We start from the raw sequence: 57,671 nt of genomic DNA, 5'->3' as shown, positions 1-57,671 counted from the left end.
GTGCCGGGGTAACCGATATGATTGCAGAGGCTGTTCTGGGAAGAAAGCTCGAAACTACCGGGCATGAGATCCTGAAAGCGGTCCACCCCCACCCTACTATGAGTGAGGCGGTCATGGAGGCTGTAGCCGATGCATACGGGGAAGTCATCCATTTGTAAAGCAGTTGTCTTATGGTCTTAATAATGCGGCTACTGGCCATCCTTGAAGGAATTTCCTATCTCTTGTTATTTGGCTTTAGCATGCCCCTTAAATATTGGGCTAACATACGAGAACCAAATATCTACATTGGATATGTACACGGGGCACTCTTTATAGTTTTTATTCTGGCAGCTTTTGTATTCTGCAGAAAACAGGGATGGGGATTAAGGCGGTATTTCAGTTTTTTCCTGGCCTCCTTGTTGCCTTATGGCACTTTCTATATGGATCAGAAATATCTGGCACCTCTTGGGAAGGATAATTAAAGTATTCTATCATTAGTATTTAAGCTGACAACTGATCCTTTATTTCCAGAAGGTGGTTTTGTTTAACAGGTTCCCTGTATTTTTGGGCATAAGGGGTATGATACCTGTGTTCCTCCAAAAATGAGATTTGCTTTTGCCTCCACTCTTTTGCTGTTAGGTTTACACCAAAACGCTTTAATTCCTTCAGCAGTAAATTACTGATACGACTGTAGTCATCCCTACCCAGGTAATCGAGGTCTGCATCACAAAGTATCCTTTCCAGATTGGTTTTGGGGGTTTGGGGCACCTCAGTAGCCCTGATAAGGCCCACTACTACTTTTCGCTGGGCGGGCGTAAAATAATATTCCTTCATCAAACGGAGGGCGATGATTATTCCGTGTTCTTCGTGGTTTTCGTAAGAAACAGTAAATCCCAGATCATGGCAAAGTGCTCCTGTTCGTAGCAACATGGCTTTTTCTCCGTATAATTTCCCTCTTCTGATATAGCCGTTACAAACCTTAAGGACGTCCAGTGTATGTGCCATGCCGTGATAACAAAGATCCCCGGAAAGTTCCGTACGGAGCATATGGAGGGCTTTCTTCCGTAATTTCAGATATCTCGTCATGAGGGGTGACGTTTTAGCTTATAATCTGTACAATCCAGATAACCAGGCTTAGCATGGCGAAAATAAAACTCAGGGCAAAGAATCGGAGGGAGCTCTGTACACTGCCAAATTTTTCGGCAATAATTTTACTCTCTACGTGGATCTGCTGGGCGAGCTGGGAATAGAGTTCTTCCTCGCTTCCACAGATTTCTATCAATTTTTTGGTATACTCATCGGAATTGCCATAGGCTTTAACCGCGTCCAAAAAGAAAAAGACATTGTCATCGTATTTCATCTCCATCCTCGGCATAAAACACCTGAAGCAATAGTAGATAGAGATTAGTACCGAGATGAACCACAAGCATGTAAAACAAGTAAACCAGAGATTACTTTCTAAGGTCGGTTGAAAGTAATCGAGCTTCTCGGCAAATAGACCCAGAATAAGGCTGTGAAAAGAAAAGATTACCCCTGCCTTAAATTCGGAGGCTCTGATCAGTTTTTCAAGACGTTCTAGCTGCTCCCAATAATTGTTCGGATCTTGACGGCCCATCATTTTTTATATGCTTGTAGCCTACAATTTAAGCATTTACTTCTTTTTCTGATTTCGCATGGCGGATTATTTTCCTGCCTTTGACAAAATACATGGCCATCATCCCCTTATTTTTAACCTCAACCTCCCCCCTGGGTTCGCATTCATAGACGTCTTTGATAATCTCATAGGTGTTTTCCGAAATATTTATCCTTCCGGGTTCCGACTTGGTTTCCATCCGTGATGCGACATTAACTGCATCGCCCCAGATATCATAGGCAAACTTATTCAACCCCACTACCCCGGCAACCACAGTCCCTGTATTGATTCCAATCCGAACATCGAAGGGTACTATATCCTCTTTTGGATTTGTTTTGATCTCTTCCATTACGGCCGCCATTTCAAAGGCCGCCTCAACCATCTTAAAAGGGTGGTCTGAGGTTGGGAATGGCAACCCTCCTGCACACATGTAGGCGTCCCCAACGGTTTTAATCTTTTCCAGACCGAATTTATCCATGATCTCATCGAAACGGGAGAAATAATAGTCAACACTTTTTACAAGGATCTCAGGATTCAGGTTCTGGGCATGGGAGGTAAACCCTTTAAAGTCTGAAAAGAGAATCGTCACAGATTCGAAGCGTTTCGCCGCAACCTTGCCTTTTTCTTTTAATTCTTTAGCGGTTTCTTCCGGGAGGATGTTGAGCAATAGCTTGTCTGAACGGTCCTTTTCTTCGGCGATGATCTTGTTGGTTTTGTTTACATACCGGTAACGCTTGTAAGACCCTACGGCAAGAACAAAGACTAAAAGAAGACCCAAAACAGTGCCGTAAATAACATATTGTTGCCGTTTGGTCTCTAGTTCAGAGATCTGCAATTCCTGTTGGGCAGAGACTAGTTCATCTTGTTTCTTGTCAATTTCAAATTCGAATTGCAAGCCTCTGATTTTATCATCAGTTTCAAGATTAAAAAGAGAATCCTTTTTTCCCATTTGTAAAGTCTGGTAAGCATACGCGTTTTCGTAATCCCCCTGACGGGCATAAGCGCTAGAAAGTCCTTTATAGATCTCCTTTAGTTCGAATTGCGTTTGCATTTCATTGGCAAGGGTCTCGGCTTCTTTGTAAGATTTCAATGCTTTATCAAAAGTAAATTCTTGATAGACATTACCTAATTCCGTGAGTGCATGCACGATATGTAGCTGTTGATTATTCTCCCGTGCATTCGATAAAGCCAGATTTAAATAATCTATCGCCTGAGATCTATCTCCCATCTTATGTTCTACGATACCCAATTTTGTAAGGTTTCCAGAATAATCTTGAGTACCGTAAGTTAGTTCTAAAGCTTGCTTATAGTACCCCATCGCTTTCTCATACCTCCCTTGTAACAGGTAGACTTCACCTACGCCCATTAAATATCCAGTAGTGATTTGGGGATTATTCAATGCAGGGAGATAGGGTGGAATTCGATTAAAATAATCCAATGCCTTATCATAGTCGTTCGGGTTATCTGCGTACAAGCCACCTATATTTAAGAGCACTGAGGCAATTCGCAAGGAATCCTTTATTTTCTCTGCAAAGTTTAAAGAACGCAGATAAAGATCAAGGGCTCTTGTATTACCACCTTGACTGTAATATACTGCACCAAGATTACTAGATAAATTAGAGATGCCTTGAGCGTCATCTATTCCTTCAAAAATTTCCAAAGAGCGCGACCAATGGCTTAGAACTTTCTTATAATCTCCTTGATAATAGTAAGCCAAGCCCATGTTCTTCTCTCCATACGCTTCTCCTATTTGATAATTAAGTTGCTCAGCGAGCTCAATGGATTGTTTTGAGAGTCTCATTGACTCCTCAATTTCCCCTTCCATTAGTACAGCGATACTTAACTCATTGAGATTTCTGACCTTATTCGTGTCTCGAATTCCAGTCGCCACCTGATTTTTAAGGCTATCAATAGCTGATCGCTGTGCAATACTTTGACCCGACCCAAATAGTAGTAAAATGCTTAGGGTCAGCATTATACTTTTATCTATCAATTGCATTAATAATTATTTTAATCTGTTTTTACTATCGTATAAACAAAAACGTCTTTTTTGGTGATAATTCTTATGAAATACATCCCTGTGGGATAGCCCCCACCCATGTCAATTTCTTGGGTAACTGCCCCATTTCTACCATCAATTGAAGTATTAAAATAAGAAATTCCGAAAATATCAAAGATATCAAGGGTTACCAGTTCACTTAAATTTTGATCAATTGACAAAATATAGGAAGGTCCGGACAAAGGATTAGGATACAACACAAAAGAGGAACTATCACCCAGATTGCATCGATTAGAATTAGCATTAGCACTAGAAGAAGTGGAAGACTTATGCGTACTATCCCTGCTTGTTAGTTCCCATTTCATTGAGTTCCCATCGAAGCGAATCGTAAATGTACCCTGCCCTGGGTAAAATATAAATGGCAATGTTCCACTGTATAGGGCAAGTCCAGTAATATTATTTTCCGGTCCAACAGCGATATAAATGGTTTCACTATTTGGATTTTCATACCTGAAATGTGCAATATAATTTAAACCATCGGGTGAACTCACTTCCTCCACACAATCTAAATAGGTACGGATCTTTCTCAAATAATCCCCACTAGGACTGACGTAAATTACTCCAGTTTGTATATGCTCTATGACATAGTTTTGAGGCGCCGCTAATGTGACATAAAATATACCTGAAGCCCCGGGGGTATAGACTACTCCATTACTGTCCTTAATAATGAATGTGATTCCTTCAGGAAAAACATCTTCTAATGTTTCATCAAAAACAAATCCATTCAATGTAACCGGAATCAATTCCGGATCTATAACTTCACCTTGTTCAATTACAAGGTCACCTATCTCGGCTGTTAGAGTAGCCGGATTTACAGTTAAAGTGCTAGAATCATAAGTTATATTGAAATTAGCCCCGATAGGAGCAAACATGGCTCCCGGATAGGAATAATGCACTTCAGAATTAGTAGTAACATCTAATCCTGTAATTAGGTTTACAGAATAGAAAGTAGATACACTACCTCCAGATTCGGAGTCATCATCTGCATTTAACAATGCAAAAGTGTTGGAATAGTCATTTCCATCATTTTCTCCTCCCAGATCACTGTCATTTACTATGGCTATAAATCGATTTTCAAATGAAACTTGTCCTGAAAATAAATCCTCGCTATTTACAATGGCTATAAATCGATTCACAATGGCAATAAATCGATTTTCAAAATAATTTTCAAAATCGTCTATTTCCAATTCAATAAGATCCATTTCATTTACTATAGCTATAAATCTATTGTTTATAGTATTTTCAGTGGCCATCCAACTTCCACCATCTAAAAGATCGAATATATTTTCACCGTTGACAATTGCAATAAATCGGTTGATCAGGGCCAGGGTATTCTCAGGAAAGAAATCGGCAGAATGGGCCTCCGAGATGGCTGATAAGAATGCAGCGTTGTCCGAGATATTCGTATTATCATAATTATAATTTAAATTTAAATTGATAGCCTCACCATAGGTCACCTCCACCGGCTCAGGAACAATTTCAAGGTTCTTTTTAGCAACCGAAAGAGATCCGCTTTTAAAATTAACAACATATGCTTCCAAAGCGGTCAATTGATCAGGACTCGCATTTTCTAGATCAAAAGAAGGGAAAACCACGTAATTTCCAACTTTGGGAAATGGTGGTGTTGCCGCAGTGGTAAAAATGACATCAGGAAGTCCGAGACTTTCAAAAGTCACCCCTTCTGGTAATCCCTCAACAGTAATGCTAAAATCATAGTCCTGCCCATATTCAATGCTGACATCGCCGGCAATAACATTGATTGCTATGGTTCCGTCATCAAGCAGGTAAATCGGATTCGATTTTCCTCCATCCGTTCCCAAAGGAACTGTAGAATTGGTCAGTACGGTTACCGGGTCATTCCCGGTAAAAGGCCCTACTAATACTTTTATCTCTGCAGGATTTTCGGGGTCGTAGAATACAATTGGCAGTTCCTCCTCTCCAAATAAGACCGTTGGGTCCTGGGGAAAGTAGTCTCCATTGATCGTTAGTTCAAATTCATCCGCACTAATCACTGATCCTTCTTCTGAAGTGAATTCGATAGTAAAGTCGCTTATCACCCCGGTTTGAGTGGCTATCGCTTTAAAGGTATTAACTGCATTAACAATTCCATCGCCCAGTTGAGCTTCGTTACCTACCTTATCGGCATTATCTTTAAACAGTTGCAGTACATCAATAGAGGAATCAGGGCCATACCAGGCAGGGAGTGCTGATTCCATCAGGGCAAAAGCCGCTGCCACATGAACCACGGAAGCCGAGGTGCCGAAGAAATTCTTAAAATCATCATCGTCAACAGGGATACCATTCACTTCGTTCTGGCCTATGGTGGTCACATTGGTATTTACTCCATCGTAGGAGGCAAGGGCTACCTGGGGAATTGAACCATCCGAGATCTGCCCCGCGAAGGAAGAGAATACCTGAGGTTCAGGACTATTCTCTTTTCGAAAATCTACCGCCCCAATGGCCAAAGCTTCTGGCGTAAGTGCATGTCCGGTGATGGTGGGTGCCCCGGTAAAGTCTAATACTTGCAGGTTATTTTTAACGAAAATGATGTACCTGAACGGAAGTGAACCCGGATCGCCATTGGCACTGGTGATCATAAAGTTGGCCTCTCCGTCGGCAAGTGCCTTAAACGTTATATACTCAATGGGATCTTTCCCATCTTCAGCAACATTGGTGTCATTATCGTTGTAGTAATTGTTTCCCACCAATAAACGTTCTTCGTCGTCTACTACCCAAAAATCCAGATCTTCTTTGGCTCCTAATATATTATCCTGTGAGGCAAAATCGTCCTTCCATTGTAGAACGATCATATAGGTTTCTCCATTTTTCACACTAAACCGCTGATAGATATTGTCCACACCGTCAAAGGCGTGCGGTACGGTTCCATTATCGGGAAGGAAATCAGGTAAGTCTAATCCATCCGCTGTCACAAAAAGCGACTGGTAGGCGGCATTTGAGAAATTCCCAGAAGAGGTAAAATAGTAATTCCCCGCTGCAGTAAAATTCTGTATAGCTGTACCGATATTACTAATACCGAACATGGGTTCACCGGGGAATGTGATATCGTCTGTCGCAATTGTATTTACAGCAGTACTTAATTCCTGTATTCCGAGTTCAAAATCTCTAGGTGAAAGTACGGCAGTTCTAAATGCCAGATTCGCTCCCGGGGCAATATCATGTGCAATCTGCAACATAGCCCTTCCCTCATCGGATAGTTGCCCGAAAGTGTAAGGGTACTCTTTGATCACATTTACAGGAGTATTGTATCCGTTTGGATTGCCATTTCCGGCAACGCCAGGTAAATCTCCGTTCCCAACATCAATGGCCTCGTTGGTAGGCTGTCCTGCTTCTGGGGGGTTAGCGTCAAAACTATTTGAAAAGACGACAATATTAACCCCCGTTCCGTCAACGGCTATACTCTCATTTTCACCGACAATTCGAAAGGAACGTCGGACTATGTCGGATTTCTGTGTCGAATCACCCTGGGTAATCGCATCTCCCGTTTCCTCTTCTTTTCCTGATGTGAAGGGTGTATACAATGCCTGAACAGACTTAATCAATTCGGGATAATCTATAAGCGCAGGTATCGGCGTAGCCGGAGGGGGTGGCGGAAGAATTCTGTCGATAGGGAATAATACATCAATTGCAGCCAGATCCTCCGAAATGATTAGTGCAGGATCTACAATAAAGTCGGAGTTTACAGGCTGAGCACTGAACTCTAGTCCGAAGGTGTTGATCAGTAAATCCAAAACATCCTGGGTTTTGCCGTCAAAAGGAACGATTTGGATAAGAACTTTTTCAGCCGGACTAATCTGGTAAATAATAGGCGATGGTGTGTCGCCTGCTGTCCCCGTAGCCAGGGAAATCAACTCCGGACTTACATAGCCTTCGGTTTTTCCGTTACCGGGACCTATCACAGGTACGATGAAAGGATCACCTTCGCAAACCGGAGAATCAAGAGTTGCTCTAATCTTTACATCGCTCGACCCACCAAATGCCACAGTCCATTTAGCATGCCCGTTATCTGCAAAGACAACAGACAAAACATTGTCATGTGTTCCCGGCTCAAAAGATGTAATTCCCGGAATTTTTTGAAGGCCATCAAATTCAGAATCTTCTATTTTATCACTGAGGAAAATATAACTATCCTCAGGGGCAACTGTAATGGTTTTGTTGGTTGGATTGGTATACCCGAATTTGGCGAGGTATAGTCCGTTACCTATATCTTCCGCACAAGTGAAAAGGGTCACTTCCTTATTATTTCCACCCTTGGAGCCCCCATTCCCCTTCTGGGCTTGAAGTGGTATCAGAAGGCAGAATAGAGCAATCAGTAAGGCTGTGATTCTTAAAGCAGAGATAAATTTTAGATTGAGAAATACTATGTCCTCACAGGAAGAATTTCTCTCAAAGGCTGAGAATTTCATTTTGGTTTTCATTGTTGGTTATTCTGGTTATTTTGGTTTCCGCCGGAATTTCAATTTTGAGACAACCTGGACGCAATAATATGCAGGACACAGGTGACACCTATTTAGAATCCGAAAGATCCAGAACACGGGTAGGATAGTTATTTGCAAAGATTCAATCTACTGATTTACAAGGTCGTAGACGAAGGGGATTTTGGGGTAATATTCTAATAAATATAATACAAATAATATTAATCTTAAGGTAAATCAATAAGAAAAGTAAGGTTTCTCTTTAATTTAACACAGATTTTACAATCCCAGCTAAAGATAGATCGCGGTTTTTAAAGAAAGCTCCTGATAGCCAAGTCGTAAGATTTCAGTCCGAAACCTAAAATCACACCTTTGGCCGCGGCAGAAATATAAGATACGTGTCTGAAATCTTCTCTGGCAAAGGTATTGGAGATATGAACTTCAACGACAGGCGTTTCTATGGCTTTTACAGCATCCCCAATTCCTACTGAGGTATGGGTATAAGCCGCCGCGTTGAGAATAATGCCATCATAGCTGAACCCTACTTCCTGAAGCTTATCAATAAGTTCCCCTTCAATATTCGACTGGAAATAGGCGAGTTGCACATCCTTGTAGGTCATTTGGAGTTTTGAAAAATAATCTTCAAAACTTGTGGCTCCATAGACATCAGGTTCCCGCTTGCCCAACAGATTTAAATTAGGGCCATTGATGATGATGATCTTTTTCATTGGGTAAAAGTATCAAAAAAAGAGCACAAAAAAAGAAGCCCGCGAAGGGCTTCCTATTTTTATATTCAGGTTCGACTAAAATCTGAATCCAACCGCAAATGAGAAGACATTATTGGTATTGGAAAAATCTGATGAGTCGGCAAAATCATTAATATTCGCTATTCCGAAATTATATCGGGCACCAAAATTAAGTCCTGAGTCGAATTGATATCCCAGACCCACATTAGCTCCGATGTCTAAATCCTTTATATCGTCCTTAATATCATCTTCCCCTGAAAGACTGGCCGACTCATAGTCATCTTTAGCTGAGAGTAAATACCCAAACTGAGGGCCGGCTTCTACAAAGAGTCCGTCCGAAACATACAGTTTCCCCATTACAGGAAGATTCAAATAGTTGAATTTAAAGGAACCGTCGAAGCCTTCACTTTCGGTATAATCTGCCCCTTGCTGAGAAAAGAGTAATTCGGGTTGAATACTAAATGTATCCAGAACTTTACATTCGGTATATCCTCCAAAAAATAAGCCTACCCTGGCATCGAGGTCATCGGTCTCATCGCCTCCGATGGAAGCAAAATTAGGTCCGGCCTTAATACCCCAGTTACAGGTTGCACAACTCGTCAATAAGGTCATTGAGACCAGAACGGAAAAAATCGTTAATTTTCTCATAATCCTGTGGTTTTTAGTTGGTTAACAGGATTAAGGTACTAATAATTCAAAACAATTCAAAAACCAGACAAGGTTAATTGTGCTTGTTTGGACCGCGGAAATCTATTAATAATTGAGAATTATAACCTCCTTGGCCTTACCTGTATGGTGTGTAGAATTCCAACATTGACAGTAGACCAGGTAGCTCCATCGAGCTGAATCCCGGTATAGGAGAAATTAACTTCGGTGTTAGTGCCAAACAAGTAACCGATAATAGGACGGTAGTACAATCCCCCCTCATTACCATCATTGATCCCGACTCCATAGCCTACATCCCCGCCAAAGGAAAATGAATTGGAGGGCCAGATACGAAAAGAGCCGGCCAGAGGTAAAAACTGTACGCTGGGCAGATCGGGACCCCCGTCAAAATTATCCGGAAACCCATTGATAAAGCCCGTCATTACTCCGGCGTCCACAACTTCTCCCAGGGCGTGCATATATCCAATGTCGACCCCTGCAGAAAGTACAACGGCATCACTGAAATCGTTAAAAGGAAAACTCCCCTGAATTCCAATTTTTACACCTTCCTGGGCAAATATGGTCACACTGAACAGACCCAGTACAAGTAAAGCTATTTTGTTTTTCATCTTTTAAAAAGTTTGATGGTTGCTACAAATCTATGTGCCTGAGGGTTAGCTTCCTTACTTTTGTTGTCAAATCCATAGAAGCGGTGGTAGAACACAAGATTGTATTCATGTAAACGCTTAACTCCCTATCTTTATTTCGTGAATTGGAACCAGGCCATACAGGACTATATGCATTATCTGAAACTGGAAAGAGGTCTTTCAGCGAACACACTGCAGAATTATCAGCGCGATGTACGTAAACTAACACAATTCCTGGAGCAACTCGACATAAATACTTCACCGGTTAAGATTCAGCAGGAACTCCTGTCACAATTTGTTTACGAGCTCAGTAAATCAGTTTCTCCCCGATCCCAGGCCAGGATCATCTCAGGCCTGAATAGTTTTTTTAACTACCTCGCTTTTGAACAATACAGGCCGGATAACCCCATGGAACTGATCGAATCGCCCAAACTGGGAAGGAAATTACCCGATACGCTATCTGTTGATGAAATAGATTCCTTAATAAAGGCCATCGACCTTTCCAAACCCGAAGGGGAGCGAAATCGAGCCATGCTGGAAACGCTCTATGGCTGTGGCCTGCGTGTCTCCGAACTCATCCAGCTCCGTATTTCAGATCTGTTTTTCGAGGAGGATTTTATCAAGGTTACCGGGAAGGGGGACAAACAGCGTTTTGTTCCAATTAGTAGGGTAAACCAAAAATACATTAGCCTGTATCAATACCAGGTGCGTGTGCATCAGAACATCCAGAAGGGCTTTGAAGATATTTTGTTCCTAAACAGGAGAGGGAGGGGGCTAAGCAGGGCCATGATTTTTACCATCGTAAAACAACTGGGAGAAAAAACAGGATTGCGGAAGACTATCAGTCCGCACACCTTCAGGCATTCCTTTGCCACTCACTTACTGGAAAACGGAGCTGATCTAAGGGCCATCCAACAAATGCTGGGCCATGAGAGCATCACTACCACTGAAATTTATATGCATGTTGATCGCACCCATCTTTCGAAGGTTATGGAACGCTTCCATCCAAGAAAATAAGTTGGATTGGGTAAGATAATTGTTGCCCTTCCTGCTGCCCATTCCCTGCTCATTTTATATATTTAACTCCATTAAAAATCTACAAGCATGAAACATACGCTCCTCCTAGCAAATATTTTTTTCTCACTCTTATCACTTCACGCACAGAAAGACGCCGAAGCCGTCATAAACTCCCTTGATAAAAAGGCTGCCGAATACGGCAATATAGCCCGGGAGATATGGCATCTGGCGGAAATGGGATACCAGGAGGAACAAAGTGCGGCTTTGTTGCAATCCAATCTGGAGCAGGAAGGCTTTCGCATTAAAAAAGGAGTCGCGGGAATCCCTACGGCTTTTATTGCCGAGTATGGGAGTGGATCTCCTGTGATCGCCATTCTTGGGGAATATGACGCCCTTCCTGGCCTGTCTCAGGAAGCCGTTCCTATGCAGAAATCGGCCGGGAAAGCTGCTGGACATGCCTGTGGACATCATTTGTTTGGTACGGCATCAATGGCTTCGGCAATTGCAGTTAAGAACTGGATGGTTGCCAAAGGAATAAAAGGAACCATCCGTTATTACGGTTGCCCTGCAGAAGAAGGTGGCAGTGGAAAAGTATATATGGTAAGGGAGGGGTTATTTAATGATGTGGATGTGGCACTTCACTGGCATCCGGGATCTTCCAATGCAGCAAGTGCCGGGGCCGCCCTGGCCAATAAATCTGCCAAGTTCAGGTTTTACGGTGTATCTGCTCATGCGGCAGGGGCTCCAGACAAAGGAAGGTCCTCACTCGACGGCGTAGAAGCGATGAATATGATGGTGAATATGATGCGGGAGCACATCCCACAGGAAGCCCGTATTCATTATGTAATTACGGATGGAGGCAAGGCGCCAAATGTTGTACCCAACTTCGCAGAGGTTTATTATTATGCCAGGCATTACTCCCGTGATGTGGTCATAGAGATATTTGACCGTATTGTCAAAGCAGCCGAAGGCGCGGCCATGGGTACAGGAACCACCATGGACTACGAAATGATCGGAGGTACACATGAATTATTGCCCAATCTTACCCTGCAAAAAGTGATGCACGATAACCTCAGCAAAATAGGTGGGTTCAACTATTCAGCCGAAGAGATAGCTTTTGCAGAAAAGATCTCCACCAGCTTAGGATATACTACTCTTGACAAAGAAACAGCCCTTAACGTACAACCCTATAAGACCACCGCAAGGGCTTCAGGATCCACTGATGTGGGAGATGTTAGTTTTGCTGTGCCAACTGTAGGCATGCGGGCAGCTACCTGGGTCCCGGGTACTCCGGCGCACAGCTGGCAGGCGGTCGCGGCCGGAGGAACTTCCATAGGAAACAAAGGAATGATGGTAGCCGCCAAAGCGCTTAGTCTGACAGCAATAGACCTGTTTGAAGATCCAGATCTGGTAAAGAAGGCCAAAGAAGAATTTATAAAAAGGAGAGGGGCCGACTTTAAGTATATCCCTTTACTGGGTGACAGAGCACCTGCTCTTGACTATAGGAATTAAAAAGACTTCCTAGAAACAATAAAATTAAATTTGGCTTTTTTGTCTTCTCGTGTAACTAAGCTGAGTTAATCTATACTAATCCTATTGACACTAACCCTGGAGTGAATAAAGAACTCGAACACAAATTTGTGACCGAACTGGAGAACAATCAGAATATTGTTCACAAAGTGTGTAGTTTATATACACATAACAGGGATGCGCATAATGATCTGTTCCAGGAAATTACCATCCAGTTATGGAAGGCTTATCCTAAATTCAGAGGGGAGGCCAAATTTAGTACCTGGATGTACAGAGTAGCGCTGAACACAGCCATTACGCTGTATAGAAAATCAAAGAAAAGAGTGCCGACTCAGGATTATGATTCGGTGATTTTTAAAATTAAAGCAGATGAATACGACCCCACCGAGGAAAAACAACTGGCACTGATGTATAAAGCCATCAGGCAACTGGGTGATATTGATAAGGCACTGGTGTTCTTGTACCTGGAAGATAAGAGTTACCGGGAAATATCAGAAACACTGGGTATAAGCGAAGTGAATGCAAGAGTTAAAATGAATCGTGTAAAAACTAAATTAAAAACAATTCTAAATCCCTGAACCTATGATGGATGAATTGGAATTGCTGAAAAAAGACTGGCAGAAACAAGGGCAGGATCTGCCCAAATTGTCCTACGATGAGCTTTATGCAATGATCTGGAAGCGATCTTCCTCCGTTGTGAAGTGGATTTTTATTATTAGCATCATTGAATTTGTGCTCCCCCAACTCCTTTATCTCTTGCCATCAGCAAGGGAAGGGATTTCCGTATACGATGACCTGGGTTTAAAATACGTAATCCTGGGACTCACGGTATTGCAATACGGAGTAGTCTTCTATTTTATATTTCAATTTTACAAGCGCTATAGGGAAATCACCGTTCTGGACAGCGCCAAAGAACTTATGCATAAAATAATCCGTACCCGGAAAACGGTTAAGAATTATATCGTTTTTGCCTTATCGATTTTCCTTCTCTCTTTCCTTATTATCGCAATAGGAATCCTCTTTAGCGATGGAGATAGTTTTCTTAAAGTTTTTGAGCTGGAAAACAAATCGATCAACATGACAACCCAGCAATTAAAATTCCTGATATCAGGTGTGATGGTAGCTATGGGAGTGGTGTGCACAGCCCTCGTTGGCCTTATCTATTTCCTGATCTACGGCTTACTCCTGAGAAAATTGGGTAAAAACTATCGCGAATTAAAACGCCTGGAAGTTTAGGCTTTTTTGCGCCATTTTCGTTGCTTATTCTCCTCCTCGTAGGCGAGAAGTTCTTCAGCCGGAATCACTTTAAGAAATGACGGGTGCTGCTCAATAGCGTATTCCAGTTTCTCAATGATGGTATCTACACTATCATTATCATAATCGATCTCAAGGGGTTCCTTGATCACCATGGATTGAAGAATCCCTTTCTTCTTCACATAGAGACCCTTTTTATCGAATGATCGCCTGAAGCCGTCGATGACCACAGGAACCACCAGAGGTTTATACTTTTTTATAATATGCGCAGTACCTTTTCGAAGTGGTTTCCACGGGGTGGTAGTTCCCTGTGGGAAGGTGATTACCCATCCGTCATTGAGCGCTTTTCCTATATTGGAAATATCACTCATCTTTACCTGCCGGTTCACATTTTGTCCATCTGCCCTCCAGGTTCTTTGAATACTGATGGAGCCTACGTATGCCAATACCTTGGTGAGAAGACTCTTTCTCATCGTTTCGGCTGCGGCCACATAGTAAATATTGAGCTTAGGTCGCCAGAGGTAGCCCACGTTTTTTATGGTATCTGTTCGTCCGCTAAGGCTGGCATTAAAGACGTGGAACATGGCCACTACATCGGCAAAATAGGTTTGATGATTACTAACAAAAAGTACATTTTCTCCGGGTAAAGCCCTGATGACTTCTGATCCTTCAATCTCTAGAGTATTAAATCCCTTATAACGCTGGTGTGTCATGATCCCCAACACACGAATCAACCATTTTTTGATAAACAGGATATGACCAAAGGGATTTTTTTTGAATAACGGCATAGGATACAAAACTACAAAATTAGGCTTATAACACCTGTTTCATTAATTCCCTCATTTCATTCAGCATCATTGCCGTTGCTCCCCAGACAGTAAAGCCATTAAAATTAAAGGCCGGGACTTCAATTTCCGACGCATAGGAGGTTGAAAGTATCTGTGAAGTGAGATAGGTATTATCCATGACCATATGAAGGGGCACTTCAATAAGATGCTCAACCTCTTCCTGCTGGACTTTAAACGGAGCGGGGTTTGCATAAATCCCAACATAGGGCTGCACCTCAAAATTGCTGGGCGGAATAAAAACCTCACTCATACTCCTTATTACCTGCACTTTTTCAGGACGAACCCCCACTTCTTCATAAGTTTCACGCAAGGCAGTATGAAGGATGGTAGCATCCCCCTTTTCTTTTTTCCCTCCAGGGAAAGCAACCTGACTAGAGTGGACACCCTGGTATGGGCGCCTCATGATCAACAATAAATTTGTACGGTAGGTCTGGTCTGGATAGAAAAGAGCCATAACTCCTGCCTTTTTCGGATTTTTTTTCACAATCTTTCCATCCTCCAATTCACGGATACGAATTTCCGGTGCCATTTTATAATGAGCATCCCTTCCCGGAAGTGGGAGATTTTTTATTTTTGGAATCTGTTCGCTAAACTTTTTAAAATCCATGTTTTATCAAAAACTGAAATTTCCCGCAATGATACTGCTATTTTCTGCACTGGCCTGTGGAGAAACCCCTAAAGAAAAGCCTGCAGAAAGTATAAAAACAGTCGCAAAAGACAGCATTAAAGAGGACACAAAAATACTACAAGAAAAGGACACTCTGAACATAGAAAAAGAAGAAGAGCCATTTGTCTTAACAGAAGACAATGCCATAGATTTCTTTTTTGAATATCAGAAAGGACTTCCCACAACACGTATTAAAATTACTACCAGCCTCGGAAGTTTTGTCGTCCAGTTATACGACAACGTCCCTTATCACAAAGCCAACTTTATCTACCTCACCAAAAAGGGCTATTTTGACAATACCATGTTTCACAGGGTGGTAAAAGATTTTATTATCCAGGGCGGGAATGCCGATAACAGGGAAACCGCTGCAAAACGACGTGAAATTGGTCGATACCTTCTCCCCCCTGACACTCGAAAGGGATATAAGCATCATCGGGGAACTATTTCTATGCCCAGCAGTGAAATTGACAACCCCCATATGCTGGCCAGTCCGTATGAGTTTTTTATTGTGGTGACCAAACCGGGTTCTTACCATCTCGATGGAAATTACACCCCATTTGGAAGGGTTATCGATGGGATGGACGTGGTTGATCTGATCAACCAACAACCCGTAGATGACGGAGACTGGCCTTCAAAGAATATCTATATCCACAAGGCGGAGATTCTCAATTGACTCTTTCCTGTCAATGTGAGTAAGGTATTCTCGCTAAATCTGCCTACATCGGTTCCTTCCTGTAAATATTTGGCAGGGCGATTTTGTACCTAACCGCCAGAAGCCGGATTCCTATGACCACTATAATGCTGGCTGTAAAAGCGTATTCATCTATGATAGGTAAACGGGTAAGTAAAAAGAAGGATGCTCCTCCCAGAATACAGGCAGTCGCATAGATCTCCTTGCGGAAGATTACCGGGATTTCGTTGCAAAGGATATCTCTGATAACTCCACCAAAACATGCCGTGATCGTCCCCAGGGCAATGCACATAATGGGAATCAGTTCGGCTTGCAAACCCTTGTCTATCCCTACCAGGGTATAGAGTCCGATCCCAATAGTATCAAACAGGAACAGGGATTTCCTTAGATACCTCAGCCGTTCCTGCAGCAGGATAGCAAAGATGACAGATCCCAGGATGGTAAAGGTATAAACAGAGTCCTGCATCCATGCCACGGGGGTATTCCCTATAAGCATATCCCTGAGGGTCCCTCCCCCTACTGCTGTAACAAAGGCAATTATAAACACCCCGAAGAGATCAAGCCTCTTGTCCATAGCGACCAGCACTCCTGAAATGGCAAAGGCAATCGTTCCTAAAATATCAATGGTGAGATAAAACATTTTCTGAGGTTAACAGGCGTTAAAATAAATACAATTTATTGTTATGACCGCCCCTGTCTGAAATTATCTCCTAATTTTAGGCTTATTATCAAATATTGTAAGGCCTTATGCCATTCATTTATATTATTTACTTTCTGCTTATGGGACAAACTCCTATCACCCTGTTTCAATTTTCAGATCAATCCGACCTCAGCAAATGGCAGGTCGTCATCGACGGAGTTATGGGTGGTTTATCCAAAGGCCGCATTTTGCTTAACGCGGATGGTAAAGGAGTATTCCAGGGGTATGTTTCCCTTGAAAACAACGGAGGTTTTTCTCTTGTACAATACACTTTTGATCCACGGGATGTGTCCAGTTACAGCGCCATCGAACTTAAATTAAAAGGCGATGGTAAGAAATATCAGATTAGGGTAAAATCAGATTCTTCACAATACTACAACTACGCTTGTTCTATTGAAACTACGGGAGAATGGCAAACCATCAGCATTCCTTTTAACAAGTTCATCCCACAATTCAGAGGTAGAGACCTTAACAAGCCCCCTTACCCGGGTGAAAAAATGGGAGAGGTAGCTATTCTGATCGGGAATAAGAAAGCGGAGGATTTTAAGATTGAGATCGATAAGATCGTCCTTAAATAAGGAAAAATCCATCAGCTACTCTCTAATATTTTATATCTTGTTTGAAATTCCCCTGTCATGAAAACAAGCTATTTATTCTACTTTCTCCTATTCTCTTTTAGTATTATTTCCAAAGCACAGGAAGTTCCTGAGGTCGATCAGGATCGATTGGAAAAAACGATACATACCCTTGCCAAATACGGAATGAAGGAAAACGGTGAAACCAATCGCGTTGCCTTTAGTGATGCCGACCTGCAAGGCCGAGCCTATATCATTTCCCTGATGCAGATATCCGGATTGGAAGTAAGTGTAGACTATGCCGGGAATATTATCGGGAAACGGGCGGGAAAAGACCCGGGATTGAAGCCAATAGGCTTTGGTTCCCATATAGACATGGTCCCCGATGGAGGAAACTACGACGGATGTGTGGGATCATTAGCGGCTATTGAAGTGATAAGGACGCTGAACGAAGCAGGCATAAAAACCGAACATCCACTGGAGATCTTTATTTTTTCAAATGAAGAAGGGGGCGTAATGGGAAGCAGGGCGATTGTTGGAGAGCTTCTTGATGATGCTCTTTCAGTAGTAAATAGCACTGGCTATTCCATGAGAGAAGGGATTAACAGATTAGGTGGAAATGCCGATCGCATCTGGCAGGTTGAACGGGAAGAAGGCAGTTTAACCGCTTTTCTGGAGCTGCATATTGAACAAGGAGGTATTTTAGATCGGGAAGAAATCGATATCGGGGTTGTGGAAGGAATTGTAGGAATAAAATGGTGGGATGTGAATATCAAGGGCTTTGCCAACCATGCCGGCACCACACCTATGGCCTTGAGAAAAGACGCCTTGATCGCCGCTTCGAAATTCGTATTGGCTGTCAATGAAGTGACCAACAGTTACGAAGGGAATCAGGTGGGAACTGTGGGAAGGATTGAGGCATTTCCCGGCGCTCCCAATGTAATTCCGGGGGAAGTACAGCTTAGTCTTGAGATAAGGGATTTATCTTCAGCCAAAATAGAGAAACTGTTTGAAGGAATTAAAAGTCGGGCCAAAGCTATTGAAGAAGAAACCGGGACTAGCTTTAGCTTTACCCCTATTGATGCCACATCGGCTCCTGCCCTAACAGATGAAAGAATTCAAAAAATCATTTCTGAAGCTGCAGCAGAGATGGGCTTAAGTTCAATGCAAATGCAGAGTGGTGCCGGACATGACGCACAGGATATGGCCCGGATTACACCGGTAGGTATGATCTTTGTCCCCAGTGTGGATGGTATCAGCCATTCGCCCAAAGAGTTTACTTCCCCGGAAGATATGGCGAACGGAGCTAATGTTCTCTTACGAACAATTTTAAAATTGGATCAGTCCTGGTTTTAAGGATTTAATAGAAAAAAATTACGGATAGTCATACTGCAACAGTATGCTTGAATAATATTAATATTTATCTTCATTAAAAATTTTCCTGATGTTAAAACGAATTGTATTTCTCAGTTTTTTTACCCTTGCTTTCGGAACCGTACTTGCTCAAAATATCAATGGATTCAGAACGGAAAACGTAGCAGATCAACTGGATCTGGAAGCCCAATTTGAGGCCCGGTTATCTGCAGATAACCTGGATTCCTGGATGCAGCGCCTTGCTGCGGAACCCCACTGGGTAGGAACTGAATACGGAAAAGAAAATGCCGAGTGGATGATGGAACAATTTAAATCCTGGGGCTACGACACAAAAATAGAAACCTACCACATCCTTTTTCCCTATCCCAAAATACGTGAATTAAAACTCCTGGGGCCTGAGCCTTACCAGGCTACACTAAAGGCCGTTCCGGTAGAAGGTGATCCCTATACTGCTCAGGGCGATGCCTTGTTACCCAGTTATAATGCTTTTTCCACAGACGGAGATGTTGAGGCCGAACTAGTTTTTGTGAACTACGGAATCCCCAGTGATTATGAAGAACTGGAAAAACTGGGAATCGATGTAAAGGGGAAAATTGTAATTGCAAAATACTACGGCTCCTGGAGGGGTATCAAGCCCAAACTTGCCGCAGAAAAGGGTGCTATAGGATGTATTATTTATTCAGACCCTGAGGATGATGGCTATGTCAGAGGAGATGTATATCCTGTGGGCGCATTTAAGAATAAAACAGGGGTTCAGAGAGGATCTGTAATGGATATGCCCCTCTACCCCGGCGATGTCCTTACTCCCGGCTACGCTGCTACAAAAGATGCAAAAAGACTCGATCGTGATAAGGCACCTACGATTACAAAAATTCCTGTGCTTCCCATTTCATATGAAGATGCACAACCCCTGCTGGCTGCCTTAGGAGGCCCTGTTGCGCCGGATAGCTGGAAGGGAGGCCTTCCGCTTACCTACCATATTGGTCCGGGTCCGGCAAGGGTCCATCTCAAATTGGAATTCGACTGGAAAATTACTCCGGCACATAATGTCATTGCCACCCTGAAAGGCAGAACTTATCCCGATCAATGGGTAATGAGGGGAAACCACCATGATGCGTGGGTACACGGAGCCAATGATCCGGTAAGCGGGATGATCGCCCTTATGGAAGAAGCTCGGGTTATCGGGGAATTGGCCAAACAGGGAAAAAGGCCGAAGCGAACCATTGTGTACGCAGCCTGGGATGCCGAGGAACCGGGATTGATAGGCTCAACAGAATGGGTAGAGGATCATGAAGATGAATTACAGGAAAAGCTGGTGGCCTATGTCAATACGGATGGTAATGGGCGTGGCTTTTTCAGGGCCGGTGGCTCTCATACCTTACAGTCTATGGTGAGAGAGGTAGCAGATGCTGTTAAAGACCCTCAAACGGGAGTTTCCATTAAAGAAAGGCGAGTTGCCGCTCAGATGGTAAACGGGGGAGACAACAGTTTTACCCTAAGTGCCCTGGGATCAGGATCAGATTACACCCCTTTTATACAACATGCCGGAATTGCTTCACTCAACATCGGTTTCGGAGGGGAAAATGCCGGAGGGGAATATCATACAATTTATGATACCTACCCCCACTACAAACGCTTTAAAGATCCGGAATTTGCATATGGAGTTACCCTGGCAAATGCCGCCGGACGAATCGTTCTCAGAATAGCGAACGCAGACGTTTTGCCATTCGAATTCAAACAATGGCAATCCACTGTTGAAGGTTACCTCAAGGAAGTCATGGATGAGACAGATAAGAAAAGGAAGGCTGTTGAAAAACATAACAAACTGGTGGCACAAAATGCCTATCAACTTGCTGCTGATCCGCGCAAACCCTTTGTAAAGCCTGAACTAAAAGAAGCTGTTCCCTATCTCGATTTTTCCCCCTTGCAAAACAGCCTGGCACAATTGGGCCAGCGAATTGAAGAGCTGGAAGGTCTTGAACTGGAGTCGCTCCCGGCTAATAAGCAGGAAGCTTTAAACAAAGCCCTCAAAGAAACAGAACAGGTACTTACCGAAAGTTCAGGTTTACCGCGCCGACCCTGGTTCAGGCATCAATTGTACGCTCCCGGGTTTTATACGGGATACGGGGTTAAGACGCTGCCCGGGGTACGCGAGGCCATAGAACAAAATAATTGGAAGGAAGCACAGCAGCAAATCGAAAAATTATCGGGAACTTTTTTGGCTATGGATGCGCACCTTAAAAAATTGATCAGCCTTGCGGAATAAACTGATTTAGCATACTCTGGCAATTATATTCAAGTAAAGTTCTTTAATTCACTTAGGCAAGACAGTAGGAAAAAGTGGAATTAACAATAATTCTATTTGATATAACACTACTTCAAGCTAAATATTTTGTACCTTAAGTGACTCTATATCATTGATATAGCATTGAACCGAAACCACCAACCAAAATAATTATTATGAGCACTAAAGTTAAATTAACCGCAATGATAGCGGGCATACTGGTATGCCTGTACTTTGTATTGCCAAAAGAATCCGAAAACGATCCTTCGCAACTTGCTTCTTACGGAGCAATTAAGTGCACTGTAGCCAACTTTTTACTCAAGGATGTAGATACCACTCAACAAATTTCTCCACTTTTTGAAAATTTGGGTACGCTCAATTTTCCGATTACTACTTCCAATCCCAGAGCACAGGAATTCTTCAACCAGGGATTGCGACTAACCTATGCTTTTAATCATGCAGAGGCACATCGATCATTTATGGAAGCTTCGAGGCTAGATCCAAAATCTCCAATGACTTATTGGGGCCAGGCCTATGCCTTGGGTCCAAATATTAACGATCCTGAACCTTTGGAAGAGCGAAAAATTAAATATAATGAGGCGATGGCAAAAGCCGTTAAGGCGATGTCGACGGCGACCCAAAAGGAACAAGCATTAATTGAAGCACTAACACATAGGTACAGTACTGATATAACTGAAAACACTGGTGATTTAAATAAAGCCTATATGGAGGCTATGGAAAAAATCGTAAAGAAATATCCCGAGGATGCCAATGTACAAGTTCTATATGCCGCCTCAGTTATGAATACCGTTCCCTGGAATTACTGGGATAAGAATGGCAATCCTTCACCCAATATTACCAAAGCCAAGGCAGCATTGGAGATCGCTATGGAGAAAGATCCTGATCATCCCGGGGCACATCACTACTATATACATATGGTAGAACTTCCGTTCCCGGACATGGCCGTTGCAAGTGCAGATAAACTGGGATCTCTTATGCCTGCGGCAGGACATATTGTTCATATGCCTTCGCATATTTACATACGAGTGGGCAGATATAAAGACGCGGTTACTGCAAATCAGGCAGCTATACTGGCAGACGAGGATTATATTTCCCAGTGCTATTCACAAGGCATGTATCCCCTTGGCTACTATCCGCATAACATTCATTTTTTGTGGTCAGCTGCCAGCCTTCTGGGTGCTAGTGATATTGCCATAGATGCCGCAAAAAAGACGGCAGAAAAAGTACCTGAAGGCGAGCTAGTAAACTTGCCCTTTCTTCAGGATTTTGCAGCTACACCATATCTGGCATACACTAGATTTGGAAAATGGAATGACATTTTAACTATTCCAAGTCCAAATCCCGAGATCAAACATTTAAACCTAATTCGTCATTATGCCAGAGGTATAGCTTTTATCAGAAAAGGTAATGTAAAAGAAGCAGAAGAAGAGCTCGAAGCTCTTTCGAGATTAGGTGAAGACGATTCCCTTAAGGACCTTATTGCTACAGCTCACAACAGCTCAGCATCAATCGCTGATATAGCGTATGAGGTAATTGCCGGTGAATTGGCCGCCTTGAAAAAGGATTATCCCACCGCAATAAACCATTTAAAGAATGCTGTGGCAGCAGAAGACAATCTGACATATACAGAACCTGCCGCATGGCATATTCCGACCAGACAAAACCTGGGCGCGATATTGCTTGAAGCCAATGAATACGAAGAAGCTGAGAAAATTTACCGGGAAGATCTCGAAGTTCTTAGGCAAAATGGTTGGTCATTGATGGGGCTTTATAAAAGTCTAAAAGGGCAGGGAAAGATGCAGGAAGCCAATCAAGTCCAGGAAGAATTTAATATGGTATGGAAAGATGCAGATATCGTAATAAGTAATTCGGTCTTGTAACATTGAGTTATGAAATCAAAGAAAATTCTCCTCCCTACTGTCATTTGCATAGCGGGGTTAGCCATATTACTACTTTATTTTCGGAGTTCAATTACTACTAATGAACCCAGGATCTACAATCCTGCGGATCTTAATCCTATGCTTGTAGACTTTGACTATCGGGATGTAAAAAAAGGATATTATGTAAAAGACTTTCGTTTAATAAATCAAAATGCGGATACCATTACCCATGCAGACTATGACGGTAAAATTTACGTGGTCGATTTCTTTTTTACCCGTTGTCCGACTATTTGCCCCTTAATGACGAAAAATATGGAAGAGTTGCAGACACTCTTTTACGATAATGATTTGGTGAAATTACTTTCTATTTCAGTTACTCCAACTTTTGATAGTGTTGAAGTACTAAAGCGATATGCAAAAATCCATAATGCTTCAAGTTCAAAGTGGAATATAACAACCGGAAATAAACAACATATTTATGACCTAGCCCGAAAAAGTTACTTTGCTGTCCTTGATGAGGGCGATGGAGGTTTGCAGGATTTTATCCATACTCCTAATTTTATCCTGGTCGATACACAAAGACAAATCAGAGGGATTTATGATGGTACTCGTTCAGAGGAAATAATACGATTGACCGATGATATTGCCTTACTTTTGAATTAAGAGTTTTATCGCATGTTGATACTCTTCCATCATATCTTCTACGATCTGCGCGGCGGGCTTTATATCGTGAATAACGGCGGAAACCTGTCCGATCTCCAGTTCACCTTCCTTCAAATCACCCTCGAACATTCCGCGTTTCGCCCTGGCCCTGCCCAGCAATTCTCTAAGCTCTTCCGGAGTGGCGCATCGCTGATAGGCTTGTTGTACCTGTTCATAGAATTCATTTTTTAGCATTCTTACAGGAGCAAGCTCTTTTAAGGTAAGCTGGGTATCTCCTTCCTTGGCAGCCACCACTCTTTCTTTAAAACGAACATGAGATGAAGCTTCATCCGAAGCTACAAACCGGCTCCCCACCTGCACCCCTTCTGCGCCCAGAACCATCGCTGCCAGCATAGAACGTCCGGTAGCGATACCCCCGGCAGCTATTAAGGGAATCTCAATTTGTTCTCTCACCGCCGGGATCAAGGTAAGGGTAGTAGTTTCGTCCCTGCCGTTATGTCCTCCTGCTTCAAATCCCTCAGCAACTACAGCATCTACACCGGCCTGTTGCGCTTTCAGGGCGAACTTGACGCTACTGACAACGTGTACTACAGTTATCCCTTTTTCCTTTAGAAAGGATGTCCACGTGGCCGGATTACCTGCAGATGTGAAGACAATAGGCACCTCCAATTCAACAATGATCTCCATGAGTTTATCTATATCCGGATATAACATAGGTACATTTACCCCAAAGGGTTTGGAAGTGGCTTCTTTGCATTTTTGAATGTGTTCCCGAAGTACTTCTGGGTACATACTCCCGGCACCAATCAATCCGAGACCACCGGCGTTGGATACGGCTGAGGCGAGCTTCCACCCACTGGCCCAGATCATTCCGGCCTGAATTATGGGGTATTGTATCCCAAAGAGTTGAATAATTCTATTCGACATGGTTTTTTGTTTCTAAGGAAATCAAGATAAGACAATTCAACGGGGAATCAGGAAATCACGCCCGATCCTATAAGTTCATCCCCAATGTACCAGGCCACGAACTGTCCTTCTGTGATCGCTGATTGTTTTTCAATGAAGTCGACATATATTCCGTGCTCAACCTGGTAGAGGGTAGCTTGCTGCAGGGGTTGTCTGTACCGGATCCTGGCCAATACCTTCATACTTTCGTCCGGATTTAAGGCGAGGTCGGGCCTTATCCAATGTACCTCATCCCCTTTAACAAAGAGGGTTCTGCGGTAAAGTCCGGGATGGGATTTCCCCTGCCCCGTGTAGATCACATTAGAATTGACATCAGTATCAATAACGAATAAGGGTTCTTTGGTTCCCCCAACATCAAGTCCTTTGCGCTGCCCGATTGTAAAGAAGTGGGCTCCCTGGTGTGTACCGACTACCTTACCATCCTTTGGATTGTACTCGGGTTTTTCTGAGTAAAAGGCGAGTTCCTCGGTCTTGTTATTAAATTTAGGGGTACCATTATGATACTGTTGGGCGTCAGCAGGCACTTCCACAATATCGCCTTTTTTTGGCTTTAGTTGCTGTTGCAGGAAATCGGGTAGTCTTACTTTACCTATAAAGCAAAGTCCCTGAGAATCCTTCTTTTCTGCCGTAATTAATTGATTTTCGGCAGCTATTCTGCGTACTTCAGGTTTTGTGAGTTCTCCTACCGGGAACAAGGTTTTGGCCAACTGCTGCTGAGATAGCTGGCATAAAAAATACGACTGGTCTTTGTTAGGGTCTATACCGGCTAGAAGCTGATATTGGAGATTTCCATCTCTATCTTTAGTTTCTCCCTTTCTGCAATAATGGCCTGTAGCAACAAAATCGGCTCCCAGGTCCAGGGCGATTTTCATAAACACATCGAACTTGATCTCCCTGTTACAGAGTACATCCGGATTTGGTGTTCTTCCCATCTCGTATTCTCTGAACATATAGTCGACAATCCTTTCTTTATACTGTACGCTCAGGTCGACCGTCTGAAAGGGTATCCCCAATTTTTCAGCTACGATGAGGGCATCATTACTGTCTTCAAGCCAGGGGCATTCTTCGGAAATAGTTACAGAATCATCGTGCCAGTTCTTCATAAAAAGACCAATAACCTCGTATCCCTGTTGTTTTAACAGATAGGCAGCTACACTACTATCAACTCCTCCCGAAAGTCCGACAACTACTTTTTGCATAATCCTTTTTTCGCGCTGCAAAAATACGAAATATTGTATTTGATCTTCCTTTCTTAAAAGCGAAACACCCCGTATATTTTTGAAAGATTATGAAATGTATTGTTAAATGTTTATTAATATATATTAAACAATGTAAGTTAAATGAAAACATTGGCATATTCCATAACGACTATAAATATGAAGTTTTCTTAATATTTTTCGGGTATTTGTTCGATTAGTTGAGCAATTTGATCTGTTAAAGATTTAATAATTGACTTTTTTTGTTTATTTTTTATAGTATTTTCGTTAAACAGATACTAAAAAATACAGCAATGAAAACAACTTCAAAACTTATCAAAACATGCTTATTAATCATGGCAGTAGTCTTTATGGCTTCCTGTTCAGATGACGATGGTGACAACCCGATTATCGTTACTTCGGATCCCGACATTGTAGATCTTGCCATAGCTACAGATGACCTTAGCAATCTGGTCGCTGCCCTTCAGAGAGCTGAATTGGTGACTGCTCTTCAGGCCGATGGCCCTTTCACCGTTTTTGCCCCAACCAATGCCGCATTTGAAACTTTCCTTCAGGACAACAACTTCGCTACCTTAGAAGATGTACCAGTAGATGTACTGACCCAGGTTCTACTCAACCACGTTGTTGAAGGAGAATTTTTATCTTCAAATCTAACCACGAGCTATGTTTCTTCTCTTTCCACAGCCGGACCAGGAGGAGCGAACCTTAGTTTATACATTGATACCTCCAATAGCGTAACGATCAACGGAATTTCTGATGTAGTTACTCCTGATGTAGAAGCTGAAAACGGAGTTGTACATATTGTAGATGCAGTAATTGGGCTGCCTAATATAGTTGACCACGCCGTAGCGAACGCCGGCCTTACTGAATTGGTAGGTGCCTTGACAGATGGTGGAAATACTACCTTCACTGATTTATTATCTGATGATACTACTGATTTTACGGTATTTGCACCTGTAAATGATGCATTTGCTTCATTTGAAAACCCAAATGGAAATGAACTGGCAAATATCCTTTCCAACCATGTGATAGTTGGAACTGCAGCCTTTTCAAGCGGATTGAGCAACTCCTACGTTTCTACAGCCGGAGTGAATACTGACGAAGATAACCTGAGTCTTTATATCAATACAGATAGTGGAGTTACCTTGAATGGCGTTAGCAATGTTGCAATTGCTGATATTGTAGCTACCAATGGAGTGATCCACGCAGTAGATGCTGTAATCGATGTGCCTACAGTAGTGACATTTGCAGTAGCAGATCCTAATTTCTCTACTCTGGTGAGTGCCCTGACTGAATTGACTCCGGCCACAGATTTTGCCGGAATCCTATCCAGGACAGCAGGTGGCAACGGAGATGGAATCGACCCGGACTTCACCGTATTTGCTCCAACTAACGCTGCTTTTGATGCCCTGGCCGAGATCCCTGAAGAATCAGTATTGACCCAGGTTTTATTGCACCATGTTATAGGTGGAGCCAATGTAAGGTCGGAGGATCTCACTGACGGAATTATGCCAGCTACTCTGGAAGGCGATATGATTACTATCAACCTCCCCGGTACTGGAGACAATATAGCCGATGTAACAGATGGTTCAGGAACTACAGGAATTGGAATCGTAGCTGTAGATGTACAAGCAGGCAATGGCGTAATCCATGTCCTCAACCAGGTGATGATACCAAACACAGGAAACTAAATATTCTATTTTGTTTTGTTCATAAAAATGGCTGCCGAGTGCAGCCATTTTTCTTTTAAATAAAGACAGATCAATTTTGTGTTCTCACCAGACAACAGATTCAAAACGGTTAGCATACAAAAACGACAGCTTGACAACTTAACTTTTTAAAAGGGAGATGAATAATGCATATTTGAAATCCCAAATCTTACCAAACATAACCAACGAAAAAAGCTCCCTTAATTGAGGGAGCTTTTTGCATTTTGTATTCTTTTGAAATGGTCTAGTCCTCCTCCTCGAGCAAATCAATAACTTCATAGCCGTCATCAATTGCCCTGTAAAGGGTCTCGTTTAATTCGTAGGTAGGGATGCCGTCAAAATCCATTTCTTCCGCATCTTCAGGAAGTTCTGTGATCACAGCTCCAATAGGTGCAGAGACAACTTCATATTCATCATCTACATTCTGATAGAAAACGCCTGCAGCGTAATAATAAGCAGCACCTCTTACCATGATGCGGGTTAAGGCTCCTGCTGCCATACGGATCCGGAATCCACGAGGAGGAAAGGCTCGTGCATATACCCCTCTCCGGGCTACGTAATACATAGTCCCAACAGGATAGTACGACACATTGCGCCAGACTCTTGCTCTTGTATTTGCCGGTAGTCTTCTCAGGGTTCTGCGTCTTACTCTTCGTTTCTTCCTTCGGATTTTTCTTTTGGTAGTACGATTTACTTTAACTACCCTATTTGTGCGGCGTTTTACCACCTGGGCCTCAGCCTCAGGAGTATGAAAGAAGAATATCAGCAAGAATGCCGATATAATAAGTTTCCAGTTTTTCATGGGTTTGTTTTTAGTTATTCCTTTATGACTTAATGTTTAGGAAAAGGTTTAATCGTTAAACCCAAAACGATATATACCAGGGATTAGTATACTCTGGAAATCCGTAAAAAGAGTAGAAATCTTATGAAATACCAGAGTTTTACTTTTTCTTTTTCTGTTCCTCTGCCTGCTCCATCATCTCTCTCATCTTCTTCTGAAAACGATTTTCTTTCTTTGGCTTTGCCTTGTTGAGTTGGATCTGAGCGTGGATTTTCTCTTCATTCAGGATAAAGCGTTTAATCGCCAGCATGATAAAGATGGTAATAAGGTTAGAAACAAAATAGTACAAACTTAGTCCACTGGCATAGTTGTTAAAGAAAAACAACATCATCAGAGGAGACAGATACATAATAAACTTCATATTGGGCATCCCCGGTTGTGTTTGCATATTCTGCCCGGTTGTCATCATCATATAGATAAAGATCGCAATTGAGGCCAGGATGGGAAAGAGACTCACATGGTCTCCGTAAAAAGGGATGCTAAACGGTAGCTGCGCAATAGTATCGTAGGACGATAAATCTTCTGCCCATAAAAACGACTTCTGCCTCAAGGCAAATGAAGTTGGAAAAAACATAAACAGGGCGTAGAAGATTGGTAATTGCAATAAAGCCGGCACACAGCCACTCATCGGACTCACTCCTGCCTTGTTGTACAGCTTCATGGTCTCCTGCTGCTTTTTCATTGCATTGTCCTTGTACTTCTCGCTGATCTCTGTGATCTCAGGCTTCAGAACCTTCATCTTTGCCTGGGAGAGGTACGACTTATAAGTAACCGGAGACATCAAAAGTCTCACAATGATGGTCATGACAACAATGGCAATTCCGAAAGGTAGGAAGGAGCTCAGAAATCCATAGAAGGGGGTAAAGATGTGGCGGTTGATCCAACCAAAAATACCCCATCCATAGGGAATGGATTCCACCAATCCCAAATCTTTGTATTTCTCCAGAACATCAATATCCGTTGGGCCGTAATACCAGTTCATGGCATAAGACAACTCTCCACCTTCCATTTGGAGCGGGGCAACTGTAGAATACTCTTTGGTAAACTTTGCTTCCTTACTCTCTTCCTCTACAAGGTTTTTTGAGGTGAGTTCTGCGGTTTCAAAAGGTGTATTTGTCGTAAGTATGGAGCTAAAGAAATGCTGTCTGTACGACAACCATTTTACATTAACTTCGGTTTCTTCATCATCACTCGTTTCCGATAGTTTACTGATCTTCCCATCGTCGTGGTTATATGTCAGACGGGTATACCTGTTGCCGTATTGGATACTTTTATTATGACGTATTCCCTTGAGTTTCCAATTCAGACTGATCGGCTGATTGTCGTTGAAAATACTACTGAGGCCCTGAGAGCGAACCGTAAAACCAAGAAGGTACTCCCCTGGTTTCATTTCGTATCGGTATTCCAGGTACTGTTGAGACCCTACTTTTGCTTTCATTGAAAGCACCTGATTTTCCCCATCCCTGCTCACTACAGGTTCAAAATAAAGGTCTTTCGTATTTATCACCCGGTTGTTTCGGGTCATAAAATTAAGATCAAAGGTGGCGTTCCCATCTTTGATCAGATAGACAGGAATAGAATCATAGGTGACAAATTCCTTTAGTCGAGCTTCAGTAATCTGTCCTCCTTTATTGTTGATTTCCAGGTAAAGAACATCATTTTCCAGGATAGTTGTTCCTTCTATAGCGGGACTAAAACCAAATTCCCCCATGGAATTCCTGTAGTTGGCAAGGGAAGTTGAATCTTGTAAATTGACGGATTGAGTTTCCGCAACGGGTGTCTCTACCTCTGCTTCAACTGCCTTTTCAGCTTGCTGTTGTTGTTCTATTTGGGCTTTCTGGGCTTCAATTTCTTCAGGGGTGGGTTGATTCTGGTAAAACCAGAATAGCAAGATCCCGAAGATCAGGACAAAGCCGATAATTGAATTAAGGTCTAATTTTTTCTCTTCCATCTATTAACTGTCGTATCTACCTATTCTTCATCCTGTATGCAGAATGCGAATGTTTCTTTTTTACGGGTTTGCAAATATAGGCCCAATTGTGGAGTTTATGCCAAACTGGCATTGGTTTGTTGTTTTTTATGGAGCTGAACGGCTTTGATAAATCCAACAAACAAAGGATGGGGATTGGCCACTGTACTTTGGTACTCCGGGTGGTATTGCACCCCGACAAACCAGGGATGATCAGGCAATTCTATGATTTCAACCAGTTGTGTATCACTGTTGATTCCGGAAGCAACCATACCTGCTTTTTCAAATTGTTCTTTAAAATCATTGTTGAATTCATACCTGTGTCTGTGCCTTTCAGATATATGATTTTGTCCGTGATAAACCCTTGAAACCAGGCTTCCTTCTTTTAATTCACAATCCCAGGCGCCAAGACGCATAGTCCCTCCCTTATTGGTGATATGTTTTTGTTCCTCCATAAGACTGATGACCGGGTATGGCGTCTCCTCATCCATTTCGGTAGAATTGGCAGCTTCCAGTCCCAGTACATTACGGCCAAATTCGATCACTGCCATCTGCATGCCCAGACAAATACCCAGGAATGGAATTCCATTCTCTCTTGCATAGCGTACTGCCTTGATCTTTCCTTCAATACCTCTTTCCCCAAAGCCGGGGGCAACAAGTATTCCATCAAGACCCTTCATTTTTTGTTCAAAATTCGCTTTAGTAATATACTCAGAGTGGATCGACCTTACATTTACTTTTACCTCATTAATAGCCCCGGCGTGGATAAACGATTCCAGGATAGATTTGTACGAGTCCTGCAATTCCACATACTTACCGATGAGTCCGACCGTCACCTCACTTTTGGGATGCTTATGCCGGTCGAGGAACTCGTGCCATTGGGAAAGATCGGGTTTGGTATCATCAGGAAGGGCCAGTTTCTTCAAGGCTACTGTGTCGAGGCCTTCCTCCTGCATAAGGATGGGAACATCGTAAATGGTTGAGGCATCTATCGACTGAATAACCGCTTCTCGTTTCACATTACAGAACAAGGCGAGTTTTTCTTTGATCTCATCAGAAAGTTGGTGTTCTGTACGGCACACAAGGATATCGGCCTGGATTCCGCTTTCCATCAGTGTCTTAACAGAGTGCTGAGTGGGTTTTGTCTTTAATTCTCCTGCCGCCGATAAGAATGGAACCAGTGTCAGGTGAATCACAATGGCATTGTTGTCCCCTAATTCCCATTTCAACTGTCTGACAGATTCTATATACGGCAAAGACTCTATATCCCCAACGGTTCCTCCTATCTCTGTTATAATAATGTCGTATTCCCCTGTTTTTCCCAGGAGTTGTATTCGCTCCTTGATCTCATTGGTAATATGAGGAATTACCTGAACTGTTTTCCCAAGAAATTCTCCCCTTCTTTCTTTTTCTATAACAGATTGATATATCCTTCCCGTAGTGACATTATTAGCCTGGGAAGTCTTTACATTGAGGAATCGTTCGTAATGTCCAAGATCGAGATCTGTTTCCGCACCATCATCCGTTACATAGCATTCTCCGTGCTCATAAGGATTTAAGGTCCCGGGATCTACATTGATATAGGGATCTAATTTTTGAATGGTGGTCTTATAACCGCGAGCCTGAAGTAGCTTAGCCAGCGAGGCTGCAATGATTCCTTTGCCTAAAGAAGAAGTTACGCCCCCCGTAACGAATACGTATTTTGTAGCTGCCATTTCGCGCTTCTTGGTTACGGGATTCAAAGATACAAATTGCATCGGCAAATCACGGAGAATCGATTGGAAAATCTTTTCGGATTTTTATAAGAAGGGCTTCCAAACCGTTTTCTTTGACCTCCAGTGCCTCCTTCATCATAAATCCCAGTTTCCCCTCCGGAAATCCTTTGTGCCTGAACCATAGTAAATAGCTTTCGGGTAAATGTACCAGATATCGACCCTTAAATTTACCGAAGGGCATTTTGTAATGAGCCAGTGTGATCAGTTGATCTTTCTCCGGTTTCAATTCCATCCTTAAAATTAAATCTTTTACATTTGAGAAGGAGCAAAATCTGAATTTTATGAAAAGGAGATCTTTTATTACTTCGGCTGCTACTGTGTCAGCTGGTATGGTGGCCGCACCTAAGGTTTGGGGAAAAGACCTGCCGAATTACGATCCGGAAGGACTCAAGGGCAATATTCACCACAGTGCCTGTTACTGGTGCTATAATTCCATCCCTTTAGACCAATTCCTATCCGATCTTGCGGGCCTGAGGGTAAAGGCAATTGATCTTGTAGGCCCGGAAGACTGGCCGCTATTAAAAAAACATAATATCCATGCCTCCATGTGCTGGGGAGCTGAGATTAACTTAACCGATGGTTGGTGCGATCCCAAGTTCCATCCCCAGCTTATAAAAAACTATTCTGAGATGATTCCTAAAGTGGCAGAAGCCGGCTACACCAATCTGATCTGCTTTAGCGGCAGCAGGAGAGGAATGGATGATGAAGAAGGGTTGCAGAATTCAGTTCGGGGTTTAAAGAATATCATGTCACTAGCCGAGAAGCACGGTGTGGTGATACAGATGGAATTACTGAATTCTAAGGTTGATCATGCGGATTATATGTGTGATAAGACAAAATGGGGAGTAGCTTTATGTGATGCCCTGGGATCTGAAAATTTTAAGCTCCTATACGACATTTACCATATGCAGATTATGGAAGGGGATGTGATCAGAACCATAGAACAATACAAGGACTATATCGGGCATTATCATACCGGGGGTAATCCCGGGAGGCATGAGATCGATGAAACCCAGGAACTGTTTTACCCGGCCATTATGAAGGCGATTCTAAAAACAGGATTTAAAGGATATGTCGCCCAGGAATTTATACCCAGCTGGGAGGATAAAATTGCAGCTTTAAAACAGGGAGTCCAGATCTGCGACGTATAATTTTTTGCATTAACCTGCCGTTCTCCTGAGCTCTTCGGCGATCATGGCATTCCACTCTCCCTGCTTTTCTACAGCCCTGGAATAATTGGTTTCTTCATCGTACCTCGATTGAAAATCTCTCAGCTCTTTAATAATACCATTGTAGATATTTTTCATTTCGGCCTTTACGTTTGAGGTGAATCTATACCCCTTAATCTTCCTGCGCATTTTTCTGGCAAAGAGTTCCGAAATATCAAAGTGTAGTTGCTCATGGCTCAGGATGATATCATTGGCCACTTCAGGTCGGTACCAGGAGGCTTCCGGATAGAAATAAGCGTTAACGCTACAATCCACTTCCATCTCTCCTGCCTGCTCAAGGGCGGAAAACTGATAAGCAATACCGCTGGCTGTTGTTGCTGCAACTCTAGAACCGGCCGGGGGAGGTGATTTAAAATCTTCCCAACTCAGTCGGTGCGAAGATTCCCATAATATTGCACCATCTTCCTGGCCATATCCCTGGAACAGAACCAGGAATAGGATAAAAACACCTAAATTTTTTATTAGCTCCAATGGAAATTTATTCTCTTTTCGATATCGGGATGTATACTGTAGAGAACAGGACATGTCCTTGCAGAGTTCTCGAGTATTACACGCTGTTTTTCGGCAAATCCTGCGGGCATGTGCATTTCAATTTCTATTTTACTGATGCGTCTCGGATCAGATGTCATATGTTTTACTACCTCGGCATAAGCTCCGTCAAGAGTGGCATCCCAACTTTTGGCCTTTATTCCCATAACGGTTAGCATACAACTGGCCAAGGCAGTTGCCACAGTGTCGGTGGGTGAAAATGCCTGCCCGAGTCCGTTGTTATCAAGGGGGGCGTCGGTAATAAATTGATTCCCCGATGCGATATGCTCACAAGTTGTCCTGAGATTACCCGTATAGGTTACTTTAGAGGTCATTTGAAGTTGGGGTTATCTGCATTACTCGCATATTTTCATATTTCATTATGTACGTAGCACGATTGAAATATCCCGAGGTAAAAGCCTGAACATAGTCGAATTTATTCCCGGCGTATTCGGTTAGTCCAATAATGCCTGCAGTGCTGAAAAGATTGGGTCTGTATGCTAGTTTCAGCAACAGATCAAGGGTGAGATCAAATCCGCGTACAGCGTACTTGTCAGGATCCCCTCCAAAACGAGCTCTGTACCTTCTCACAAATGCGTCCTCATTTACTTCCCTGTCGATGGAAGGATAGGTGAAATTAAGGTTAGATAAGTGGGAAACCGAGATCACATCGTTTTCAAATGCGCGGTTTTTATTTGTGGTGAACATCCGCACCTGAGTCGTATCCGAAATGGTAGAATTTAGAATTGAACTTACGCTGGAAACCAATTTAAAATTTTCGGTTTCTAAAATCACCCAATTTTCATTGTCAATACTGAGCAGGTTGGTCAGGGCCTCTATATCAACAGAAATATTTTTTTCATCTTCGCTTACTTTCAGTGCTCTGGCCATTGGAAACTTTTCTTGTATCCTGACTCGTGTTGTATCATTTTTCGCATCATTGATGACAATAATATTCTGATCGGTTCTTATGGATTCCATATAATCCAGCATCTTCAGTCTCAATATGCTGTCTGAAGGAACGGAGAAAAATACATTCGGTAAATCAAGGTCGCTCTGGGCACTCAATGGCGCTACAATGGGAACTCCTGCAGGCCCCGCCTGCATGGCAGCTTCTTTCAGGGCTTCCGCCTGTAAGGGACCGATGATCGCATTTACCGCTGATAAGTCCTCCCTAGCCAGAATCGATCTTACTTTTTCCCTGCTCAATTCTGTATCGAAGGTTTTCACTCTGACAGAAATACCTAAATCGGCCAGAGAATCCATCGCGACAAGGGCCCCGCTGTATAAACCAAGGCTGTATTTAAGGGCGTTACTTCGTTCTATAGTACTTTCTACATTCTCAACGTTGTTCAATTCCAGTCGATTCATACGAAAGGGAAGCATCACCATCAGAGAAGGCCTGTTATCCCTGCTAATACTGTCCAGGAGATTTATTTTATCGAGGATCAGGGAATTTCTTACTTCGAGTTTACCTGCTTTTTCCTTTGGCAATTTCAGCACCATACCGGCTTTAAGTCCCCTCGACAAATCGGGATTCAATGCCAGCAATTCGCCGTATCCAATACCGAGCTTTCTGGTGAGGGAAAATTCGGTTTGTTTGGGTTTTACTTCATAAAAAATATAGTTTTCTGCATTGACCTCTTCAGATTTAAGTTTCTTTTGCGGTAGGCGGAGCACCATCCCTTCTTTTAGTCCGCCCTGCTCCAAAATCATCGGATTCAGCCTGATAATTTCCTCAGAGGTTATTCCGTATTCCCCGCTCAGGCTATACATGGTTTTCTTTGGTGGCACTGTGTAGGAAACATAGAGTTCTACTTCCTGCCCTTCCACTGTACTCCCAGGGGGTTTGGGTAATTGCAGCTCCTGCCCTACGGCCAGATAGTTGCTGTTCTTTTCCAGAGATGGATTTAGTGCCACTAAACTATCAACGGTGATCCCGTATTTATGGGCAATGCTCCATCGGGTTTCTTTTGGGGAGACGATGTAGGTCTCAAAATCCTCCGGATTGATTGCATTGGGGTCCTCCTCAATCTCAGGATACACCGGAATCTGGAGTCGCATTCCTTTATCCAAAGGCATACTGTACAGCTCTTTGTTGTACCTCTTTATTTCATCTTCGGAGATTTCGTATCGCCTTGAAATCCCGTACAGGGTTTCTTTTCTGCGGACGCGATGTGTTCTGTAGCTTTCGGGTTCACGCTGAACCTCCTGGACTTCTGGCGTTGTTGTTCCTGAAACATTTCCGGGATTGTCGGGCAGGGGTTTGGTATCTGATGCGCTTGCCTGAAGTGGAATAACAAGAATGGTATTAGGTTTTAAAACATCTCCCTGTTTGATCTCCTTGTTGTATTTGAGGATGTTATAAGGAGTAACCCGGTAGAGCTTTGAGATGCTGTAGAGGGTTTCACCTTCCTTAACGGCGTGTGTTTTAAACTGCTGTGCCTGAACCTGAAAGGCAAACAGAAGAAATAAAACAAGACAATTCAGTACTTTCATCATGTTATATACGTTTATTCCCACTCTATGGTTGCCGGCGGTTTAGAACTTATGTCATAAACCACTCTGTTTACCCCTGGAACCTTATTAATAATGTCATTAGACATTTTTTGCAGGAATTCATAGGGTAAATTTACCCAATCTGCTGTCATTCCGTCTGTGCTTTCTACAGCTCTCAATGCGACGCACTTTTCATAAGTTCTTTCATCTCCCATCACACCTACACTATGCACGGGAAGCAACATAGCACCTGCCTGCCAGACATCGTCGTAAAGGCCCCATTCCCTCAGGCCATCAATAAATATAGCATCCACTTCCTGCAGCATAGCCACTTTCTCCCGGGTAATATCCCCCATAATTCTGATTGCCAGTCCGGGACCCGGAAAAGGGTGTCTGCCAAGGCGTTCATCGGCAATTTCCAAAGTAGCGCCTACCCTTCTCACTTCGTCTTTAAATAACATTTTTAAGGGCTCCACTACTTTTAATTTCATATAATCTGGCAATCCACCAACGTTATGATGGCTTTTAATGGTTGCCGACGGGCCTCCCGAGGCGGAAACCGATTCTATACGGTCTGGGTAAATCGTTCCCTGCGCCAGCCATTTGGCATCCTCCACCTTATGGGCTTCATCGTCAAAGACATCGATAAAGACGCCGCCGATGATCTTGCGTTTCTTCTCAGGATCCTCTTCCCCAGCCAAGGCATCCAAAAAGCGTGCCGAAGCATCAACACCTTTTACGTTTAACCCCATATGCTCGTATTGATCGAGCACTTCTTCGAACTCATTTTTCCTAAGCAGTCCGTTATTGACAAAAATGCAATGCAGGTGTTTACCGATAGCCTTGTGCAATAAGACAGCGGCCACGGTTGAATCCACCCCTCCGGAGAGTCCCAGGATTACTTTGTCATCTCCAATTTCTTTTTTTAATTCCTCTACGGTTGTCTCAACAAAGGCATCGGGCGTCCACGTTTGTTCCAGTCCGGCAATACCGACGAGAAAATTTTCCAGTAACTGTTTCCCATCTTTGGTGTGGTAAACCTCGGGATGAAACTGTATGGCATATATCTTTTCCTGCGCGATCTTGTAGGCTGCAATTTCCACATCAGCCGTGCTGGCCAGCAGTTCTGCCTTTGGAGGTAGTTGCTGTATGGTATCTGAATGGCTCATCCAGACCTGTGATCCGGTTGATATGTTCTTAAAAAAAGGTTCCCCTTCCTTGATTTTTGAAAGTCGGGCTCTGCCGTATTCCCTTGTCTTGGACGGGGCCACATTTCCCCCGTGAAAATGCGCTATATACTGGGCTCCATAGCAGACGCCCAGAAGGGGTATCTTACCTTTTATCCCGTTAAGCTCGGGATGTGGTGCTTCATCGGAACGCACTGAAGAAGGAGATCCCGAAAGAATTACGGCCTTGTATTCAGAGAGATCTTCAGGTAGCTTATTATATGGTTTAATTTCACAATATATATTGAGTTCCCTCACCCGGCGAGCGATGAGCTGGGTGTACTGGGAGCCAAAATCAAGGATAAGGACGTTGTTTTGCATGGGCAAAAATAGCAATTTGAGCTATTTTCGGACCAAGTTTTTTCTATATTTATTATACGGTTATCAACCTTTAAGAAAATGAAACACGCATCCTCCCTGATTTTTGGAATATCGATAATAATTGCAGCCTTCTTTCTTGGCAATGCCTATAAGGATAGAGCCAATCCCCCCAAGATCATCACAGTGACTGGCCTTGGAAACGAGAATTTTACTTCTGATCTTATCGTTTGGGAAGGATATTTTTCAACCTTTAACACCAACCTTAAAGCGGCCTTTGAACAGCTCAATACAGATAAGGAAATAGTGAAGAATTATTTATTATCGAAAGGAATTCCTGAGGCAAATATCATCTTCAATTCGGTTCAGACCGCAGAACAAAGGGACAACAAATACGACAATGGAAATTATATTGGGAGTGTTTTTCGAGGGTATTCCTTAACACAGAGCGTAAAAATCGAATCAAATGATGTAGAGCTCATTGAGGAAGTGGCAAGAGAAATCACTGAATTGCTGAATAAGGGAGTTCAATTTAACTCCTCTCCTCCCAGATATTATTACACCCAATTGGCCGATCTGAAAATTAAAATGATTGCTCAGGCTACGGAAGATGCTCGACTTCGGGCAGAAAAAATAGCAGAAAATTCAGGCGGAGACCTTGGAAATCTTCTCTCAGCCAAAATGGGAGTATTTCAGATAACAGGACAAAACTCAGATGAAGAATACAGTTGGGGCGGGGTTTACAATACTTCAGAAAAGAAAAAAACCGCCTCTATTACCATGCGGCTAGATTACGAAGTGCAATAAATATGAAATTTATAAGAACAATAGGAGGAAAAAGAAAAGCCCTGACCCCTACGGTCAGGGCTTTCAAATCAAAAACCAACCTAAACACATGAATTTTTATGACACTTTGCTAAAATTCTTTTTCAAAGCAATTTATTATAGAACAACTCACTTTAAAAAAACCCTACCTCATCTTCAAAATTTTTATCTTTAATACATAAATAACACATTGATGATTCAAAATTATTTAGAGGAAATTAAAACTGAACTGCAACGGGCTGCCTCTGATAAAGACCACCCTTATCGCTATTTTACCCTGGCCACAGTGGGTTTGGAGCGAGTCGCCCGACTGAGAACTGTCGTATTGCGAAAATTTGAAAAGGATCTGAAACTCATTTTTTATACCGACAGCAGGTCAAAAAAAATGATCCACTTACAGGAAAATAAAAATGTTGGCCTGTTATTTTACAATCCACAGACGCTGACTCAGATTCGAATGGAAGGAATCGCCAATGTAATTCATGATAAGGAGGCTATCTCCCAAGCATGGGATGAAATAGAGCTAAAAGCAAGAAAAGATTATACAACGGTGTCTACACCTGGAACTAGCCTCGACAGTCCTGATCAGTTAGACTACCTCGACGATGAGGATCATTTTTGTATCATTGAAGTCATCCCCTTTAAAATAGAATACCTTCAGTTAAAACGTCCTAATCACATTCGTGTGAATTATTCCCGGGAAAATGATCGGTGGGAGGGCGAATTTATCGTCCCATAGGATCAATGCAATCTAAGGTTCTCCCAGGGTATCTAAAATAACCCTGATGTCTTCTTCTGTAGTGTCCGGGTTTATAAAACAAAAGCGTAATACCGTCTGGTACTCCCCCTCAGATTTCCACAAGGTAGGTGTCACCAAAGCTATCCCATCCCTGTGGTTTCGGTAGGTCCACTCTTTATATTGGTGCGCATTCCAGCCTTCACGCCGGAATAAGACACAAGACAAGCTGGGTGGTCTCACCAGGGATAGTTCTGATCTCCCTTCTATTAATTCACCGGCTTTATTAGCCAATTCTATACCCCGTTCCACAGCCCATTTGTACTTCTCCGTGCCATGAGTAGCAAGAGAAAACCACAGAGGCATTCCCCTTAACCTTCGGGTTAACTGGATCTGGTAATCCGCAGGGTTAAAACCGCTGGCGCCTTCATCTTTAAAAATATCGAGGTATGAGCCCTCCTGAGAATGTGCCTCCAGGGCAAGCGCAGGCTCTTTATATAGGATTGCTCCACAATCATATGGGGAAAAAAGCCATTTATGCGGGTCGATGGTAATACTGTCTGCTTTTTCAATCCCATTAAAAAGATGTCTTACAGATTCCGCAACCAGTGCCCCACCTCCGTAGGCTGCATCTACATGAAACCACAGCTCTTCTTTTTCACAAACGGCGGCAATACCCTGGAGATCATCTATTATTCCGGCATTGGTAGTGCCACCGGTAGCCACAATAGCGAACAAGCGTTCTCGTTTATCAATATCCATCGAATTGATCTGCTCTTGCAGGGCTAAACTGGTCATAGGTCCGTCCGTTTCAACAAGGTGGACATCGGCATCGATCACTTTGGCCATGGCCTTAATGGACGAATGCGCTCCTGAAGAAGTTATAATCAGGCCTTTTTTATTGCAGTTTTCGGGCTTTTTACGCCATTTTTCACGGGCAGTGACCATAGCGGAAAGATTGGCAGCGGTTCCCCCGCTGGTGAACACCCCAAAAGCTCCTGCCGGCATACCCGTAAGGGAAACCAACCATTTCATTGCCTGATTCTCACAGAAAATTCCCCCTGCTCCTTCCATCCAATAGGCTCCGTGGATGCTTGATGCCGATGTAACCAAATCGAACATCACCGCAGCTCGTGTTGGGGAGGCCGGAACAAATGCAAGATGCCTGGGGTGGTCTATAGGGACTGTTGACTTCACAAGTACATCGCGAAACAGCTCAAAAGCCTTCTCCCCTCCTATCCCCTCGGGAGTTATAGTCTCCCCGACCAGGGCAAGCAGCTCTTCTTCCTTTTTGATCTCTCCTAAGGAAGGCGAATTATTGGTGATCCTGTTAATGGCATATTTCATGACATCGAGTGTCATTTCTACCAAATCGATATCTATGTTGTGCATGGGTGGGTTATTAAAATCAATTTATTCGATAAAAAACCTGAAACTTCTGAATCATCAGGGAAATCGAAGAACATAAAATTCCTTTGCCAGCGGATCGAGGGATTTAATGAGCTTAGGAATCAAATCTTCCCCTATGTCGAGATAGAGTTCTGAAAAATTAAGACTGCGTTCCTGAAGAGATTGATTTGGAAATAGTTCATTCTGGATTTCCGTCATCCGAACCACCTGATCTTTCAACTTTCTTTTCTGAGCTTTCAACAGCCTTTTCTCAAGTTTGTCGAGTCCTTTTAATTGTTTTACTTCCTGAGCTTTCACTGCTCCCAGAAAGGATTTGTCTGTTTTCTCTGCCAGCTTATATAGTTCTTTAAATTGCTCTTTCAAGTGATTTCTCTGAGGGCTAAAATCAATGTCTATATTAGAAATTTCACGTATTTTTTTATTGATCAGACGATTCTGGTCCAGGAAAAGGTCGGCTACCTTAAGGTTCATTTTTTGAAGCTTGAGTTGCTGTTTCTCCGTGATCGCCAGGGCTGAATTGCGCAGGAGGAGAATAGGGAAAGGTACTTCAACAGCATCAAAAAAAGATTTCAATTCAAGCCAGTAGGCCAGTTCACCTCCACCCCCGATATAACACAAATTAGGTAGTATTACTTCCTGATAAAGGGGCCTGGCGATTACATTGGGGGAGAATCTCTCCGGATATTGCTCAATTTCCTTTGCAATCTCTTCTTTTGTAAACTCAAGGGCAGTGTTGTTTACATAAAACATCCCATCCTTTTCAAGGATGCGTTCTCGTAGCCCTTCTTTTAAATAAAAATAATTGATCTCCCTGGGATTGACCTGAATATTATATCCTTCTGCAACGGATTCCAGTTTATTTATGGTCTTTGACACCTCTTTAAATGCAATGTTCTGGAACAGATCTTGTCTGATATAGGGAACGAGGGATTGTTTTAATAAGGCATCATCTCCATCTACAATGACAAGGCCTTCTTTTCCAAAAAGTTCATTTGCAAGGTAACGGGTTGCAGAAGCCAGATCCTCGTGTTTGAGGTAAGCTTCTTTAAAAAGGCGTTTCAGTTCAGCGGCAAACTTACCGGCTCCCATTTCAAGAGTAAACATTTCCAGGACCCCGTCTAGCCCCTTTGTAGATAAACTTCCTACTGCGCCTTCTGATTCACGATTCCACTGCAACTTTTTCCCTTTAAAATTGAAGTAATTGATCTCTTCAAAATCGTGATCCTCTGTTGCCATCCAGTATACGGGCACAAAATGATAGTCGGGGTACTGTTTCTTAAGTGTCGTGCAGAGATTAATAGTAGAAATAATCTTGTAAAGAAAGTAAAGAGGACCTGTAAACAGATTCAGCTGATGACCTGTAACGATCGTAAATGTATTGTTTTCCGACAGCAGTTTTATATGTTCCTTCGTTCTGGTCGTTGCCGAAATCTCGCCGTATTGTTTTCTAAGAGCCTTTACCAGGACTGTCCGTTGCTTTTCTGTAAATGACTGTTTTTTTTCCTCTAGTTGTGACTTAAAGGACTCTATGTTTGGGAATCTGGCGTAGAACGGCTTTAATGAGTCAGACTCATCCAGGTAGTCATTGATAAGATCTGAAAAATACCCGGTTTTTCGGAATGGGATTCCTTCTAACTGCATATTGGTTTGTTACTGCTTTTCAAAGATAAGGTTCTGGCGATTCTCATATCCCAAAAATACGTTAAGTTGTTTCAAATTCAATGTAGTTCACGTTTGATGGAATAAAACATGCCTTTTCCTCTATGTTTAGTGCCCGTATCCTGGCTGGTAATTCGAAGTAGATTTCAAATGATCAATTCGATTTAAATCCTTAGATTTGAGATTCGCATCTCATATATTTCCTATGAAAAAACAGATTCTTTCTTTTCTTTTTATACTTCCGTTATTTACTTTTTCTCAGAATATTCAATCCCCTTCAGAATTCCTCGGTTACGAACTGGGAACTCAGTTCTCCAGGCACCATCAGGTGGTTGATTATTACAAATACCTGGCGACTTCAGCAGCTGACCGCGTTCAACTGATACCTTATGGCAAAACTAATGAGAGACGGCCCCTGTTATTGGCTTACGTATCATCGCCGGAAAACATGGAGAATCTCGAGACTATCAGACAAGAGCATCTTCAAAGCACTACAGGCGGAGGAAATGCTTCCAAAGCCATCGTCTGGCTGAGTTACAACGTACACGGGAATGAAAGCGTAAGTACAGAAGCATCAATGCAGACCATCTATGAGTTGCTGACCACTAAAAAGGAATATCTGGAAAACACCGTTGTCATCATCGATCCTTGTATAAACCCCGATGGTCGCGATCGTTATGTTAACTTCTACAATTCATTTAAGAATACCCCCTACCAGGTAAACCCTGATAGCAAAGAGCACCATGAGGGCTGGTTAAGCGGGCGCGCCAATCACTATATGTTCGATCTCAATCGGGATTGGGCGTGGCTAACCCAGGTGGAGAGTCGGCAACGACTAGTAATGTACAATCAGTGGCTACCTCACGTACACGTGGATTTCCACGAGCAAGGTGTTGATAATCCCTACTTTTTTGCCCCTTCGGCCGAGCCTTATCACGAAGTGGTTACCCCCTTCCAACGGTCCTTCCAGGAGACTCTTGGCAGAAATCATGCAAAGTATTTTGATGCAAATGGCTGGTTCTATTTTACCAAGGAGCGCTTTGATCTCTTCTATCCCAGTTATGGCGATACTTATCCTACCTATAACGGGGCCATAGGGATGACTTATGAACAGGGCGGCAGCGGACGTGCCGGTCTGGGAGTAAAAACCAGTATAGGAGACACCCTAACACTAAAAGACAGAATAGCCCATCATCATACTACAGGTTTATCAACTATTGAGGTAGCTTCTCAGAATACAACAAGTCTTAACGAGGAGTTCAGAAAATTTTATCAACCCAAGAATTTTAAGTACAATAGCTATGTACTCAATGGCAATTCTGACCATATCAATGCACTGGCCAGCTTATTGGAACAGCATAAAATCGAATATGGCAGAGGGACCAACGGACAGGTCAAAGGCTTCGATTATAAGTCGGGTAAAAGCGGGAGCTTACAAATGAATTCCAACAGCCTGGTAGTATCAACGAATCAGGCCAAGGGCACCATGGTGAAAGTATTGTTCGAGCCAGACGCTGCATTAAGTGATTCCCTTACCTATGATATTACGGCCTGGTCTTTGCCTTATGCCTACGGACTGGATGCCATCGCATCGAATAGCATTGTAAAGTCGGTCCCACTACAAAATATGCAGAGCTATCCAAAGCCAGCTGCAGATTCCTATGCCTATGTTACCGATTGGAATAGTATGGAAGATGCGCGTTTTCTGGCTCAACTTCTCAATGCCGGTATAAAGGTGAGAACATCCCACTTACCTTTCACCCTGGAGGGGAATACTTTTAATAGGGGCAGCCTTATTATTACAAGGGCTGATAACCCTGATAGCACAAGTATAAATCGATTTTTCGAAATCATAAGCGAATTCCCACAAAAGGAGGTCACTGCTGTTTCAACCGGTTTTGTAGACAAGGGAAAAGACTTTGGTTCCAGTGAGGTTAAGATGATAAATCCGGCAAAAATAGCGGTCCTATCAGGGGAACCCACCTCATCTCTGAGTTTCGGAGAAGTGTGGCATTTCTTTGAACAACAACTCAATTATCCGCTGACGGTACTTGATGCAGATTATTTCAGAAGGGTGGATCTTTCAGAATACGACGTACTAGTCCTTCCAAATGGACGGGGTTACCGTAGCTTTCTGGATGATGGCGTATTGTCCAAGATTAAAAGTTGGGTTGAAAGCGGGGGCCGATTGATCGCCATGGCCGATGCTATAACCACGTTGGAAGGGAAAGAAGGATTCGGGATTAAAGCCAGGGAGAATTCAAAGGAGGAGAGCGATAATGAGGAAGAACCCGGATTATACGAGGATATGCAACGCGAACGTATGAAGCATCAGATCACCGGGGCCATATTCAAAACAAAGGTAGACCCAACACATCCGCTGGCCTTCGGATACGGAGATACTTACTACAGTCTGAAACTTGGCAATGCACGTTATGAATATCTGAAATACGGGACTGTTTCTTATCTGGAAGAGAATACCCGACCAATGTCTGGTTTCGCAGGAAGCGAAGCGCAAAAAATGATTGCAAACACCCTTGTATTTGGCGTAGAAAACAACGGACGTGGTCAAGTAGTCTATATGGTCGACAATCCTTTGTTCAGGGGGTTCTGGGAAAATGGCAAACTCTTTTTTGTCAACGCCTTATTTATGTTGGATTAATCAGAATATGCAATGACACATTACAAAGTAGAAACACTCGTTTATTATTCAAAATTATTCGCCGGACGCAATCATATCCTTGAAGCATCTAAAAAAGGAATACAGGATAAATTGAATAAGTATTCAGCAGACGGGTGGAAACTTACCTCCACAGATGCTACCCATTTCGGGGCGGCGATGTATATCTATTTATATTTTGAAAAATAGTCCTTAATAGAGCATAAAGGCCATAAAAATTATTCCTACGAAAGCCATAGGAAGTATCAACAACATATAGATAAAGGAAATAATATTGGCTTTGATAAAAGCACCAATCCAGCTGCTTCGATAAAAATTCCGCAGGGCGATGATCAGGTACAACAGGTACGACAGGGTAATTATTACTTCAAGCCAAACAGGAACATCAAATATCTTATTTGCGAGTATGATTATACAAAATGCCGTAAATAAAAAGGTGAAGAAGTAAAAACTGAACACCATATGATGTGCAAAATTCCCACGTCTCCAGTAAAACACCTTTAAAAGGAGGGCAAACAGGGGCATCAGTAAAAACATTGCAATGGGAATAGTATCGTAGAAGGTCTGTAATATCCCCCCTCCTCTCTGCACATAGAGTTTCAGCATTTGTTCATAAAACCGGCGGTTAAGACCAGTGGCATCTTCCTCCATTCCCATAGCCATCAGTTTTTCCTGCTGAGGTGCGCCAATAGCGATAAGGGAATCGAGCACCTCCTTGTCAAAATCTAAAGTCATCCCCTGGTTCATACTGGTTGGGTTCTCAGCAGTTTCTGTCATCACAGAATCGATAACGTTGAGATCCTCGTCTGAGATACCCCATTTGTCTTTATTTTTTTTGATCATGTCCTTTGTCTTGATCAATTGCAGTGAATCTTTGGAACTCAGTTTAATGCTGTCAGGTGCAATTTCTAACTCCGGTTTGTCCATCCCCTTTTTAAAAGCTTCAGACATTTCATTGTCGGCCTTACGGATGTTAAAAGAAAAGAGAAAGAAAAAAAGGACCGAGATAAATAAATAGAATTGGGCAGGATGCAGGTATTTAAGCCTTTTTCCATCCACAAACCTCCTGGCCAGGATTCCGGGCTTGAACATCAAGGGGATAAAACTTCGGAAGAATCTCGCATCAACCGAGAAATAATCACTGATGGTCTTGCTGAATAGAACACCGAAAGTGAGATTATCCGAAATTTCCTGCCCGCAGCGGGGGCAGAATTCATAGGAGGGTTCCAGGATATTGTCACAGTTCTTACAACGGGGTTGGTCGGCCATCGGTTGATTTTTGTATAAAATTAGAAAAAAGATTGGTTCTGGCAGGAACTAAATAATTTCGGCATTGAATTTAAGGTCCTTACATAGGATTTAGCACCATTGGGCCTTTATTTCTCAAATACTATATTTGAGAGAAGTACAAAACATCGTAAGATTTTGGGAGCTGCTGAAATTTCGACTTTTTTAAAAACCTGGGAAGACCATTGTAATGAGAAAGGAGATCCCAATATTGCCGAAGGTCAAACAGCTTATATGCGAAACCAGTTCGGTTTTTACGGGCTAAAATCACAGGTACGAAGGGAAATCCAGAAAATAGTATTTCAGAAACACCTCTTACCTCCGCGAGATGATATACCCACAGTAGTCACCGAGCTCTGGAACAAACCTGAACGGGAAAATCAATACATGGCTCAGGAATTAGCAAAGAAGTGCCTGAAACCCTTGAGAATGGAAGATAACACACTCTTCGAATATATGATTACGCATAAATCCTGGTGGGATACTGTAGATTTTATTGCGGCAAATCTTGTAGGGCCGTATTTTAAATCCTTTCCCGGACAAAGAGAAAAGATCACAGGGAAATGGCTGTCTAGCAATAATATGTGGTTGCAACGCTCTGTACTTCTTTTTCAATTAAAATACAAGGATTCCCTGGACACCGATTTCCTGGCTGACACCATTCATAGTCTTACTGGAAGTGAGGAATTTTTTATCAACAAGGCTATTGGCTGGATCCTGCGGGAATACAGTAAAACCAATCCGCAATGGGTCAGACAGTTTGTACAAGCTACTTCCTTACACCCGCTGAGTAAGAGGGAAGGGCTGAGGCTGATCAGCTGAAACAAATCCGTCTTATTAGTGCCATTTAATTGCTCGATGCCGCAACCTTTTTTACCAGCCTGCCAACGGTAAGGCCCTGAATCATTATCGAAAAGACTACTACCACGTAGGTGATCAGCAAGAAGAGATCCCTGTTCATGGCTTCGGTAAGGCCCAAAGCCAGTGCGATGGAAATAGCCCCCCTGAGGCCACCCCAGGTCATGATAATGTCTGTTCTCGGGACAAATTCGAGTTTCTTTTTAAAAAAGGTGATCGGAAGTAGCAGAGAAATATAACGGCAGATAAGTACAACAGGAATCGCAATAAGCCCGGCAATAAGATAATCAGCTGTATAAGTCAGAACCAGTATCTCCATCCCCAAAAGAACAAATAACAAGGTGTTAAGCAGGATATCAATCAATTCCCAGAACTTATCGACATAAATTATAGTGTTTTCAGACATTGCACTTTCTCTCAACCGATCATTCCCGATAAGTAATCCGGCTACAACCATAGCCAGGGGCGCAGATACATGAAGCTTATGAGCGATCACTGTACCGGTCATTACAGTAGCCAGGGTAATAATTACCTCAATATCATAGTCGTCAATAGTCCTCATCAGTCGGTAAGTCACCCATCCCAGCAACAAGCCCAGGACAACTCCCCCCAACACCTCAATCCCAAATAACTCAACAACGCTCCAGGCTGAAACAGCTTCTTCAGACGGACTGGCTATTTCAAATAGGGTAAGAAATACCACCACTCCTACCCCGTCATTGAACAGGGATTCACCAACGATTTTAGTTTCCAATTTTTTCGGTACCCCCGCCTGTTTTAGAATTCCAAGAACTGCAATTGGATCTGTAGGGGAGATCAAAGCACCAAAGAGCAAACACTGAATGTAGGGAACATTCATGCCCATTATCATCAGGATATAATAGACCAAGGTCCCTACCAGGAAGGTGGAAGTAATCACCCCCAGGGTAGAAAAGCTCAGGATAGGCCACCTGTGTTTTCTCAATTGCTCAAAATCGGTATGCATAGCCCCGGCAAAAAGCAGGAAACTCAGCATCACATCCAGCAATACCGTCTTAAAGTCGATTTGCGACAAAATATACCGTTCAGCATTCAGCAAGGTAGGATCTACATAACTCAGGGCAAAAACAGCCAGGGTAAAGATGATGGTGATAAACATCAGGCCTATGGTATTAGGCATTTTAAGAAATCGGACATTGATATAGCCGAAGACTGCCGATAAAAAAACAAGAATAGCCGTAATTGTAAATAGGTCCATCTGCATCTGTCAAATGTAATCGTCCTACGGGATATGACAAAAAGACCAAAGGAATTTTTCCTGAGTAAAATCTATAACCATTGGTAGACATATTAAATGTCGGAAGAGGTAAGAAAGGCTAAAAACTATTGACTATTGAATTTGATAATTGCCAATTAATTCCGACCTTCAGATAGTGTAAACAAGTTCATTTTAAGGTTCTATTTTGATGTGTTTACAGTGAGATTAGAACAACTGAATTTCAAGCTTATATCTGATTTTGGATTATTCGAATTATGAATTTCATAGACTATTACAAAATACTGGGCGTATCGAAAAATGCTAGTCAGGCTGACATAAAAAAAGCCTACAGAAAATTAGCCCGCAAGTACCATCCGGATGTCAATCCCGGAGATAAAGAAGCGGAGAGGAAGTTTAAAGAAATTAATGAGGCACATGAAGTACTGAGCAATAGCGAAAATAGGGTAAAGTACGATGAATACGGAAAAGACTGGCAACACGCTGAAGCCTTTGAAAAAGCAAAGCAGGAACAAGCCACGTACCAGAGGAGTAGGGCTACCCATGAATCTTTTTCAGAAGATGATTTTTCTGATTTTTTTAGTTCGATGTTTGGGGGCAGGACAGGCAGACGCGGCAGTAGCATGCAATTTCGAGGACAGGATCTCAATGCAGAGCTGGAACTTTCGCTGGAAGATGTCTACAGAACTCATAAACGAACGCTTACGGTAAATGACAGGAAGATTCGGCTTACCATCCCTGCCGGGGTGCGGAACGGGCAGGTGATAAAGATCAAAAACCATGGCGCCGAAGGGATCAATGGGGGGCCCAGGGGAGATCTCCACATCAGGTTTTCAATTTGGAACAACACAAAATTCAGACGGGATGGAGACAATCTTTACTCTACGGTAAAGCTCGATCTCTACAAGGCCCTGCTGGGAGGTGAGATCCTGGTTGATACATTCGACGGGAAGGTAAAATTGAGGGTTAAACCTGAGACTCCCAATGGAACTCAGGTAAAACTGAAAGGTAAAGGGTTTCCTGTTTATAAAAAGGAAGGTAAATACGGTGACTTGTTTATAACCTATGATATTCAGCTCCCTGAAAATTTAAGTTCCAGAGAGAAGGATTTATTTAAAGAACTCGCTAAACTAAGATCATGATGAACCCAAAAGACTTTTTCCCGGTTGGCAAACTTTGTGAGCTTTACGATCTCGAATATTCCTTTTTTCAGGAAATGAATGAGTTTGGCCTTATCGAATTAGAAGTGTATAGTGGGGAACGGTATATTCATCAGGATGCACTCTATGTAGTAGAGAAAATCATTCGTATTCATCGCGATTTACATATTAATCTGGAAGGAATCGATGTGGTGATGAACATGCTGAGACGGCAGGAAGTGTTAGAAGAGGAATTACTGCAACTTAAAAATAAATTAAGGAGATACGATGATTCGATCTAGTATGCTTAGTGATCATCCCTATGTCTTTTTAGTACATATGAATTAATTATGAACCGGCCATAGAAAAGCCACAGTACCCTTTGATTTTAAAACTATGGATTTGATTTTTCTCACTGGCTTTCACACCTCTATCACCCTCATTTGTATCGTAGGGCTTGCCGTAGTAGTTTCTGGCTTCCTCTTAAAAAAGATAAAGCAGCCTACCCTCATAGCCTACATACTCCTGGGGGTTTTGATAGGACAATACGGTTTCGATTTGATAGGCGATGAGACTAACATCAGATACGTTGGTGAGCTGGGGATCATACTTTTATTTTTCTTTATCGGGATGGAGATCGATTTGTATTCCTTTGTGGGAAATTGGCGACTGGCCCTTTTCGGGACGCTGGGACAGTTCCTTCTGAGTATCGGAGCTGTATGGGGAATTGGTTTGCTATTTGGATGGGATACCACCCGGATTTTGGTTCTGGGTTTTGTCATTGCCTTGTCTAGTTCTGCGGTCATCTTTAAGTTGCTTGAGGACAAGGATTTATTAGACAAAAAAATAGGACAGAACGTTTCCAGTATTCTACTGGCCCAGGATATTGCCATTGCCCCTATCCTGATCCTTATTTCGATTTTCAGCGGGGAGAATACCTCTACAGAATCCATTCTTTTGAAAATCATTGGCGGTATTTTGATCATTTCTACCATTATTTACATCTATGTGAGAAAAGAAATCACCTGGTTGCCCTTTAGAAAGTCGATCATGAAGGACCATGAGTTACAGGTTTTTCTGGCCCTGTTCTTTTGTTTTGCCGGTGCAGTAGTTGCAGGGATGTTTGGAATATCAGAAGCCCTGGGAGCTTTTGTAGGCGGACTCATAATGCATGCGGGGAAGGCAACACGATGGATACACGACGCCATTCATTCCTTCAGAATCCTTTTTGTGGCCGTTTTCTTTATCAGTATCGGCGCGCAGATTAACATTACCTTCCTGCTCGACAATCTTCTTCCGCTGGGATTGGTCCTCGTCGCTGTTTTTGGACTTAATCATGCCATAAATACTCTTATTTTAAAAATGTACAACAACTCGTGGAGGGAAGCTATTTTTGGAGGTGCAATGCTGGCACAGATAGGGGAATTGAGTTTCCTGATATGTATAACAGCATTAAACCTTGAGATACTTACAGATTACGCCTATGATTTTACAATATCCCTGATCTCACTTACCATTGGGATTAGTCCGTTCTGGATTCTTTTAACAGAAAAGATCAGTGCCAGAAAAAAGGAAATCGCTGCCTAAATTGGTATTTTAAGCTTCGTTAGTGGAAGGAAGAAGCATTATTTATAGACGAATATGAATACTATTTTAAACAAAGAGGATCATTATCTGGGTCGTAGCGGTTGGCTAAGGGCATCCATCCTCGGTGCCAACGATGGAATTTTATCTACTGCAAGTCTTATTATTGGGGTGGCTGCTGCTAACGTAAGCCGAGAGCCCATTGTCCTGGCCGGTGTAGCCGGACTGGTGGCAGGTGCCCTGTCTATGGCCGCCGGGGAATACGTATCGGTAAGTTCACAAACCGATATAGAAACCTCAGACCTTGCCAGAGAGGAAAAAGAACTCAGGGAAATGCCACAGGAGGAATTGAAAGAACTCGCTGATATTTATAAAGCAAGGGGTCTGAGCCCCGAACTGGCCATGCGTGTAGCCCAAGAAATGACAGAACACGATGCCCTTGGCGCTCATGCAAGGGATGAACTGGGAATCAATAGTCTAACCAGAGCCAGACCTTTACAGGCCGCTTTTGCCTCAGGAGCATCTTTTATTTTCGGCGGATTGCTCCCGGTAATTACTTCCATGCTCCTACCATTAAAATATATGATCTACTGGCAATATATCTTAACGACCATATTCCTTATTATCCTGGGAGCATATGCGGCGAAAGCGGGAGGATCGAGTGTTAAAAAAGCGGTGTTGCGCATCACTTTCTGGGGAACTATTGCGATGGGAGTGACCGCCTATATCGGCCATTTGTTTGGTGTATCCCTGGGCTAAAGCCATATTCGGCCCTGCATATATGTCTTAGGATGCCAGGCAATTGGAAATATAAGATACGGAAGCCAATTACTGGAATACCTCAAATCGATAAAAAATAAAAAGCATGAATAAAAAGACGCCTGAGATGATTGGTAACCGCTATGTACTGGCTGTTAAGGACATTACAGTTTCAGCAAAATATTACCAGGAAAAATTAGGACTTCAAAGTGTATGGCATGGAGAAGGCTGGCATTTTTTAAAGCGGGATTCCATTTTTGTCATGCTTGGGGAATGTCCGGACGATCGGTCGGCCTTTGAAACAAAGAATCACTCTTATTTTGCATACATAGATGTAGAGGGCATTGATCAACTTCATGCTGAATACTTAAAAAAAGGTGTAGACATTATCTATCCGCTCAAAGACCAGCCCTGGGAGCAACGAGAATTTGGAATACAGACTGTTGACGGCCACAGGATCATGTTTGGACAGAAAATTTGATCCAGACAAAAAACCGCCGATATACGAGATACCGGCGGCTACACTAAAAATAACCAACCAAACAACTAACTTTTATCTGTAATCTACATAACGGGTAATACCACTGTATCCACTACATGTATAACTCCATTAGACTGATTGACATCACTTATGGATACTGTGGAAATATTTCCTGAAGCATCCTTCAATTGTACTTTTTTCCCTTTTAACATTGCAGTTAACATAGCGCCGTTAACGGTTGAAAATGTAGCCTTGCCATTTCCTTTCTTAATAGCATCAATAATGTCAGATGCGCTGTATTTACCGGCTAAAACGTGATATGTGAGTACTGCCTGTAGAGTGGGTTTGTTTTGTGGCTCCAATAAAGAGCTCACTGTACCCTCAGGTAGTTTCTCAAATGCTTTGTTTGTTGGTGCAAACACAGTAAACGGGCCATCACCCTGGAGGGTTTCCACCAATCCGGCTGCTTTAACTGCTGCAACCAGCGTTGTGTGGTCCTTTGAATTCACAGCATTGGAAACGATATCCTTGGTGGGATACATAGCGGCACCACCTACCATTTTGGTATTCCCGTCCATTTTGGCCTGTTGTCCTGTCAGGGAACCGGCAGATAATACTAAAACAGCCAGGGCTGCTAATTGATACATTTTAAAGATTTTCATGATAATTTATTTAAATTTAGAATTCACCTTACCTACGGAAACAAGATGTCAGGGTTTGGTATTTTTATCAGTTTTGTGAATTTTTAACATAATTCGTCTGGTCAGCCCTCTATTCAGAAAGAATGAAAAAATCAGATTCCCCTATTATAATCAAGGTTAATTTTAATAAAGGTCAGGGCATCCTATGGAATGCCCTTACACAGCTTTCTGAAATGAAGAAGTGGTACTTTGAAGTCCTGAAAACATTTGAAGCCCGGGAGGGGTTTAAAACTTCTTTTAAGGTTTCTTCTGAAGACCGGATGTTTACACATAAATGGAAGGTTATTGAGGTAATCCCCGGACAAAAAATTACCTATAGCTGGCAATTTGATGAATATCCCGGAAAATCCACCTCAACTTTTGAGATTTCCGGAAACGAGCATAAAAGTGAATTAACTCTGACCGTTCTGGTGCAGGAAGACTTCCCTTCAGGAATTCCCGAATTCAAAAGGGAAAGCTGTATTAGTGGGTGGGAATACTTCCTAAAGGGTAATTTAAAAGACTATCTTTCTGCCTAATCAGCATTTCATCTAATGCAGAAGAAAAAAGTCCTGCCCATAATTGTATTGTCTCAGTTTTTTTGTACCTCCCTATGGTTTGCAGGAAACGGGGTTCTGGACGAACTAATTTCTGATTATAATCTAAAAATTCAGGCCCTGGGGCATCTGGTTTCGGCGGTGCAATTCGGCTTTATCCTTGGCACGCTGCTTTTTGCCACTTTGACGATTGCAGACCGTTACTCACCATCAAAGGTGTTTTTTACTTCCGCTGTGATAGCTGCTATTTTTAACCTCGGTATGCTTTGGGAGGGAAATACCCTCTTAACCTTGGTGGGGTCGAGATTTTTGACAGGTTTTTTTCTTGCCGGAATTTATCCGGTAGGGATGAAAATCGCGGCGGACTATTTTAAAGAAGGCCTTGGAAGGTCGCTGTCCTTTTTAGTAGGTGCCCTGGTTCTAGGCACTGCCCTACCCCATCTCCTGGCCGACAGTTCCCTTTTTACTCAATGGAAATGGGTGATTATCAGTACAAGCTTCCTCTCTTTTGCTGGTGGAGTACTCGTTGTTTTGAATTTATCAGACGGACCTTACAGGAAATCGGCACAACAACTGAAATTACAGGCAGCTTTTACCATCTTCAAAAATCAAGAATTGAAAAAGGCAGCCTTAGGTTATTTTGGTCATATGTGGGAACTCTATGCCTTCTGGGCTTTTGTACCCCTTATATTTAAGACGTATCAGGAACTTCATCAGGTTGTTCTGCCTATCTCACTCTGGTCCTTCATAATAATTGCAATTGGAAGTGTTGGTTGTGTTATAGGGGGGATTTGTTCTGAATATTTCGGATTGAAAAAAGTAGCCTCCTGGTCGCTTTTTATATCCTGTCTGTGTTGCCTTCTTTCGCCCCTGTTCTTTTATCAGCCCTATACATCTGTATTCCTGGTTTTTCTTTTGATATGGGGAATGACGGTGATTGCAGATTCTCCTTTGTTTTCTACTCTGGTAGCCAACCACGCTGATGGGCCTTTAAAAGGATCGGCCCTTACCCTGGTCAATTGCATAGGGTTCGCCATTACCATTTTGAGTATTCAATTACTCAACAGCTTTCAGGGTTCATATCCTCTTACTTCGATCTACATGATGCTTGGGATAGGTCCGATGGTAGGTTTATGGGCCCTGAATAAAAAATAAAATCCTTTTCCTGCTTGCTGAAAAGTTTTAATTTAGAGGTACTCCATCTGATGTAAGAATACCAAAAATAAATTCAGGAAATGAAGAAAATTGTCTTTCTCCTCATGATTTGTCTGTTCAGCACCATGTGTCGGACAAAGAATTCCGAAAATACCGTCACAGAACCTACAGGCACTGAAAACCTTGCCTATAAATGGGGCCAGTTATCCCTGGAGGCAACTGCTCTTGATACCGAACGATTTAATCCCAGGCCAACGATCACTTCGAGATATCTGGGCCTGATATGGACTGCCGTATTCGATGCCTGGAGCAGATTCGACGAAAAAGCCATTCCGGTGTATTTAAGTCAAGTTCCCAGAAGACCACTGGAAGAACATTCCTTGGAAAATAAGCAAATCGCTATCAGCTATGCCGCGTATCGGGCAATGAGCGAGTATTATTATTCAGATAAGGAGCTTTTTACAGATTTCATTAAAGAACTGGGGCTGGATCCTGACAATAATACTCTTGACCCCACTACTCCCGAAGGAATCGGCAACCTGGCGGCAAAAGCAGTAATTGAAGCCCGACACGGAGATGGGGCTAACCAATACGGAGAGGAAGAAGGGTCTCAAAATAAACCATATCACAATTATGTCGGGTATGAACCCGTCAACTCAGCAGATGAGAACGTGGATCCCAACAGGTGGCAACCTAAATACTTCTCAGATGGTAAGGGGGGATATTTTGCCCCTGGCTGTTTAACACCTTATTGGGATAAGGTAAAACCTATCGGACTTAAATCTGCGGATCAATTCAGGCCCGGACCACCACCCATGATCGGTAGCAGTCAACTGGAAGAAGAAGTGGCAGAAGTAATTGCACTGCAGGCGAATTTATCGGATCATGATAAGGCTTTGGTTGAATTTATGCGAGACGGACCCCAATCGGTACAACAGGCCGGCCACTGGCTGAAATTCGCCCAGGATGTCTCACGCCGGGACAAACATACGTTAGATGAGGATGTGAAAATGTACTTCCTCAATCAGGTTGTGGCCATGGATGCCTTTATTGCCTCCTGGGATTCAAAGATGTTTTATGACTATGCCCGGCCCTACGCCCTTGTACATAAATACTATGAAAATGAAATCATCAAAGCCTGGGGAGGAGAAGGAAAAGGAATGATGGAAATTGAAGGGAAACAATGGAGACCTTATTCTCCGGAAACCTTCCTGTGTCCACCCTTTCCCAGTTATGTTTCAGGGCATAGTACCATTAGTGGAGCCTGTGCAGAAGCCTTAAGACTCTGGACCGGAAGTGATGAATTTGGTGAAAAGGTAACTCTTGTAGCCGGCGCTCTTACAGAGCCAGACAATCTTGGAGATACTGTAGTTCTGGAATTTCCCACCTTTACCAAAACGGCTGAAATGGCCGGAATATCAAGAGTTATGGGCGGCTATCATATCCAGGCTGATAATGTAGCCGGACTTCAGCTGGGAAGGGATGTTGCCCGAGAGGTATGGGAATTTTATAAGGAACATACAGGCGAACTATAGGTTCACACGGGCTCGAGAGAAAAGGCGACAACCTGGTATAGTCAGGCAAATAGCTATTTAGCTACATTTACCGATCTTGTTTCGCGTATTACAGTGACTTTAACCTGCCCGGGATACGTCATATCAGTTTGTATCTTCTGTGATATTTCAAATGATAACTGGGCCGCTTTTTCGTCACTTACTTTCTCGCTTTCTACTATCACCCTTAATTCTCTTCCGGCCTGAATAGCATATGCTTTCTGAACACCTCCGAAGCCGAAAGCGATATCTTCCAGATCCTTTAATCGTTGTATATACGAATCGAGTACCTGTCTTCTGGCACCGGGTCTTGCCCCGCTAATGGCATCACATACCTGGATAATGGGTGAGATCAGTGTTTTCATTTCGATCTCATCGTGGTGGGCTCCAATGGCATTGCAAACATCGGGTTTCTCTCCATATTTCTCGGCCCACTGCATCCCCAATATCGCATGCGGTGTTTCCAGTTCGGTCTCGGTATTCGGTACTTTACCGATATCATGCAGTAGTCCGGCTCTCTTGGCTAACTTTGGATTTAAGCCCAGTTCAGCAGCCATTACCCCACATAATTTCGCGACCTCTCTTGAGTGCTGAAGGAGGTTTTGCCCATATGAGGATCGGTATTTCATCCGTCCAACCGCCTTGATCAGCTCGGGATGTAACCCGTGAATTCCAAGGTCGATAACAGTTCTTTTCCCTATTTCAACTATCTCCTGTTCAATCTGTTTTTCTGTTTTACGAACCACTTCTTCAATGCGAGCAGGGTGAATTCGTCCGTCGGTAACCAACTTGTGCAGGGATAAACGCGCAACTTCCCGTCGTACGGAATCAAAACACGAAAGGATGATGGCTTCCGGTGTATCGTCTACAATTATTTCCACTCCCGTAACTGCTTCCAGGGCACGGATATTTCTTCCTTCTCTTCCTATGATTCGACCTTTGACATCATCAGATTCCAGGTTAAATACGGAAACACAATTCTCCACGGCTTCTTCAGTCCCGATGCGCTGAATGGTATTGATCACAATTTTCTTGGCTTCCTGCTGGGCTGTGAGCTTGGCTTCTTCCAGCGTAGTCTGCATAAAAGCCATGGCATCTGATTTCGCCGTTTCTTTTAAAGACTCTAGCAA

At 42.8% G+C, this 57,671-nt stretch carries 53 protein-coding genes (2 of these 53 cut by a window edge); 27 read left to right on the top strand and 26 right to left on the bottom strand.

Features of this window, described 5'->3' with window-relative positions:
* Positions 1-158: the 3' portion of a dihydrolipoyl dehydrogenase gene (lpdA, locus tag ACA086_RS07270; RefSeq protein ID WP_369747442.1), read on the top strand. It extends 1,234 nt beyond the left edge of the window; 158 of the gene's 1,392 nt are visible here — the last part of the coding sequence; its start codon lies beyond the left edge, outside the window; its stop codon occupies positions 156-158.
* Positions 159-170: 12 nt separating this feature from the next.
* Positions 171-461 carry a DUF3817 domain-containing protein gene (locus ACA086_RS07265; RefSeq protein ID WP_369747441.1) on the top strand — a complete coding sequence of 97 codons (291 nt, stop codon included), beginning with the start codon at positions 171-173 and terminating at the stop codon, positions 459-461.
* A gap of 19 nt (positions 462-480) precedes the next feature.
* On the opposite strand, the gene ACA086_RS07260 is transcribed toward ACA086_RS07265, so the two are convergent.
* From ACA086_RS07260 to ACA086_RS07230, 7 genes are all read right to left on the bottom strand, one after another.
* Positions 481-1,065 (bottom strand): HD domain-containing protein, encoded by a 585-nt coding sequence (locus tag ACA086_RS07260; RefSeq protein ID WP_371002672.1) that lies wholly within the window; start codon positions 1,063-1,065, stop codon positions 481-483.
* Between the two features lie 13 nt (positions 1,066-1,078).
* Positions 1,079-1,597, bottom strand: coding sequence for a Pycsar system effector family protein (locus ACA086_RS07255; protein ID WP_371002671.1), 519 nt, complete (start codon positions 1,595-1,597; stop codon positions 1,079-1,081).
* A gap of 25 nt (positions 1,598-1,622) precedes the next feature.
* Entirely contained in the window at positions 1,623-3,611 is a 1,989-nt protein-coding gene (locus ACA086_RS07250) for an adenylate/guanylate cyclase domain-containing protein (RefSeq protein ID WP_371002670.1), read from the bottom strand.
* An 11-nt stretch (positions 3,612-3,622) separates the two neighbouring features.
* Complete coding sequence (locus ACA086_RS07245) at positions 3,623-8,107, bottom strand: T9SS type A sorting domain-containing protein (RefSeq protein WP_371002669.1); 4,485 nt, start codon at positions 8,105-8,107, stop codon at positions 3,623-3,625.
* 308 nt (positions 8,108-8,415) lie between these two features.
* On the bottom strand, positions 8,416-8,832 hold the full coding sequence (aroQ, locus tag ACA086_RS07240) for a type II 3-dehydroquinate dehydratase (RefSeq protein WP_371002668.1): 417 nt from the start codon (positions 8,830-8,832) through the stop codon (positions 8,416-8,418).
* A 75-nt stretch (positions 8,833-8,907) separates the two neighbouring features.
* Positions 8,908-9,498: a porin family protein gene (locus ACA086_RS07235; protein ID WP_371002667.1), complete on the bottom strand. Its 591-nt coding sequence runs from the start codon at positions 9,496-9,498 to the stop codon at positions 8,908-8,910.
* Between the two features lie 119 nt (positions 9,499-9,617).
* Positions 9,618-10,124, bottom strand: a complete 507-nt coding sequence (locus ACA086_RS07230) for a hypothetical protein (RefSeq protein WP_371002666.1) — start codon at positions 10,122-10,124, stop codon at positions 9,618-9,620.
* A 138-nt stretch (positions 10,125-10,262) separates the two neighbouring features.
* Between ACA086_RS07230 and xerD the strand changes: the two genes are divergently transcribed.
* From xerD to ACA086_RS07210, 4 genes are all read left to right on the top strand, one after another.
* A complete protein-coding gene (gene xerD, locus ACA086_RS07225) occupies positions 10,263-11,159 on the top strand; it encodes a site-specific tyrosine recombinase XerD (RefSeq protein ID WP_371002665.1) in 897 nt (298 codons plus the stop codon).
* A gap of 87 nt (positions 11,160-11,246) precedes the next feature.
* On the top strand, positions 11,247-12,671 hold the full coding sequence (locus ACA086_RS07220; RefSeq protein WP_371002664.1) for an amidohydrolase: 1,425 nt from the start codon (positions 11,247-11,249) through the stop codon (positions 12,669-12,671).
* Positions 12,672-12,772: 101 nt separating this feature from the next.
* The gene (locus ACA086_RS07215) at positions 12,773-13,267 is read left to right on the top strand and encodes an RNA polymerase sigma factor (RefSeq protein WP_369747431.1); all 495 of its coding nucleotides are present in this window, start codon (positions 12,773-12,775) and stop codon (positions 13,265-13,267) included.
* A 4-nt stretch (positions 13,268-13,271) separates the two neighbouring features.
* Positions 13,272-13,925 (top strand): hypothetical protein, encoded by a 654-nt coding sequence (locus tag ACA086_RS07210; RefSeq protein WP_371002663.1) that lies wholly within the window; start codon positions 13,272-13,274, stop codon positions 13,923-13,925.
* On the opposite strand, the gene ACA086_RS07205 is transcribed toward ACA086_RS07210, so the two are convergent.
* A complete protein-coding gene (locus ACA086_RS07205) occupies positions 13,922-14,731 on the bottom strand; it encodes a lysophospholipid acyltransferase family protein (RefSeq protein WP_369747430.1) in 810 nt (269 codons plus the stop codon). The genes ACA086_RS07210 and ACA086_RS07205 overlap by 4 nt on opposite strands.
* A 25-nt stretch (positions 14,732-14,756) precedes the next feature.
* Entirely contained in the window at positions 14,757-15,398 is a 642-nt protein-coding gene (locus ACA086_RS07200) for a CoA pyrophosphatase (RefSeq protein ID WP_371002662.1), read from the bottom strand.
* 28 nt (positions 15,399-15,426) lie between these two features.
* Here ACA086_RS07200 and ACA086_RS07195 point away from each other — a divergent pair, with 28 nt between their 5' ends.
* Positions 15,427-16,131, top strand: coding sequence for a peptidylprolyl isomerase (locus ACA086_RS07195; RefSeq protein WP_371002661.1), 705 nt, complete (start codon positions 15,427-15,429; stop codon positions 16,129-16,131).
* Positions 16,132-16,174: 43 nt separating this feature from the next.
* Here the strand turns inward: ACA086_RS07195 and ACA086_RS07190 are convergent, their stop codons facing one another.
* Entirely contained in the window at positions 16,175-16,789 is a 615-nt protein-coding gene (locus tag ACA086_RS07190; protein WP_371002660.1) for a trimeric intracellular cation channel family protein, read from the bottom strand.
* Positions 16,790-16,929: 140 nt separating this feature from the next.
* Between ACA086_RS07190 and ACA086_RS07185 the strand changes: the two genes are divergently transcribed.
* From ACA086_RS07185 to ACA086_RS07165, 5 genes are all read left to right on the top strand, one after another.
* The gene (locus tag ACA086_RS07185) at positions 16,930-17,427 is read left to right on the top strand and encodes a CIA30 family protein (RefSeq protein ID WP_371002659.1); all 498 of its coding nucleotides are present in this window, start codon (positions 16,930-16,932) and stop codon (positions 17,425-17,427) included.
* A gap of 57 nt (positions 17,428-17,484) precedes the next feature.
* Positions 17,485-18,780, top strand: coding sequence for a Zn-dependent hydrolase (locus ACA086_RS07180; protein WP_371002658.1), 1,296 nt, complete (start codon positions 17,485-17,487; stop codon positions 18,778-18,780).
* Between the two features lie 88 nt (positions 18,781-18,868).
* Complete coding sequence (locus tag ACA086_RS07175) at positions 18,869-21,064, top strand: M28 family metallopeptidase (protein ID WP_371002657.1); 2,196 nt, start codon at positions 18,869-18,871, stop codon at positions 21,062-21,064.
* A gap of 194 nt (positions 21,065-21,258) precedes the next feature.
* A complete protein-coding gene (locus ACA086_RS07170) occupies positions 21,259-22,983 on the top strand; it encodes a hypothetical protein (RefSeq protein ID WP_371002656.1) in 1,725 nt (574 codons plus the stop codon).
* A 9-nt stretch (positions 22,984-22,992) separates the two neighbouring features.
* Positions 22,993-23,646 carry an SCO family protein gene (locus tag ACA086_RS07165; protein WP_371002655.1) on the top strand — a complete coding sequence of 218 codons (654 nt, stop codon included), beginning with the start codon at positions 22,993-22,995 and terminating at the stop codon, positions 23,644-23,646.
* On the opposite strand, the gene ACA086_RS07160 is transcribed toward ACA086_RS07165, so the two are convergent.
* Together ACA086_RS07160 and mnmA are read right to left on the bottom strand one after the other, a co-directional pair.
* On the bottom strand, positions 23,632-24,573 hold the full coding sequence (locus ACA086_RS07160) for an NAD(P)H-dependent flavin oxidoreductase (protein ID WP_371002654.1): 942 nt from the start codon (positions 24,571-24,573) through the stop codon (positions 23,632-23,634). The two genes, ACA086_RS07165 and ACA086_RS07160, sit on opposite strands and share 15 nt — an antisense overlap.
* A 47-nt stretch (positions 24,574-24,620) precedes the next feature.
* Positions 24,621-25,811, bottom strand: a complete 1,191-nt coding sequence (mnmA, locus tag ACA086_RS07155) for a tRNA 2-thiouridine(34) synthase MnmA (RefSeq protein ID WP_371002653.1) — start codon at positions 25,809-25,811, stop codon at positions 24,621-24,623.
* 311 nt (positions 25,812-26,122) lie between these two features.
* Between mnmA and ACA086_RS07150 the strand changes: the two genes are divergently transcribed.
* The gene (locus ACA086_RS07150; protein ID WP_371002652.1) at positions 26,123-27,520 is read left to right on the top strand and encodes a fasciclin domain-containing protein; all 1,398 of its coding nucleotides are present in this window, start codon (positions 26,123-26,125) and stop codon (positions 27,518-27,520) included.
* A gap of 262 nt (positions 27,521-27,782) precedes the next feature.
* Here the strand turns inward: ACA086_RS07150 and ACA086_RS07145 are convergent, their stop codons facing one another.
* The 4 genes from ACA086_RS07145 to ACA086_RS07130 all read right to left on the bottom strand — a co-directional run bounded on the left by ACA086_RS07145 (position 27,783) and on the right by ACA086_RS07130 (position 32,355).
* Complete coding sequence (locus tag ACA086_RS07145; RefSeq protein ID WP_371002651.1) at positions 27,783-28,340, bottom strand: DUF6515 family protein; 558 nt, start codon at positions 28,338-28,340, stop codon at positions 27,783-27,785.
* A 139-nt stretch (positions 28,341-28,479) separates the two neighbouring features.
* Positions 28,480-30,330 carry a membrane protein insertase YidC gene (gene yidC / locus ACA086_RS07140; protein WP_371002650.1) on the bottom strand — a complete coding sequence of 617 codons (1,851 nt, stop codon included), beginning with the start codon at positions 30,328-30,330 and terminating at the stop codon, positions 28,480-28,482.
* Between the two features lie 95 nt (positions 30,331-30,425).
* Complete coding sequence (locus ACA086_RS07135) at positions 30,426-32,063, bottom strand: CTP synthase (RefSeq protein WP_371002649.1); 1,638 nt, start codon at positions 32,061-32,063, stop codon at positions 30,426-30,428.
* Positions 32,064-32,112: 49 nt separating this feature from the next.
* The gene (locus ACA086_RS07130; RefSeq protein WP_371002648.1) at positions 32,113-32,355 is read right to left on the bottom strand and encodes a DUF3820 family protein; all 243 of its coding nucleotides are present in this window, start codon (positions 32,353-32,355) and stop codon (positions 32,113-32,115) included.
* Positions 32,356-32,404: 49 nt separating this feature from the next.
* On the opposite strand from ACA086_RS07130, the gene ACA086_RS07125 reads away from it, so the two are divergent.
* Positions 32,405-33,274 carry a hydroxypyruvate isomerase family protein gene (locus ACA086_RS07125; RefSeq protein WP_371002647.1) on the top strand — a complete coding sequence of 290 codons (870 nt, stop codon included), beginning with the start codon at positions 32,405-32,407 and terminating at the stop codon, positions 33,272-33,274.
* Positions 33,275-33,283: 9 nt separating this feature from the next.
* On the opposite strand, the gene ACA086_RS07120 is transcribed toward ACA086_RS07125, so the two are convergent.
* The 4 genes from ACA086_RS07120 to guaA are packed head-to-tail and all read right to left on the bottom strand — an operon-like array spanning position 33,284 to position 37,926.
* Positions 33,284-33,823, bottom strand: a complete 540-nt coding sequence (locus tag ACA086_RS07120) for a DUF922 domain-containing protein (protein ID WP_371002646.1) — start codon at positions 33,821-33,823, stop codon at positions 33,284-33,286.
* Complete coding sequence (locus ACA086_RS07115) at positions 33,814-34,215, bottom strand: OsmC family protein (protein ID WP_371002645.1); 402 nt, start codon at positions 34,213-34,215, stop codon at positions 33,814-33,816. The genes ACA086_RS07120 and ACA086_RS07115 overlap by 10 nt, the downstream gene beginning before the upstream one ends.
* A complete protein-coding gene (locus ACA086_RS07110) occupies positions 34,205-36,382 on the bottom strand; it encodes a LysM peptidoglycan-binding domain-containing protein (RefSeq protein WP_371002644.1) in 2,178 nt (725 codons plus the stop codon). Before ACA086_RS07110 ends, ACA086_RS07115 begins: the two co-directional genes overlap by 11 nt.
* 11 nt (positions 36,383-36,393) lie before the next feature.
* Positions 36,394-37,926, bottom strand: coding sequence for a glutamine-hydrolyzing GMP synthase (gene guaA, locus ACA086_RS07105; protein ID WP_371002643.1), 1,533 nt, complete (start codon positions 37,924-37,926; stop codon positions 36,394-36,396).
* 78 nt (positions 37,927-38,004) lie between these two features.
* Between guaA and ACA086_RS07100 the strand changes: the two genes are divergently transcribed.
* Both ACA086_RS07100 and ACA086_RS07095 read left to right on the top strand, forming a co-directional pair.
* Positions 38,005-38,730 carry an SIMPL domain-containing protein gene (locus ACA086_RS07100; protein ID WP_371002642.1) on the top strand — a complete coding sequence of 242 codons (726 nt, stop codon included), beginning with the start codon at positions 38,005-38,007 and terminating at the stop codon, positions 38,728-38,730.
* A 211-nt stretch (positions 38,731-38,941) separates the two neighbouring features.
* A complete protein-coding gene (locus ACA086_RS07095) occupies positions 38,942-39,487 on the top strand; it encodes a pyridoxamine 5'-phosphate oxidase family protein (protein WP_371002641.1) in 546 nt (181 codons plus the stop codon).
* A 12-nt stretch (positions 39,488-39,499) separates the two neighbouring features.
* Here the strand turns inward: ACA086_RS07095 and ACA086_RS07090 are convergent, their stop codons facing one another.
* A complete protein-coding gene (locus ACA086_RS07090) occupies positions 39,500-40,876 on the bottom strand; it encodes an aspartate aminotransferase family protein (protein WP_371002640.1) in 1,377 nt (458 codons plus the stop codon).
* Positions 40,877-40,930: 54 nt separating this feature from the next.
* Entirely contained in the window at positions 40,931-42,535 is a 1,605-nt protein-coding gene (gene bshC, locus ACA086_RS07085; RefSeq protein WP_371002639.1) for a bacillithiol biosynthesis cysteine-adding enzyme BshC, read from the bottom strand.
* Positions 42,536-42,758: 223 nt separating this feature from the next.
* On the opposite strand from bshC, the gene ACA086_RS07080 reads away from it, so the two are divergent.
* Together ACA086_RS07080 and ACA086_RS07075 are read left to right on the top strand one after the other, a co-directional pair.
* Positions 42,759-45,215 carry a M14 family metallopeptidase gene (locus ACA086_RS07080; protein ID WP_371002638.1) on the top strand — a complete coding sequence of 819 codons (2,457 nt, stop codon included), beginning with the start codon at positions 42,759-42,761 and terminating at the stop codon, positions 45,213-45,215.
* A 12-nt stretch (positions 45,216-45,227) separates the two neighbouring features.
* Positions 45,228-45,422: a DUF4177 domain-containing protein gene (locus tag ACA086_RS07075; protein ID WP_371002637.1), complete on the top strand. Its 195-nt coding sequence runs from the start codon at positions 45,228-45,230 to the stop codon at positions 45,420-45,422.
* A 3-nt stretch (positions 45,423-45,425) separates the two neighbouring features.
* Here the strand turns inward: ACA086_RS07075 and ACA086_RS07070 are convergent, their stop codons facing one another.
* Positions 45,426-46,502 (bottom strand): DUF3667 domain-containing protein, encoded by a 1,077-nt coding sequence (locus ACA086_RS07070; RefSeq protein ID WP_371002636.1) that lies wholly within the window; start codon positions 46,500-46,502, stop codon positions 45,426-45,428.
* Between the two features lie 156 nt (positions 46,503-46,658).
* Between ACA086_RS07070 and ACA086_RS07065 the strand changes: the two genes are divergently transcribed.
* Positions 46,659-47,342, top strand: a complete 684-nt coding sequence (locus ACA086_RS07065; RefSeq protein ID WP_371002635.1) for a DNA alkylation repair protein — start codon at positions 46,659-46,661, stop codon at positions 47,340-47,342.
* A 25-nt stretch (positions 47,343-47,367) separates the two neighbouring features.
* On the opposite strand, the gene ACA086_RS07060 is transcribed toward ACA086_RS07065, so the two are convergent.
* On the bottom strand, positions 47,368-48,615 hold the full coding sequence (locus tag ACA086_RS07060) for a cation:proton antiporter (protein WP_371002634.1): 1,248 nt from the start codon (positions 48,613-48,615) through the stop codon (positions 47,368-47,370).
* A gap of 275 nt (positions 48,616-48,890) precedes the next feature.
* Between ACA086_RS07060 and ACA086_RS07055 the strand changes: the two genes are divergently transcribed.
* The 5 genes from ACA086_RS07055 (at position 48,891) to ACA086_RS07035 (ending at position 52,596) form a co-directional block, all read left to right on the top strand.
* Positions 48,891-49,775, top strand: a complete 885-nt coding sequence (locus tag ACA086_RS07055) for a DnaJ C-terminal domain-containing protein (RefSeq protein WP_371002633.1) — start codon at positions 48,891-48,893, stop codon at positions 49,773-49,775.
* Positions 49,772-50,074 (top strand): chaperone modulator CbpM, encoded by a 303-nt coding sequence (locus tag ACA086_RS07050; RefSeq protein WP_371002632.1) that lies wholly within the window; start codon positions 49,772-49,774, stop codon positions 50,072-50,074. Before ACA086_RS07055 ends, ACA086_RS07050 begins: the two co-directional genes overlap by 4 nt.
* Positions 50,075-50,168: 94 nt before the next feature.
* Positions 50,169-51,359: a cation:proton antiporter gene (locus ACA086_RS07045; protein ID WP_371002631.1), complete on the top strand. Its 1,191-nt coding sequence runs from the start codon at positions 50,169-50,171 to the stop codon at positions 51,357-51,359.
* A 54-nt stretch (positions 51,360-51,413) separates the two neighbouring features.
* Positions 51,414-52,115 (top strand): VIT family protein, encoded by a 702-nt coding sequence (locus tag ACA086_RS07040; RefSeq protein WP_371002630.1) that lies wholly within the window; start codon positions 51,414-51,416, stop codon positions 52,113-52,115.
* Between the two features lie 106 nt (positions 52,116-52,221).
* On the top strand, positions 52,222-52,596 hold the full coding sequence (locus ACA086_RS07035) for a VOC family protein (RefSeq protein ID WP_371002629.1): 375 nt from the start codon (positions 52,222-52,224) through the stop codon (positions 52,594-52,596).
* Between the two features lie 83 nt (positions 52,597-52,679).
* On the opposite strand, the gene ACA086_RS07030 is transcribed toward ACA086_RS07035, so the two are convergent.
* The gene (locus ACA086_RS07030; RefSeq protein ID WP_371002628.1) at positions 52,680-53,258 is read right to left on the bottom strand and encodes a fasciclin domain-containing protein; all 579 of its coding nucleotides are present in this window, start codon (positions 53,256-53,258) and stop codon (positions 52,680-52,682) included.
* 122 nt (positions 53,259-53,380) lie between these two features.
* Between ACA086_RS07030 and ACA086_RS07025 the strand changes: the two genes are divergently transcribed.
* From ACA086_RS07025 to ACA086_RS07015, 3 genes are all read left to right on the top strand, one after another.
* Entirely contained in the window at positions 53,381-53,815 is a 435-nt protein-coding gene (locus ACA086_RS07025; protein WP_371002627.1) for an SRPBCC domain-containing protein, read from the top strand.
* 15 nt (positions 53,816-53,830) lie between these two features.
* The gene (locus ACA086_RS07020; protein ID WP_371002626.1) at positions 53,831-54,988 is read left to right on the top strand and encodes an MFS transporter; all 1,158 of its coding nucleotides are present in this window, start codon (positions 53,831-53,833) and stop codon (positions 54,986-54,988) included.
* Positions 54,989-55,068: 80 nt separating this feature from the next.
* Complete coding sequence (locus tag ACA086_RS07015; protein ID WP_371002625.1) at positions 55,069-56,523, top strand: vanadium-dependent haloperoxidase; 1,455 nt, start codon at positions 55,069-55,071, stop codon at positions 56,521-56,523.
* Positions 56,524-56,576: 53 nt separating this feature from the next.
* On the opposite strand, the gene rny is transcribed toward ACA086_RS07015, so the two are convergent.
* Positions 56,577-57,671 carry the 3' portion of a ribonuclease Y gene (gene rny, locus ACA086_RS07010; RefSeq protein WP_371002624.1) on the bottom strand. It continues 474 nt past the right edge of the window, so 1,095 of the gene's 1,569 nt are visible here — the last part of the coding sequence; the start codon falls outside the window, past its right edge; it ends in the stop codon at positions 56,577-56,579.

The sequence above is a fragment of the Muriicola sp. E247 genome (assembly GCF_041358175.1).
Lineage (GTDB): Bacteria > Bacteroidota > Bacteroidia > Flavobacteriales > Flavobacteriaceae > Muriicola.
The sequence above is the reverse complement of the archived record's forward strand: the minus strand, read 5'-3'. Positions and strand labels throughout refer to the sequence as shown.

Coding starts and splice junctions, on each gene's coding strand:
- aroQ (WP_371002668.1), bottom strand. CDS start 8,832: ATGAAAAAGATCATCATCATCAATGGCCCTAATTTAAATCTGTTGGGC.
- ACA086_RS07220 (WP_371002664.1), top strand. CDS start 11,247: ATGAAACATACGCTCCTCCTAGCAAATATTTTTTTCTCACTCTTATCA.
- ACA086_RS07185 (WP_371002659.1), top strand. CDS start 16,930: ATGGGACAAACTCCTATCACCCTGTTTCAATTTTCAGATCAATCCGAC.
- ACA086_RS07035 (WP_371002629.1), top strand. CDS start 52,222: ATGAATAAAAAGACGCCTGAGATGATTGGTAACCGCTATGTACTGGCT.
- bshC (WP_371002639.1), bottom strand. CDS start 42,535: ATGCAGTTAGAAGGAATCCCATTCCGAAAAACCGGGTATTTTTCAGAT.
- ACA086_RS07245 (WP_371002669.1), bottom strand. CDS start 8,107: ATGAAAACCAAAATGAAATTCTCAGCCTTTGAGAGAAATTCTTCCTGT.
- ACA086_RS07110 (WP_371002644.1), bottom strand. CDS start 36,382: ATGATGAAAGTACTGAATTGTCTTGTTTTATTTCTTCTGTTTGCCTTT.
- ACA086_RS07015 (WP_371002625.1), top strand. CDS start 55,069: ATGAAGAAAATTGTCTTTCTCCTCATGATTTGTCTGTTCAGCACCATG.
- ACA086_RS07025 (WP_371002627.1), top strand. CDS start 53,381: ATGAAAAAATCAGATTCCCCTATTATAATCAAGGTTAATTTTAATAAA.
- ACA086_RS07125 (WP_371002647.1), top strand. CDS start 32,405: ATGAAAAGGAGATCTTTTATTACTTCGGCTGCTACTGTGTCAGCTGGT.
- ACA086_RS07115 (WP_371002645.1), bottom strand. CDS start 34,215: ATGACCTCTAAAGTAACCTATACGGGTAATCTCAGGACAACTTGTGAG.
- ACA086_RS07055 (WP_371002633.1), top strand. CDS start 48,891: ATGAATTTCATAGACTATTACAAAATACTGGGCGTATCGAAAAATGCT.
- ACA086_RS07265 (WP_369747441.1), top strand. CDS start 171: ATGGTCTTAATAATGCGGCTACTGGCCATCCTTGAAGGAATTTCCTAT.
- ACA086_RS07260 (WP_371002672.1), bottom strand. CDS start 1,065: ATGACGAGATATCTGAAATTACGGAAGAAAGCCCTCCATATGCTCCGT.
- ACA086_RS07130 (WP_371002648.1), bottom strand. CDS start 32,355: ATGGAATTGAAACCGGAGAAAGATCAACTGATCACACTGGCTCATTAC.
- ACA086_RS07095 (WP_371002641.1), top strand. CDS start 38,942: ATGATTCAAAATTATTTAGAGGAAATTAAAACTGAACTGCAACGGGCT.
- ACA086_RS07030 (WP_371002628.1), bottom strand. CDS start 53,258: ATGAAAATCTTTAAAATGTATCAATTAGCAGCCCTGGCTGTTTTAGTA.
- ACA086_RS07190 (WP_371002660.1), bottom strand. CDS start 16,789: ATGTTTTATCTCACCATTGATATTTTAGGAACGATTGCCTTTGCCATT.
- ACA086_RS07070 (WP_371002636.1), bottom strand. CDS start 46,502: ATGGCCGACCAACCCCGTTGTAAGAACTGTGACAATATCCTGGAACCC.
- ACA086_RS07040 (WP_371002630.1), top strand. CDS start 51,414: ATGAATACTATTTTAAACAAAGAGGATCATTATCTGGGTCGTAGCGGT.
- ACA086_RS07075 (WP_371002637.1), top strand. CDS start 45,228: ATGACACATTACAAAGTAGAAACACTCGTTTATTATTCAAAATTATTC.
- ACA086_RS07150 (WP_371002652.1), top strand. CDS start 26,123: ATGAAAACAACTTCAAAACTTATCAAAACATGCTTATTAATCATGGCA.
- ACA086_RS07060 (WP_371002634.1), bottom strand. CDS start 48,615: ATGGACCTATTTACAATTACGGCTATTCTTGTTTTTTTATCGGCAGTC.
- ACA086_RS07195 (WP_371002661.1), top strand. CDS start 15,427: ATGATACTGCTATTTTCTGCACTGGCCTGTGGAGAAACCCCTAAAGAA.
- ACA086_RS07235 (WP_371002667.1), bottom strand. CDS start 9,498: ATGAGAAAATTAACGATTTTTTCCGTTCTGGTCTCAATGACCTTATTG.
- ACA086_RS07165 (WP_371002655.1), top strand. CDS start 22,993: ATGAAATCAAAGAAAATTCTCCTCCCTACTGTCATTTGCATAGCGGGG.
- mnmA (WP_371002653.1), bottom strand. CDS start 25,811: ATGCAAAAAGTAGTTGTCGGACTTTCGGGAGGAGTTGATAGTAGTGTA.
- ACA086_RS07200 (WP_371002662.1), bottom strand. CDS start 15,398: ATGGATTTTAAAAAGTTTAGCGAACAGATTCCAAAAATAAAAAATCTC.
- guaA (WP_371002643.1), bottom strand. CDS start 37,926: ATGCAAAACAACGTCCTTATCCTTGATTTTGGCTCCCAGTACACCCAG.
- ACA086_RS07145 (WP_371002651.1), bottom strand. CDS start 28,340: ATGAAAAACTGGAAACTTATTATATCGGCATTCTTGCTGATATTCTTC.
- ACA086_RS07135 (WP_371002649.1), bottom strand. CDS start 32,063: ATGGCAGCTACAAAATACGTATTCGTTACGGGGGGCGTAACTTCTTCT.
- ACA086_RS07160 (WP_371002654.1), bottom strand. CDS start 24,573: ATGTCGAATAGAATTATTCAACTCTTTGGGATACAATACCCCATAATT.
- ACA086_RS07250 (WP_371002670.1), bottom strand. CDS start 3,611: ATGCAATTGATAGATAAAAGTATAATGCTGACCCTAAGCATTTTACTA.
- ACA086_RS07205 (WP_369747430.1), bottom strand. CDS start 14,731: ATGCCGTTATTCAAAAAAAATCCCTTTGGTCATATCCTGTTTATCAAA.
- ACA086_RS07255 (WP_371002671.1), bottom strand. CDS start 1,597: ATGATGGGCCGTCAAGATCCGAACAATTATTGGGAGCAGCTAGAACGT.
- ACA086_RS07175 (WP_371002657.1), top strand. CDS start 18,869: ATGTTAAAACGAATTGTATTTCTCAGTTTTTTTACCCTTGCTTTCGGA.
- ACA086_RS07020 (WP_371002626.1), top strand. CDS start 53,831: ATGCAGAAGAAAAAAGTCCTGCCCATAATTGTATTGTCTCAGTTTTTT.
- ACA086_RS07170 (WP_371002656.1), top strand. CDS start 21,259: ATGAGCACTAAAGTTAAATTAACCGCAATGATAGCGGGCATACTGGTA.
- ACA086_RS07230 (WP_371002666.1), bottom strand. CDS start 10,124: ATGAAAAACAAAATAGCTTTACTTGTACTGGGTCTGTTCAGTGTGACC.
- ACA086_RS07210 (WP_371002663.1), top strand. CDS start 13,272: ATGATGGATGAATTGGAATTGCTGAAAAAAGACTGGCAGAAACAAGGG.
- yidC (WP_371002650.1), bottom strand. CDS start 30,330: ATGGAAGAGAAAAAATTAGACCTTAATTCAATTATCGGCTTTGTCCTG.
- ACA086_RS07080 (WP_371002638.1), top strand. CDS start 42,759: ATGAAAAAACAGATTCTTTCTTTTCTTTTTATACTTCCGTTATTTACT.
- ACA086_RS07050 (WP_371002632.1), top strand. CDS start 49,772: ATGATGAACCCAAAAGACTTTTTCCCGGTTGGCAAACTTTGTGAGCTT.
- ACA086_RS07090 (WP_371002640.1), bottom strand. CDS start 40,876: ATGCACAACATAGATATCGATTTGGTAGAAATGACACTCGATGTCATG.
- ACA086_RS07180 (WP_371002658.1), top strand. CDS start 17,485: ATGAAAACAAGCTATTTATTCTACTTTCTCCTATTCTCTTTTAGTATT.
- ACA086_RS07045 (WP_371002631.1), top strand. CDS start 50,169: ATGGATTTGATTTTTCTCACTGGCTTTCACACCTCTATCACCCTCATT.
- ACA086_RS07100 (WP_371002642.1), top strand. CDS start 38,005: ATGAAACACGCATCCTCCCTGATTTTTGGAATATCGATAATAATTGCA.